Raw genomic sequence first — 57,671 nt, 5'->3', positions numbered from 1 at the left:
TTGCGGGGTGTGGTGCAGCAATTATTGATGTGTCACGAATTGCATTAGATCATAATTTAACGGGTCTTGAGTTTGCTTGTGGTATACCAGGTTCAGTTGGCGGAGCGTTATATATGAATGCTGGTGCTTACGGCGGTGAAGTATCGTTTGTATTAACAGAAGCTGTCGTAATGACAGGTGATGGAGAGCTACGTACTTTAACGAAAGATGCATTTGAATTTGGATATCGTAAGAGTGTATTTGCGAACAATCATTACATTATTCTTGAAGCGAGGTTTGAACTTGAAGAAGGTGTACGTGAAGAGATTAAGGAAAAGATGGATGATTTAACGTATAAGCGTGAATCAAAACAACCTTTAGAGTATCCTTCATGTGGCAGTGTATTTAAGCGTCCACCAAATAATTTTGCTGGTAAATTGATTCAAGAATCAGGACTGCAAGGTAAGCGAATTGGCGGAGTTGAAGTTTCTTTAAAACACGCTGGATTTATGGTGAATGTTGATAACGGAACTGCACAAGATTATATCGATTTAATTCATTTCGTACAAACAACTGTTGAAGAAAAATTCGGTGTGAAATTAGAGAGAGAAGTAAGGATTATTGGAGAAGATCTACAGTAATCTTTGAATAAAAAACGTATAAAAGTATGAATTATTTCGAAATAACATTTGGGTATTGTTGACAATTTGATTTGGATTCAATATAATGGCTAATAATTTAACAAATAAAATATACGTTGAAAGAGCCCAGTAGCAGTTTGTCACTGTTATTAAAGAGAGCTAGGGGTTGCTGGAACCTAGCACAAACAAACTTGTGAATTACACTCTGGAGTATCTTAGGTAACGCTAAGCGGACTAGCAATCGATATTATTGCTAAGAGTGGTATGAATAGCTATGCTATTTATGCAAACTGGGTGGTAACACGGTGAATAATCGTCCCTATGTCTATTGTAGACATAGGGGCTTTTTTGTTTTCAAAAAAATAAAGGGGATGACAAAAGATGAATATTATTGATGAATTAGAATGGCGCGGTGCTGTGAATCAGCAGACAGATGAAGAAGGTTTACGTAAGTTAGTAGAAGAGAAAAAGATTTCACTATACTGCGGAGTTGATCCGACTGGTGATAGTATGCATATCGGACATTTGATTCCTTTTATGATGATGAAGAGATTCCAATTAGCTGGTCATCATCCGGTTATTTTAATTGGCGGGGCAACAGGAACAATTGGTGATCCAAGTGGACGTCAATCAGAGCGTCAACTGCAAACTTTAGAAGTGGTGCAGCATAATGTAGATGCGTTAACAGCGCAAATGAAAAAGCTATTTGACTTTGGCGGGAATAGCGAAGTGAAGATGGTAAATAACTATGACTGGACACATAAAATAAACATTATCGAGTTTTTACGTGATTACGGAAAAAACTTTAGCATAAATAGCATGTTAGCGAAAGATATTGTCGCAAGTCGTTTAGATACAGGGATTTCTTTCACAGAATTCACGTACCAAATCTTGCAAGCGATGGATTTTCATCATTTATACACAAAAGAAGATGTTCAATTGCAAATTGGTGGTAGTGATCAATGGGGAAATATTACGAGTGGTTTAGATTTAATTCGTAAGTTAGAAGGTCATGAAGCGAAAGTATTCGGATTAACGATTCCATTATTATTAAAATCAGATGGTACGAAGTTTGGTAAATCAGCAGGTGGTGCTATTTGGCTTGATCCGGAAAAGACAACACCGTTTGAATTTTACCAGTTCTGGGTGAATACAGATGACCGTGATGTAATTAAATACTTGAAATACTTTACGTTCTTAACGAAAGAGCGAATTGATGAACTAGCAGCGAAGGTAGAAACAGAGCCTCATAAACGTGAAGCACAAAAAGTATTAGCGGAAGAAATGACGAAATTCGTTCATGGAGAAGAAGCATTTTTACAGGCAGTGAAAATTACAGCAGCGTTATTTAGCGGAGATATTAAGTCGTTAACAGCTGATGAAATTGAACAAGGTTTTAAAGAGATGCCGACATTCCAATCTTCAAAAGAGACGAAAAATATCGTAGAGTGGCTAGTTGATTTAGGAATTGAACCTTCTAGACGTCAAGCGCGTGAAGATATTAATAATGGGGCTATATCTATGAATGGTGAAAAAGTAACGGATGTCAGTAGGGATGTTACTGTAGAAAATTCATTTGATGGAAGATTCATCATTATTCGTAAAGGGAAGAAGAACTACAGCTTAGTGGAATTAGGAGAATAGTTCTTGTGAAAGAGCGGAAGTAGGGAAGATATCTACTTCCGCTCTTTTCATATACACAATTTCGACATAAAAAAGTCAGTATATTTTGATAATTAAAGAGGTTATATTATTCTTTTGTCGAATAAATAAGTTAGAGAAAATTACGGATAAAGTGAAACTTTAATCAGTGGGGGGTTTTGTTCATCCCCACTGATTATCAGCCCGCAAATAGCGGGATAAAAATAGCCCGAACCATGCAGGGCATGATTCGGGCTTATATTCAGATTAGTATGCTAAGCTGAATAGACCTTTAATGTGTGATAAGTAACGAACGTTACTTGCTTCTTTCATTAATGATGCTGGTAAACCTTTAAGCGGAGTATTGCTTGCTCCGATTGTAGCAACAGCATCTTTACGTCCTAGACTAGCAAGTGTTCCAGAGTTGATAGGTGCGAACTCTTCGAATGCTTTGCCTTCTAGTGCTGCGTATAAGTTGTATCCAATTAACTCACCCATTTGCCAAGCGATTTGTGCAGTTGGTGGGTATGGACGACCGTCTGGAGAGAAGACAACAGCGCTGTCTCCAGCAACGAATACGTCTTTGTGAGAAGTAGATTGTAGATGTGCATCAACAGTTGCACGACCGCGGTTTACTTCAAGACCTGATTCACCAATTAATGGGTTACCTTGTACGCCGCCTGTCCAAACGAATGTGTTAGCAACGATTTTTTGACCGTCTTTTAAGTCGATTTCATTACCAGCAACGTTTGTTACAGGAAGACCTGTTAAGAATGTAACACCGCGTGCTTCTAAGCTAGCAGTTGCACGTTCGATTAAGTGGTCTGGTAATACTGGAAGGATTTTTGGACCTGCTTCAACAAGAAGAAGTTTAACTTCTTTTGGATTTACGCCGTGGCTTTTTGCAAGTTTAGGCATAATGTCAGCAAGCTCACCAACTAGCTCAACGCCAGTTAATCCGCCACCACCGATTACGATTGTAGCATCAGCTTCGTTTTTCGTTTTAGCGTATTCACGAATACGGTCTTCAACGTGTTTGTAGATTTTGTTTGCATCAGCAGCAGATTTTAATACCATGCTGTTTTCTTCTAGTCCTGGAATACCGAAGTAAGCAGTTTTACTTCCTAAAGCAACTACAAGTGCATCGTAAGATAAAGTAGTGCCACCAGCTAGTTTGATTTCTTTGCTATCAACTGAGAATGACTCAACTGTTGCAATTTTAAGATCGATGTCTTTACCTTTGAAAAGCTTTGTAAGTGGCATTGCAATTGCTTGCTCAGCAACGTTACCAGCTGCAAGGCGGTGTAGTTCAGTGATGATTTGGTGCGTTGGGTATTGGTTAATCACTGTAACTTGTGCTTCTGATTTGCTGTAATATTTACGTACGTTTAAAGCGGCAAGAAGACCGCCATAACCAGCGCCTAAGATGACAATTTGTTTTGACATAGTATGTTATCCCCCGTCTTTACTAATTGTTGTTATAAGTTAAATTATTTATTATTACGTTCTGCACTAATTTGAAGGTATGCGTTCACAAAACGGAACATTTTTTGTGCTTGTGGGTCTTTTAATAATTTTAATAGACCGAACAGGCCGATAACTTCGTTGCTTTCATCAGCACGATCTTTCGCTTCGATAGCAGTTGCAGCCATGCTTTTCACTGTATCTTTTACAGGTTCTACAAGCTCTGTGATTGCACTAACAGTGTCGCTTTTTAATACTTCATCAGTAGCAACAGTTTGAGCGAAGTCATAAGACTTAGTTAAAATGTTAACAAGCTCAGTTAATTTTGGAAGCTGTTCTACTAGTGTTGTTAATGATTCTTGTACCTCAGGTTTTAACAACTGATCAAGTACATCAAGTTGTCCTTGGCTAGCAGAAATTTGTACAGTTTCTTGTTCTGGCTTTGTTTGAGTCATAGTTTCTGGCATCTCCAATTCTCCTTTACGATAGCAATACTCTTATTTTTGATAGATAAGATAGTAAACACTTGCGAAACTTTATACAAAGTTTCACAAAGCACAATAAAATGCCTTTAAATTTATGACAGCAAGTAAGCTGAAATCATAAATCCAAAACCATAATGTCCTACCTATTATTTATGAACTGTCCGATACATGGCTTGTCCGCATAATGGAAAGTTCCCTTATCGGAAAGTGTATATAATATATATCCTATATTATATACTATATACACGTATGTTAACATAAAAATGATTCCTAATTATTTGATATTGATTCTGTAACCTAGTACTGACAAGGCATGAAAGCGCATAAATTATTTTATCTATCTTAAAAATGTACATATATATAAAGAAAAAAAGGAGGAAATGGACAAATTTATGTTCATTTTTTCCTTTTTTTATTGTTCACCTTCTGTAATTAGCATTGATGTGTTACCGCTTTTTTCAAGGTGGCATTCGCCCCAAGTACAAAGAGAATCAAGAATGGATTCTAAAGACCAACCGTAGTCTGTAAGAGAATATTCTACTTTCGGTGGTACTTGATTGTATACCTTTCTTTGAATAACTCCGTCTTCTTCTAATTCGCGTAATTGCTGTGTTAACATCTTTTGTGTAATACCAGGCATGAGACGTTTTAATTCACTCGTTCTCTTTGTACCTTTCGTTAAGTGGCAAAGAATAACGACTTTCCATTTTCCGCCGATAACCTCTAAAGTCGCTTCAACGGGAATATTATATTTCTTCATATAAAAATCTCCTTTGATGAATGTAGATTTCAGTTCTCCAACAAAAGAATCCAAATAATTTAAATGTTACTAAAAAGTACCTATAGCACTTTAAAGTACGTACTTTTTATTATGTTGAATATGTTCCATAATAGCATACGTAAGAGGGAAATGAGTAGTACGGTACTAAAAAGTGCCTATGTTACTTTTTGGTACCTATCGTACTTTAAAGTGCGTTCTTCAAAAAAAGAGTGAAGCCATTCATAATAGCATATATCAGCAGTAACATTATTTTTGTAGAAGATAAAAAGGCCTTTTTATCACACTATTATGATTGGATTTCTCGCATTAAGGAGGAGTTCAATTGAATTCATATACAGTATCTTCTTCAGCGGTACAGACGAATCGAAGAAGTATGTTTGCTTTATTAGCGCTAGCAATTAGTGCATTTGGAATTGGTACAACCGAATTTATTAGTGTCGGTTTATTACCATCTATTTCAGAGGATTTACATGTTTCTGTTACAACAGCGGGTTTAACCGTTTCTTTATATGCATTAGGGGTAGCGTTTGGTGCCCCAGTATTAACGTCATTAACAGCTAGTATGTCGCGAAAGACATTATTAATGTGGATTATGATTATTTTCATTATTGGTAATGGAATTGCGGCAGTGGCAACAAGTTTTACTGTGTTGCTTATGGCGAGGGTTGTATCTGCGTTTGCACACGGCGTTTTTATGTCGATAGGATCCACAATTGCGGCTGCGCTTGTACCAGAGAATAAACGTGCAAGTGCAATTGCATTTATGTTTACTGGTTTAACTGTTGCGACGATTACAGGTGTACCAATTGGAACGTTTATTGGTCAACAATTTGGCTGGAGAGCATCTTTTATGGTGATTGTGGTCATTGGAATTGTTGCCTTAGTCGCAAACAGCATGTTAATTCCGTCTAACTTAAAAAAGGGTACACGAGTATCATTTCGTGATCAATTCAAACTTATCACGAACGGAAGACTCTTACTTGTTTTCGTCATTACTGCATTAGGATATGGAGGAACATTCGTAACATTTACGTATTTATCTCCGCTATTACAAGAAGTAACAGGATTTAAATCGAGTACCGTTACAATCATTTTGTTAGTGTACGGGATTGCAATTGCGATTGGGAATATGGTCGGCGGAAAATTATCGAATCATAATCCAATTCGTGCACTATTTTACATGTTCTTTATTCAAGCAATTGTATTATTCGTACTAACATTTACAGCGCCGTTTCAAGTGGCGGGGCTTATCACAATTATTTTTATGGGGCTATTCGCGTTTATGAATGTTCCAGGACTACAAGTGTATGTCGTTATATTGGCTGAGCGTTTCGTGCCGAGTGCCGTTGATATCGCATCAGCAATGAATATTGCAGCATTTAACGCAGGAATTGCTCTTGGGGCTTATTTGGGCGGTATTGTAACGAACTCGTTAGGATTAATTCATACAGCTTGGGTAGGCGGCATTATGGTAGTAGGCGCTGTTATTTTAACAGCTTGGAGTATGAACTTAGAAAAAAGAGATCAAGCAAAATAAAGGAGAGAAAAATATAATGAAAAATTTACAAAGTAAAACAACATTGCATAACGGTGTGGAAATGCCTTGGTTCGGTTTAGGTGTATTTAAAGTAGAAGATGGACCGGAACTTGTAGAGGCTGTGAAAGTAGCCATTAAAGAAGGATACCGTAGCATTGATACAGCTGCGATTTATGGAAATGAAAAAGCAGTTGGAGAAGGCATTCGCGCTGGTATAAAAGAAGCAGGAATTTCTCGAGAAGATTTATTCATTACTTCAAAAGTGTGGAACGCAGATCAAGGATATGAAACGACACTTGCTGCATACGAAGAGAGCTTAAAAAAATTAGAACTAGATTATTTAGATTTATATCTTGTCCATTGGCCTGTTGAAGGGAAATATAAAGATTCGTGGAGAGCGTTAGAAACACTTTATAAAGAAGAACGCGTGCGTGCAATTGGCGTAAGTAACTTCCAAATCCATCATCTGAAAGACGTACTGGAAGGTGCGGAAATTAAGCCGATGATTAACCAAGTAGAGTATCACCCGCGTTTGACGCAGAAAGAACTACAGGCTTTCTGTAAAGAACAAGGAATCCAAATGGAAGCATGGTCACCACTTATGCAAGGGCAATTATTAGATAATGAAACTTTACAAGAAGTTGCTGATAAGTACGGTAAAACAACAGCGCAAATCATTTTACGTTGGGATCTTCAAAATGAAGTTGTAACGATTCCGAAATCAACGAAAGAACAGCGTATTATTGCGAATGCTAATATATTCGACTTCGAATTAACAAAAGAAGATATGGAAAAGATTGATGCTTTAAATCAGAACCACCGCGTTGGTCCAGATCCTGATAACTTTGATTTCTAAACTTATAGTGGAAGAAAGAGTGCAAATAGTTTGCACTCTTTTTTATTTTACTTATGCATAAAAAACATTTCTAACTAAATAATAAACAGTAGTAAATTTGTTATTTTATAAGGGGTTGTAGACATGAATATAAAACGATCGTTCAAGATAATGGCCGCTTTTTTGAGTGTTTTATTTGTATTTGCGAACTTATTATTCCCGCTTCAAAAAGCATTCGCGGAAGTTATGGATCATACGAAGTATGAAATGGATTGGAGTTATAGTAGGTCAAAGAAGAAACCAATTCGAACAGAGCTTATTAAAACGGCAGATGGAAAAATTGCATTTTGCTTAAATGTAGATTTGAAATCTCCGAGCGGTCAAGACTTACCTGAAATGGGTAAAGTAGATATTAACGTATACCGTGTACTATTAAACGGGTATCCGCAGAAGAGTCCACAAGAATTAGGCGTTTCCGATTGGAGAGAGGCACATTACGCAACGCAGCTCGCGGTGTGGAATGCGTTAAAACAAATTGATATTAACGATTTAGATTTCCGTAATAAAAATGTAGAAAAAGTAACGAAAGATATCGTTGCGAAAACAAACGCTAGTGAAGAACTACAAGAAATTACGATGAGTGTAGTACCATCAGAAGAACAAGAGGCAGTATTAAAAAATGAGTTTTTTGAAACAGGTTTATACACAGTGCAAACAAATGCAAAAAGTGGAACGTATAAAGTGCAAGCAACAGGTGCACCAGAAGGCGCGAAGTTCGTAAATGAAAAAGGCGAGGGAAAAACAGAATTTAATGTAGGAGAAAAGTTCCGCATTTTAATTCCGAAACAAACACCATCGGGTGGATTTAGCTTTAAAGTATCAGGGAATTTAACGAAACTACAAGGAATTGCACATAAAGGAACACCGACAATTCAAAATGCAGTTGTATTATTAGAGCGTAGTGAAGAGAAAACAAGTCCAGAGTTGGCGGTAAGTTGGAAAAAAGCAAATGGTCATGATAATAAACCAAATAAACCCTATACACCAAATGAACCACATAAACCGAATCAAATTAAAAGATAGTGGAAAAAGCATTGGCGTTTGCCAGTGCTTTTTTCTTATCTGAGTAGAAGTTAAATTATATGTTAAAAATAATAAACGGGTATAGATAACATGAAAACAATATTGGGACAGTTTAAACTATATTTTAGAATAATATAAAATATGTTAAAATCCAAACGTCACGATTAATGGATTATATTCACAAAATTGTAACATTATTCTGATTGAAAATGCTATCAAACAAAATAGAAAGCGTGTAAAATTCAGTTGGAAAAACTACCTATAGATGGTCGTATATGAATAAAATGTAAGTTTCTATTGTTTTTCACATTTTTAGATGTATAGATGACAAGACTGAAGTACATCTTTTACTATTCTCTTTTTATGTAGGAAGAGAACTCATCACAAGTAGAAAGAAGTGAGGAGGATACAATACATAAAAATTTTATAATGTAGGAAATTGAATACATTGAGAGGAATGCGGTAGTAATGGATACAGGTGCGCGAGGTGTTAGTCTATTCATTAAATGGTTTTATAAAAATAATAGGATTTTCAATTAAATGAATGTATAGGGTAGTTTGTCTAAAAAAAGGAATAGGGGACACAGATTATGTCAAAGAAGAAAAAGAGTAGGGTATTAGTAGCTGGAGTTTTTTTAGCTACGTTATTAACTCCGTATGGTCTTGAAGTGCCTAAGGTATATGCAGAGATGACGATTGAAGATAAGGAGAAACAGCAAGAAGAACGAGTGTATCAATTGCTGCCAAAAGGTGATGTAGAAGAGATACGTGAGTTGCATCAGCGTCGAATGAGTTTTTCTCCCTATGAACCAACTGGTATTTATGTAAAGCCAGGTGAAGAAGTAGTTATTCAAGTAGATGGGAATCAAAAGATTAAAGCTTATATTGGCACATATTCTTATGAAAAAGAAGAACCTAAACAATTCAATTTAAATCCTGGTGAAAATAAAATTTCTTCTCCGAATGGAGGGCTATTATACTTTTATAATTATCACAACACAGGAGAAGTAATTGCTAAAGTAAAAAAAGGTGGTATACCAAATCCTTTATTTATTTTAGGTAAACATACGACAGAAGATTGGAAACGTATGTTGAAGGAATCACCGAATTCATATGCAATCGAGATGAAAGGGGAAAATAGTTTACTAACTATGCATCCTGAGACTGTGGCGGAACATTTGAAGCAAGAAGATCCAGCTGCGTTATTAAAGAAACATGATGAAATAATTAATATAGAACATAAGATATCTGGTTTATCAAAAGATGGTGTGGGTGTTGCGAATCAAGGCAAACATTCCATTCATTATGTTGAAGACTGGTATACGGACAATTATATGTATGCGACTTATTATCGAACAGCTTATAGTAAAGGGAATTTAGAGTCAGTACTAAATCTAGAAGAGTTAACTGCGGATGGATGGGGACCTTGGCATGAAGTGGGGCATCAACATCAACAGGACACTTGGTTATGGGAGGGGCTTGGAGAAGTAACTGTTAACATTTATTCTTTAGCAGTTCAAACTGCATTTGGACATAAAACAAGGTTAGAGCAAGAAAATCGTTATGAAGCCGCATTTGCTTATCTAGGTAAACCGAATGCGCAAGAGAAGATGAATGAATTCGAAAAATTAGTTATGTTTTGGCAGTTGCATTTAGCTTATGGAGACCAGTTCTATCCGAAATTACATCAAATGTATCGTGTGTTACATGATACAGAAATGCCTAAATCTGATGAAGAGAAAAAGCAGATGTTTATTTACATGACGTCAAAAGTAGCTGGGCAAAATTTAATTCCTTTCTTTGAAAAATGGGGAATAATTCCAAATGATGATACTAGAGAGAAGATTGAAAAATTAAATTTACCAAAATTAGAAAAGGAAGTTTGGTTATCTACAGATAGCAATCCAATTCGTGAAAAACAAACTGAGTTATATGAAATTCCATATGGCGAGCCAAATAATGAAAAAATACAAAATGTAGTAATTGGTACTACATATGATGAGAAAAAAGCAAAAGAACTTGTACAGAATTTAGGAGAAGGTGTAAAAACAACAGGTGTGATTATGCAAGATAAGCCTGAAGTTGGAGAAAAAACTGTAAAAGTAGAAATTATAGATGAAAAAGGGAATAAAAATTTAATTCCTGTTGTAGTAAATGTTGGTTATGGTGATAGCTTAGTATTCAAAGGGCTCAATTATAGTACTGATATTAAATCGATTGTAACACTGCAACACGATCAGAAAAAGTTTAGTGCGACAGCTGATTCTAATCAAGTGCATTATTATTTTAAAGAAGATGCGTATTTTGAATTCACATTACTAGATCCAAATGGAAATGAGAAAAAGAAAGCAACTGTAAAAGGTGTTGAAAATGCGGAAGAATTCGCAAAATCGATTAATGGGTTAGAGTTCGAGTATGGTGACGTTGTAAAAGTGTATCACGCAGAATCAGATCGCTTTAATTGGTATCAAAATAATAACTTTATCGGCCAAGGTAGGGCGAAGGTAGAGGAAGAATTATTATTTAAAGTAACAGAAAAGGGCTTTGAGAGAATGGAAGCTCAACAAGAAGTAACAGTAGTACCGCAAAAAGTAGTAATCGGAACAGATGCTGAAAGATTAGAAGCAAAAGATTTTGTTCAAGTGAAAGATGGAGAAGTAATCGGATTTGTAGAAAAACCGAATACAACAAAAATCGGTGAACAAAAAGTAAAAGTAGAAACGAAAGATCGTTTTGGAAATAAGAAAGTGACAGAAGTGCCATTGGAAGTAATGTATGGCGATAGTTTAGTCTTCCAAGGTGATGGTAATAAAACGCGTTCTGTCGTAACTGCGGATCATAATACGAAAAAGCTACAGGCAACATTTACGGATTCTAAAGTTCATTATCGTTTTGAGAATGAAAAATATATGGGAATCACGATATATGATCAAAATGGAAATGAAAAGAAAGTTATTTCGGTAGAAGGGCAAGAGACTTCTGAAAGTTTTGCAGAACAGTTGAATGGTGTAGACTTCGCATATGGTGATGTTATTAAGGTATATCATGCAGAATCAAATCGATTAAAGTGGTATCAAAAGAATGAGTTTGTAGGTAACGGTAAAGGGAACGTGGAACAAGAGTTGTACTTTAAAATAACGGAAAAAGGTTTTGAAAAACTGGAAAGCTTACAAGAAGTAACAGCAGTACCACAAAAAGTGACAATCGGAACAGAAGCTGAAAAATTAGATGCAAAAAACTTTGTTCAAGTAAAAGGTGGAGAAGTAGTTGGTTTTGTGGAAAAACCTAGTACAACAAAAATCGGTGAGCAAAAAGTAAAAGTAGAGACGAAAGATCGTTTTGGGAATAAGACAATAACAGAAGTACCGATTGAAGTGACGTATGGAGATAGCCTGGTGTATCAAGGTGTGTCCAATGTTACACGTTCTATTGTTACGTTAAATCATGACGAAAAGAAATTACATGCAACATTTACGAATGATGTGATTCATTATCGTTTTGTGAACGAACAGTATTTAGGTTTTACGATTTATGATCAAAATGGAAATGAGAAAAAGCATATATCAGCAGACGGTCAAGAAACCTCAAAGAATTTTGCAGAACAAGTAAATGGTACTCCATTTGAGTATGGGGATGTTGTAAAAGTGTATCATGCAGAACCAAGTCGTCTGAAATGGTATAAAAAGAATGAGTTAGCAGAACAAGTAGCTTCAGCAGAAGTTGTATTTAAAATCACTCAAAGTGGATTAGAACTAGTAAAGGGGACATTGTAATAAAAAATGCGCGTAGATATTGGATCTACGCGCATTTTTTTCTATTACTCAGCTTCAGAAACAACTGTGAAGCGTTCGTTTACATGTTTTGGATTTTCGATTTCATCAAGTGCTGCTACCGCAAAGTCTTCGTAACTTACGTAGCTATCACCTTTCGCATTAACAAGAAGGTTGTCTTTGCCAGCTGTATAAGAGCCAGTGCGTTTTCCTAATGCGAATAGTGCAGAAGGGCTAATGAATGTCCAAGTAATATCATTTGTTTGATTTAGGATTTCTAAGTTTTTACCTTGGTTTTGAGCTGTTGCAAGATATTCATTTGGGAAACCTGGCGTATCAAATACACGCGTTGTTTTCTTTTCGTCTACAAATAAGCTTCCAGCGCCGCCAACAACAAGTAATTTTGTATTAGGTGCACCTTTCATAGCTTCGATAAGTACGTTTCCTGCATCTACGTGAAGGTGTTCTTGTCCGGCTGGAGCGCCGAATGCATTTACAACTACATCAAATGCTTGTAGGTCATTAGATGTAAGAGCGAATACATCTTTCTCTAAAACTTTTATATTTTCTTCTGTAATTTTTGCAGCGTTTCTTACGATTGCAGTTACTTCATGTCCGCGATCTAATGCTTCTTTTAAAATACGACTTCCTGCTTTACCAGTTGCTCCGATGATTCCGATTTTCATAATAAATCCCTCCAAAGTGTTTTGTTAAAGTGTATATCTGAAATTAAATGAATTTGTTGTAATAAGGTTTGTTACAACCTGTTGTAATCATTATAGTTACAGGTTGGTATTTTTGTCAATGGGGTAGTTTGTAGATTTACTTTTTGTTTTAGTATGCACAGTTAGAGGGAGGAGAGTCATAAAGATATTGTTACTTCGTGTCTGGCTAATATTTGGAAATTGCAAATTGTCGAAAAATGTTGATTTTTAAATGTTTTTTAAATATAATTCGTTTTATGGAGAAAAGGAGGGGTTAATTGTATGAATATTTTAGAGCAATTTGTTTCATCAACGAATACAATTCTTTGGTCATATATTCTTATTGCAATGTTAATTGGTTTAGGTATTTATTTTTCTATTAAATTGAAATTCGTACAAATTACTCATTTAGGGGAAATGGTTCGATTAATGAGTGATGGATTAACTGGAAAGACACGTAAAAAGGGAAGTGTATCGTCATTCCAAGCATTTTGTATGAGTTCAGCAGCTCGTATTGGTATCGGGAACTTAGCTGGTGTAGCGCTAGCTATTTCTATGGGAGGACCTGGAGCTGTATTTTGGATGTGGGTTATTGCGATTATTGGGGCGTCTTCAAGTTTCGTAGAAAGTACGCTTGCGCAAATTTATAAAATAAAAGATGGCAGTGGCTTCCGTGGTGGTCCTGCTTATTATATGGAAAAAGGTTTAAATAAACGTTGGATGGGAATTTGGTTCTCTATCCTTATTACAATTAGTTACGGTTTAATTTTCAACTCAGTACAAGCAAATACAGTGACATTAGCATTTAAAAATGCATTTGGTATTGAGCGTTATGTTGTAGGGATTGTACTTGCGGTATTGGTTGCGGTTATTATTTTTGGTGGTGTGAAAAGTATTGCGCGTATGTCAGAAATGATTGTTCCGCCGATGGCAATTATTTATATTGCAGTAGCTATTTTCGTTGTTATTAAAAATTATTATTTAATACCGGATATGTTTACAGAAATCTTTAAAGGTGCATTCGGTTTAGATTCAGCTGTAGGTGGCGGTATTGGTGCTGCAATGAAGTTTGGTATTCAGCGCGGATTATTTGCGAATGAAGCAGGTATGGGTAGTGCGCCAAACGCGGCTGCAACAGCTGATGTAACGCATCCAGCTAAACAAGGGTTTATTCAAACAATTGGAGTATTAGTGGATACATTCTTAGTATGTACATCAACAGCGTTTATCGTACTATGTTCTGGTGCATATAAAGCAACAAATTTAGAAGGTATTGAATTAACGCAAGTCGCGCTAAGTTCACAAATCGGTTCGTGGGCAAGTAGCTTCTTAGCGATTATCATTTTCTTATTTGCTTTCAGCTCATTACTAGGAAACTATTATTATGGTGAAACGAATATTGAATTTATTAAACGAAGTAAAACTTGGTTAACGATTTATCGTATTGCGGTTGTAGGAATGGTACTATTCGGCTCTGTTGCGACGCTTCAAGTTGTATGGAATATGGCAGACTTATTTATGGGTCTAATGGTAATCACAAACTTAATTGCGATTACACTTCTTGGCCGATTTGCGTATGCTGCGTTGGCGGACTATGTGAAACAAAAGAAACAAGGAAAAGATCCGGTATTCAGTGCAGATTCTATTCCTGGTTTAACGAACACAGAGTGTTGGGATAAGCCGGCGGTAACAGATAAAGAAAAAGCAGTATAATAAAAAGGCGAGCATCGAGATGAATTCGATGCTCGCCTTTTTTGTTGTAGTAAATGATAAAAGGGGTGAGAGGTAATTATTAATATAATTTTTGTTTGTTCATTCCTCTCGTTATTTGTAGGGAACGTACTGTCTTAAAAGTATGACTGGTCGAATAGGATGAGTGATTGAGTATTGGATAAATGCACGTACTAGTTATATTTTCACGTAAAAAAACATGTATGTTAGGAATCTTTACGTATACATGTAATGAAACCTAACGTAAAGTTCTTGATTACTAAAAGTTTTTAGAATATAATTTTCTTATTGTTAGGAAGAGGGGGCAATGCAATTATGGATTTTTTAACTAATGTAATTGGGGATATAAATAATGTCCTTTGGTCATATATCATTATAGCGATGTTAATTGGATTAGGACTTTACTTTTCGTTTCGTGTGAAATTTGTCCAAATTCGTTACTTTGGAGAAATGATTCGTTTACTTGGGGATGGAGCGAGTTCAAAAACAAGAAAAGCGCAAAAAGAAAAAAGTGGTGTATCGTCATTCCAAGCATTTTGTATGAGTACAGCATCTCGTGTAGGAACTGGTAACTTAGCTGGTGTGGCAATTGCGATTTCAGCAGGAGGACCAGGAGCTGTATTTTGGATGTGGTTAATCGCGGTAATTGGAGGAGCTTCTGCATTTGTAGAGAGCACATTAGCGCAAATTTATAAAGTGAAAGATGGGAACGCATTCCGCGGTGGCCCAGCGTATTATATGGAAAAGGGTTTAAAGAAACGCTGGCTGGGGGTTGTCTTCTCTGTTCTAATAACAGTTAGTTTCGGATTAATTTTCAACGCCGTGCAGTCAAACACAGTAGCGGCGGCTTTTGATGGAGCATTTAACACAGATGGTAAGTTTGTAGGTCTGTTTATGGCTGGTTTACTTGCAATCATTATCTTCGGCGGAGTAAAACGTATTGCACGTGCGGTTGAAATGATTGTTCCAGTAATGGCAATTATATATGTAGCAGTGGCATTATTCGTTGTTGTAACAAACATTACGGCAATTCCATATGTATTTAAAGAAATTTTCTTACATGCTTTCGGAATTAAAGAAGTAGTGGGCGGGGGATTAGGAGCTGCGATTTTACTAGGGGTAAAACGTGGATTATTCTCAAATGAAGCAGGTATGGGTAGTGCGCCGAACGCAGCTGCGACTGCAAACGTAACGCACCCAGTTAAACAAGGGTTCATTCAAACTTTAGGGGTATTTACAGATACATTATTAATTTGTAGTTGTACAGCATTTATCATTTTATTATCAGATGTACCTGGAGCGGCTGATTTAAACGGAATTCAATTAACGCAACAAGCATTAAGTCAACATATCGGACCGTGGGCTTCTATATTTGTAGCAGTTGCAATCTTCTTGTTTGCATTTAGTTCATTAGTAGGTAACTACTACTATGGTGAAACAAATATTGAGTTTTTAAATGGAAGTAAAGTTTTACTAAATGTTTATCGAATCGCGGTACTTGGTATGGTTATGTTAGGTTCTGTAGCAACAATTCAAATTGTTTGGGACTTAGCAGATTTATTCATGGGTATCATGGCTATTATTAACTTAGTGGCGATTGTATTCCTTTCTAAGTATGCTTTCGCGGCATTATCAGATTACGTAAAACAAAAGAAACAAGGAAAAGATCCAGTCTTTTATGCGGAGTCTATTCCGGGTTTAAACAATACAGAGTGCTGGGATAAGCCAGCAGTAGCAGATAAAGAAAAAGCTGTATAATAAAAAGGAACGAGCATCAGAGAAATTTGATGCTCGTTTTTTTTATGGTGATAAACTAAAGGAAGAGGGAAAATACGAACATTAATGAGTGTTTTATAATAAAATGTATTTTTTTTAAGAAAAGTGCGGATGTGAGTTATAATTTGTGTTAGAATGGAAAATGGCTTTGAGACAAGAGATTTTATGGTTTTTCATATCCGATTGAAGGTTTTGGAGGAGAAATGGAAAGTTCGGATTATTCCTTGTTTCGAGTAGTCAGACGTTCAACGTTAATGAAGAGTTAAATGGAGGATTTTATTAATGAAGTTTGTTATGTTTCTTGTAGGACTACTAGTTGTATTCGTACTCGGCTTTCTTATAAGTTCTGATCGTAAGAAAATCAAGTATAAACCAATCGCAATTATGCTTGTTATTCAGCTAGCGTTAACGTATTTCTTATTAAATACGCCAATTGGTTATATTTTAGTAAAAGGAATTTCAGATGGATTTGGAGCACTTCTTGGATATGCGGAATCTGGAATCGTTTTCGTATTTGGTGGTCTTGTTAATAAAGGAGAGGTTTCATTCTTCTTAACAGCTTTATTACCAATCGTATTCTTTGCAGTGTTAATCGGAATTCTGCAACACTTTAAAATTTTACCGATATTTATTCGTGCTATTGGTACTATGCTAAGTAAAGTAAATGGTTTAGGAAAATTAGAATCATATAATGCAGTAGCGGCCGCAATTGTTGGGCAAGCAGAAGTATTTATTACAGTAAAAGATCAATTAAGTAAAATCCCAAAACATCGTTTATATACACTATGTGCATCTTCCATGTCGACAGTATCGATGTCGATCGTTGGTTCTTATATGAAAATGATTGAACCAAAATATGTAGTAACAGCACTTGTATTAAATTTATTTAGTGGTTTCATTATCATTCATATTATTAACCCGTACGATATTACAGAAGAAGAAGATACACTGAAGTTAGAAAATAAGAAAAAACAGTCATTCTTTGAAATGTTAAGCGAATATATTATGCTTGGTTTCACGATTGCGATTACAGTAGCAGCAATGTTACTTGGTTTCGTAGCATTAATTACAGCAATCAATAGCTTGTTTGATTCAGTGTTCGGTATTACATTCCAAGCTATTTTAGGATATATTTTCTCTCCATTAGCATTCGTAATGGGTATCCCGCAAGCAGAAATGGTAACAGCGGGACAAATTATGGCAACAAAATTAGTATCAAACGAGTTTGTTGCGATGCTTGATCTAGGAAAAGTAGCTGGTGATTTATCAGCTCGTACAGTTGGTATTCTTTCTGTATTCCTTGTATCATTCGCGAACTTCTCATCTATCGGAATTATTGCAGGTGCAACGAAAGGGATCGATGAAAACCAATCAAACGTTGTTTCATCATTCGGATTACGACTTGTATACGGTGCGACATTAGTAAGTCTTTTATCCGCGATTATCGTTGGTGTTATGTTATAAACAAAGATGGTCCTAGCTTATAGCTAGGGCTATTTTTTATGGTAAATTTGCATGAAAAAACCAATTAGTTAGGAATATATTAACATATAAAAATCTTTTAAAATTTATATTGCATTTCGATTAGATAACGCTTACAATTTGATTTGTAGGTGGTATCAATTTCAGACTTTCAAGTATGGTAGGAGAGAAGAAGCTACCTTTTATAAATTGCAATTTATGTAAACGCTTACTGATTTTAGAAAACAGTTGAATAATATTTAGGGGTTTTAAATTTTTTTAACATCAATGGTCAGACGTCATTCGTTATACGTTATACGACCGATAACTCGTGGGAGAAGTGGAGGATTCATATATGAAAATCGTAATGTTTCTAGTCGGTTTACTTGTAGTATTTGTACTAGGGTTCCTTATCAGTTCAGATCGTAAGAAAATTAAATATAAACCAATTGCACTTATGCTTGTCATTCAATTGGTACTTGCGTATTTCTTACTAAATACAAAGGTCGGATTTGTATTAGTAAAAGGGATTGCAGATGGATTTGGTGCTATTTTAAAATTTGCGGAAGCAGGGGTTAATTTCGTATTTGGTGGTCTAGCAAATGATGGACAAGCACCATTCTTCTTAACAGTATTATTACCAATTATTTTCTTAGCAGTATTAATCGGGATCTTACAACATATTAAAGTTTTACCGATTATCATTCGTGCAGTCGGTTTCGTATTAAGTAAAATTAACGGTTTAGGAAAACTAGAATCATATAATGCGGTAGCAGCGGCAATTGTTGGTCAAGGTGAAGTATTTATTACAGTAAAAGATCAACTAAGCAAATTACCGAAAAATCGTTTATACACACTTTGTGCATCATCAATGTCAACAGTATCAATGTCAATCGTCGGTTCTTATATGAAAATGATTGATCCGAAATATGTAGTAACAGCACTTGTACTAAACTTATTTAGTGGATTCATTATCGTTCATATCATTAATCCATATGACGTAAAAGAAGAAGACGATATTTTAGAATTACAAGAAGATAAGAAACAAACATTCTTTGAAATGTTAGGCGAATATATTATGCTTGGTTTTTCTATCGCTGTAACAGTAGCGGCGATGTTAATCGGTTTCGTAGCATTAATTACAGCAATTAACGGTGTATTCGATTCAATTTTCGGAATCACATTCCAAAGCATTTTAGGATACGTTTTCTCACCGTTAGCATTTGTAATGGGTATTCCAACATCAGAGATGCTAACAGCAGGACAAATTATGGCAACGAAATTAGTAACGAACGAATTCGTTGCAATGCTTGACCTTGGAAAAGTAGCTGGTGATTTATCAGCTCGTACAGTAGGTATTTTATCTATCTTCCTTGTATCATTTGCGAACTTCTCATCAATCGGAATTATCGCAGGTGCAACGAAGAGTATCGATGGCAAACAAGCAAACGTTGTATCTTCATTCGGATTAAAACTTGTATACGGTGCAACGTTAGTAAGTATATTATCAGCGATTATCGTTGGGGTTATGCTTTAATAAAAACAAACGAAGTCGTTTATCTCTTGCCTAGAGGGATGAACGACTTTTTTATTTTGGTATGATAAATAATATAGAGAGGGGGATTAGGGTGCAAGAACGAGATAGTTTAAGGGAGTCTGATGAGATTATAGAGAACATTGATCAATTAACTGGAGAAGATGCTAGAGTGTTTTTGAAATTTATACATGGGTATTTAAGTATAGTAGGGGTAGGAGATGGGACGTTTACTCATAGTGACTTTGTTGAAAAGGTTTCAGAGCTTTATAAGAAGGATGTGGCGAGGGTTATTCAGCTTAGAGAAGAAATAAAAAAATCACCTTAATCCATTCATTAAGGTGATTGAAATATTATTCAGCTGGAGGCGTAAATGTACGTTTTTCTAGTTCAGCATCTAGCATAAATAGTGCGTTTGAATCGCTTGTAATACGTTTTAATTTTTGGATGATGCTATCAAATGAAGCTTCTTCTTCTACTTGCTCGTCAACGAACCATTTTAAGAAGGTAATTGTTGCGTGTTCACGCTCATCCCAAGCGATATCAGATAAGTGATAAATGCGCTTCGTTACTTCACGCTCGTGCTCAAGTGCTACTTCAAAAGCATTCAATACAGACTCATATTCGTTATTAGGATGATCAAATCCAGTAATAATAGCGCGCTCGCCGCGGTCATTAATGTAGTTGTAAAGCTTCATTGCGTGGAAACGCTCTTCTTCAGCTTGTACAAGGAAAAAGTTAGCGAATCCATCATAGCTTTCCGCTGTACAGTAAGCAGCCATTGCCATATAAGCGTGGGCAGAGTAAAATTCAAAATTCATTTGTTCATTTAGTGCGTCGTGCAATTTTTTAGATAACATAAAATCCCCCTTATTATTTTGACAAGAACATTATATCACAATTGATAATCTTCTCATTTAGATGTTTCGAATCTTTTTGAAAGCTTTGTGACGTGTGTTTCCATAATGTCTTGTAAATCCAAATCATATTTTTGTGAAAGAACAATAAGATTAGAAAGTACATCACCAAGTTCTTCTTTTAGTTCTTGTTTTAGCTCTTCTTGTGTTTTCGTTTGTTCATCAGGGCGATCACGACCGATTTCAATTGCGCGAACAACGCGTGAAACTTCCCCAACTTCCTCAGTTAAGAAATTTAAGCGAATAAAGGAGTTGTACTGTGACCAGCTTCGTTTTTCGTAAAATTCCTCCACCCATCTTTGAAATGCGACGATATCCATTTCTTCCTCATCCCTTCAATATGTTGTACAATACTCATTGTATCATAACAATATATAGTTTCGGGGTGTAGGAATGAGAAAGATTTGTGTGTTTGCAGGTTCAAATTTAGGGGGAAGACCAGAATTTAAAGAGCAGGCAATAGAGTTAGGCAAAATGTTTGTTGAGAACGATTATGAGCTTGTATACGGCGGTTCATGCGTTGGATTAATGGGAGAAGTAGCAAACGAAGTTCTTCGTTTAGGTGGACGTGTAACAGGTGTTATGCCGCGCGGTCTATTTCGAGGAGAAATCGTACATACAGGATTAACAGAATTAATTGAAGTAGAAACAATGCATGAGCGCAAGGCGAAAATGGCAGAGCTTGCGGATGCTTTCATTGCATTACCAGGTGGATACGGAACGTTTGAGGAATTATTTGAAGTTGTATGTTGGTCACAAATTGGTATACATGATAAGCCAGTTGGTTTATTAAACATTAAAGACTTTTACGGACCAATTCTGCAAATGGTTGATCGCGCAGCGGAAGAAGGCTTTATGAACCCGTCGAATAAAAAGTTGATTGTTTCAGCTGAGACGGCAGCTAAATTAATTCATGAAATACAAAATTACGAGCGTCCTGTTTTGGGAACTAAGTGGAAGCAGTTATCATAGTACATTTTTATAGTAGATTTTGGAAACACATGTCTTTTTATCGCAAAAAGGCATGTGTTTTTAATTTGGTTAAATATATTGATAGTGAGATGTGAAATCGTTGGAAGAGGGGAAGTAGATGGAGGTATGTTTTACTGACTTAAAAAAGAACATCTGAATAAAAGGTGAGTAAGGAATTATTGAGTGACATAGAAATGTTCCGTTAAAGGGTCAGATTGTGGAAGATAGCGAATGTTTTTTATGAAGGTAATAGAGGTTTTTTTAATCGAAATCAGAATAAATTTTATAGATGTAATCCTTTGGGAATTTTTTAATCAGCTATGTATCATAATCTAATCATTAAAATGAAAATTGGAGGAGAAATGAGCATGGGCCGTTCTGTATTAAAAATGTATAACTACCACTTATGGGCAAATGAAGTTATTTTAAATCGCTTAAAAGAACTACCGCAAGACATTTTCCATAAGGAAGTTAAGAGTGGTTTTTCTTCGGTGGCAAAAGTAATGTCTCACATATACCTCACAGATTTAGCCTGGCTTGAGATTATTTCTGGTAAAAGCATGAGTGATGCAATGGTACACACAGACCAATTGAAAGAACAGCTGGAAACAAAAAATATTGAGGAAATGGAAACTAGTTTTTATGAATTATCTAAACGATATAAAGAACTTTTAAGTAGTCAACAAGATTATGAAAAAGTGTTTAAGGTTGATAATCCATATGCTGGGCACCTGGATACGACGGTTTCTGAAACAATACTACACGTCGTCACCCACGGAGCATATCACCGTGGGAATATAGCCACAATGTTGCGGCAAATGGGGCATACCTCTGTTATGCAAGATTTTGGACTATTTCTATATTCAAAATGAATTCTTTTTATTTACCATAGAATATGGGGTTTTATGATGTTTTTGGGGACTGCTTTTATTAATGGTTTAAGCTTAATTATGTATTATACAAAAAAGGCATTCCGTATTACTTCGGAATGCCTTTATCACTTTTATTATTTTGTTTCTTATACAGGTACCAGCCACCCCAACCGCCACCAATAGCTACAACAACGAGGAAAGCATAGTCTTTAACCTCGACACGTATATTGAAAATATTAGCTATAAGTAAGAGAATCCCAACTGTTATTAACGCAAAAAATGCTCTAATTAAGTAGTCTTTCAACTGAACCACTCCCGTCATTTAAGTAGTAAATGATGAACTTGGACAAGCTTTTTGGATCTAATTACTAAAGGGTGTTTCCTATATTTTAACATAAAAGAGATTGTAATATATTGATAAAAGTAGAAAAGGTGAGTGCTAATATTGTCGTGATTTGTTGGTAAAGCGATATTCTTTGTCGAAACGTTGATATATCGTGAGTTGCGATCGATATAATTTTATGTATTATCAAGTGCGACCAATCAATAGAAAAAAGCGACTCTGAACGAGCCGCTTCCGCTTTAAGTGGTATCCAGCTCCAGCGGCTAGAATCTCCGGTCATTTCGCTCTCTCGCTCGAAGCAAAAAGCGCTTCAAGGTCGAGAGCTCCAATGTCCTGCGATTCTGAGCGAGCCGCTTCCGCTTTAAGTGGTATCCAGCTCCAGCGGCTAGAATCTCCGGTCATTTCGCTCTCTCGCTCGAAGCAAAAAGCGCTTCAAGGTCGAGAGCTCCAATGTCCTGCGATTCTGAGCGAGCCGCTTCCGCTTTAAGTGGTATCCAGCTCCAGCGGCTAGAATCTCCGGTCATTTCGCTCTCTCGCTCGAAGCAAAAAGCGCTTCAAGGTCGAGAGCTCCAATGTCCTGCGATTCTGAACGAGCCACCTCCGCTTTAAGTGGTATCCAGCTCCAGCGGCTAGAATCTCCGGTCATTTCGCTCTCTCGCTCGAAGCAAAAAGCGCTTCAAGGTCGAGAGCTCCAATGTCCTGCGATTCTGAACGAGCCACCTCCGCTTTAAGTGGTATCCAGCTCCAGCGGCTAGAATCTCCGGTCATTTCGCTCTCTCGCTCGAAGCAAAAAGCGCTTCAAGGTCGAGAGCTCCAATGTCCTGCGATTCTGAACGAGCCACCTCCGCTTTAAGTGGTATCCAGCTCCGGTGACTAGAACAGTCGGTCATTTCGCGCCTTCCTGTGAGGCAAAAAGCGCCTCTTCGTCAGGAGCTCCAATGCCCTCCTGTTCTGAGCGAGCCACCTCCGCTTTTAAATATATTATTGATTCAAGAATGCACGTAGCATCCAAGCGTGTTTTTCTAGTTCTGTGTAGATGCCTAGCAATAGGTCAGATGTCATTTCGTCGTCAGATTCTTGAGCGATTACCATGCCTTTTTTTAGTTCAGTTAGCATCATTTCGTAGTCTTTCATGATTGCTTCGACCATCCCTTCTGCAGTTTCTCCGTAAGCTGCTTCTTGAATAGAAGATAGTTCTAAGTATTCTTTCATTGTTGCTACTGGTTTGCCGCCAATTGCTAAAATACGTTCTGCGATTTCATCGATGTGAGTAGCTGATTCTGTGTAAAGCTCTTCAAATTTTTCATGTAGTGTGAAGAATTGAGGTCCTTTTACGTACCAATGGAAGTTGTGTAGTTTTGTAAATAAAACGCTCCAGTTTGCTACTTGTTTGTTTAATGCTTCGATTACTTGTGTATTCATTATGATCAATCTCCTCTTGAGTTATTATTTTATATGAATTACTAATTTATAATTATTATAATCTAGTAATTTGTATAAATCAACCCTTTTGCTGGAATTAATTTGAACAAATTATGAACTGTTGTAAATAAAAAATCCCTATTACTATGAAGTAATAGGGATTTTTTATTATATAGCTCCAGCGGCTAGAATATTCGGTGGCTTCGCTTTTTCCTACGAGCCTCTTCCGCTTTTAGTTGTTATCCAACTTGTTTCTTCTCTTCTAAATCTTGCCCATCCCAACACTCTGTATTCTTTAAGCCAGGGATAGAACTTGCAATGAAAACAGGATCTTTTCCTTGTTTCTTTTGTTTTATATAGTCTACTAATGCCGCATAGGCGAACTTGCTAAGGAATGAGATGGCAATTAAGTTTGTAAATACCATTAGTCCCATAAAGAAATCAGCTAAACTCCAAACCGTTTGAAGGGCAGCGATAGATCCGAAGAACACCATTCCGACAACTGCAACACGATAAATCAGTAACCATGTTTTGCTTTCTTTAATGAATGCGATATTTGTTTCACCATAATAGTAGTTTCCTAGTAAAGAACTGAAAGCGAATAGGAAAATAATAATCGCTAAGAAAGTGCTTGCCCACGGTCCAATTTGTGAACTTAATGCTTGTTGTGTTAATTCAATACCTTCTAAATTAGATCCTTTGTAAAGTCCAGAACATAATACGATAAACGCTGTTGATGTACATACTAAGAATGTATCTACGAAAACACCTAATGCTTGAACAAGTCCTTGTTTTACAGGGTGAGATACATCTGATGTTGCTGCTGCATTAGGAGAGCTACCCATACCTGCTTCTGTCGCGAATAAACCGCGCTGAATTCCGAATTTGATTGCTGCTCCAATACCACCAGCGATAGCTTGGTCTAAACCAAATGCGCTGTTAAATATTTCTGTAAAAATGCTTGGTAACATAGTGAAGTTGTTAATTACGACAAAAACAGCTACGCCGATATAAATGATTGCCATTGGAGGAACAATCATTTCTGTAATACGTGAAATGCTCTTGATACCACCAAAAATAATAACTGCAACTAATAAAGCTAATAGAGCTCCTACGATCGTTCGCTCTAGTCCAAAAGCATTTTCAAATGCTATTGTTACCGTGTTTGCTTGTACAGAATTGAAAATTAATCCGTACGCAACTGTAATAAGAAGTGAAAACCAAACACCCATCCAGCGTTTGTTTAACCCTTTTTCCATGTAATACGCTGGTCCACCACGGAATCTGCTTCCATCTTTTACTTTATAAATTTGCGCGAGCGTACATTCTACGAAACTAGTAGCTGCTCCAAGGATAGCGATAAACCACATCCAAAATATTGCGCCAGGTCCACCCATTGAAATGGCTAATGCTACACCAGCTAAGTTTCCGATACCGATACGTGCCGCCGCACTTAAGCAAAATGCTTGGAATGGAGAGATGCTATCTTTCTTTTTTTCTTTTCGATTAAATCCTTTACTAATTAAACTGACCATCTCACGGAAATGAGTAATTTGGACAAATTTTAATTTGAAAGAGAAATAAAGACCGAAGCCGATTAACATTGCAATAAGAATATATGACCATAAAATATTATTCGTTACCTCAAGGAATCTGCTAAAGATATCAACCATATAATACACTTCCTTTTTTTCATAATAAGAAAATTATATGCAAAAAATATACCAGAATCAATTTTTCTAAAAAATCATGTTACTTAAACGTACTTTGTGTTATGATTATGTTACATCGTAATATTTTTAGAATTATTTACATTTTAAAAAACTAAATTTAAAGCGAAAAAGAGGGGATAATTTGAAAGAAGAATCTTTATTGAAAGTAAGTCTTAAGAGTTTGAAAATAAGAAGTAATTTATTTTTTATCATTACATCTTTAAGTATCTTTTTAGGAGCCACTTATTATTACAATAAAAGATTTCCAAGTCATAGGTATCCTGAATGGTTAGAATTTCTAAAATTGATTGGATGAACAAAAGACAGAAAAACAGAAAATTAAAATAAAGAAGTTATGGAGGAGCTAAATATGAATATTAGAGAAAGTGAACTTCCGGGTATTGGTTATAAATTTCAAATCGTTACGAAAGGTAACGAAAAGATGGTGATCGTCATTCATGATGATGGGCGTAGAGAAATGTATCATTTTGATTCAGATCATGAAGAAAGCATCTCAAGTATTTCATTACATGACTCAGAGGCGAGACAAATTGCAGCAATATTAGGTGGAATGGTATACAAACCTAGAGCATTAGAAAATGTTGAGATGGTCTTTGAAGGTTTAGCAATTGAGTGGTTTAAAGTGGAGAATGCAGCTCCGGCAATCGGAAAAACAATTGGCGACCTTGAAATAAGAAAAACATATAGCGTAACGATAATTGCAGTTATGAAAAAGAATATGAAAAAGCTATTTAATCCAGGTCCAGACACGGTGATTGAAGAAGGAGATATGCTTGTAGTTTCTGGTGAGAGAGAAGAAATTAAAAAGATTATTAATGAATTACTTTCGAATAGGGGGACTGACTAGATGGATACTTTAATTTTTGAAGTTGGTACAGCTTTAGTTTTAGTAGCAATTGCGGCGGTAATCGCTGGAAAGTTTAAATTCTCAGTAATTCCTTTTCTAATTGTTCTTGGCATGTTAGTAGGGCCGCACGCGCCGACAATAGGTGTTATCGATCTCAAATTTATTGAAAGTGCAAGTGTGATATCCTTCCTTGGAAGGATTGGTGTTCTGTTCCTTCTTTTCTATCTGGGATTAGAGTTTTCGATGAAAAAACTAATTAAATCTGGACGTTCTATCGCGATTGGCGGAACAATCTATATTTTGATTAACTTTTCACTAGGATTATTATACGGATTTATAATGGGATTCCCGTTACTCGAAATCTTAATTATTGCGGGTATTATTACGATTTCTTCTAGTGCTATCGTTGCAAAGGTATTAGTTGATTTAAGAAGAACTGGTAATAATGAAACCGAATTAATTTTAGGAATTATTATGTTTGAAGATATATTCCTTGCTGTATATTTATCAGTAGTTTCTGGCTTAGTTCTTGGGGATCACGCTTCCTTCTTAGGTGCCCTTACGTCAATTGGAATTGCTTTAGGATATATGCTTCTATTCTTTATTGTGGCTAGAAAAGCAACGCCGTTATTAAATAGATTGCTCAATATTAGTTCAGATGAAATTTTTATTATTGTAGTATTTGCTTCGTTGTTCTTTATTGCAGGTTTTTCAGAAACAATTCACGTTGCAGAAGCAATCGGGGCACTTCTTTTAGGGTTAGTTTTCTCTGAGACAGAGCATAGTGATCGAATTGAACATCTTGTTGTTCCATTTAGAGACTTCTTCGGAGCTATCTTCTTCTTCAGTTTCGGATTAAGTATCGATCCGTTTTCATTGGGCGGAGCAATATGGTTAACGTTAGGTGCTGTACTTCTGACGATAATCGGAAACTTTGTAGCAGGGATGATTGCAGGAAGACAAGCTGGATTATCTCATAAAGCATCAACAAATATTGGATTAACAATCGTTTCAAGGGGAGAATTCTCAATCATTATGGCTAATATCGGTATCGCGGGTGGGTTAATGTCGGTATTGAAACCATTCTCAGCACTATACGTGCTTATACTATCGATCTTAGGTCCACTTCTGACGAAAGAGTCAAAGAATGTATATAAATTTTTAAATAAAATCTTTAAGTGGGATACGAAGACTAGATAAATTTTGAAAAAATAAAAGTACAAGATATTTACTGCTTGTACTTTTATTTTTTGCAATGAAAACAGTAAAGAGAGGTAAATGATGTTAGGAGAGTTGATTCATTCAGTTTTAGTTTTTCTAGAAGGACTTGGTTATTGGGGAATTATGCTGGGATTAATGATAGAGGTTATCCCAAGTGAAATCGTATTATCTTATGCAGGTTATTTAGTATCAACAGGAAGCATTACATTTTGGGGGGCTGTCGCGTTCGGTACAATTGGTGGTGTAATCGCACAACTATTCATTTATTGGATCGGTCGATACGGAGGAAGACCTGTTCTTGAGCGATATGGAAAATATATTTTGATTCAGAAGAAACATATTGATTATGCTGAAGCGTGGTTTAATCGTTACGGAACTGGTGTTATTTTTACAGCGCGTTTTATTCCTGTTGTGCGTCATGCTATTTCGATACCAGCGGGTATTGCGAAAATGTCACATGCTAAGTTTATTACGCTAACTACACTAGCTGTTATTCCATGGTCAATTGTATTTGTATATTTAGGTTTTAAATTAGGAACAGAGTGGGAAAGTATTAATAAAGTAGCTGGGCCATATGTGAAATACTTTGCACTTGCTGCTATTGTTTGTGCAATTGGTTATTTTATATTAAAAAAAATGATGAAAAAAAAGTGATTACGGAAAAAGAATCTATGCTGACATAGATTCTTTTTTATCGTCATTTTTTAAAGGATGAAAGTGTATGTTTAATATTTACCATATTGTGGCATATATATAGGAAAAGGGAGTTTAGGAAGGGGATTATTGAGAAATGGAACTCCAGTTTCAAAATGTATATCAACAAGTTGAGAATTGGTATGTGTTGGATTCGGAGCTTCCTTGGGATGTCAAAAAGTTAAGAAATGATTTGTTTTCTCTTATTGAAGTAAGTGCAACGCCAGTTATTTTTTGCGATACGTGTGATGCGAATCATGTACTTTTATCATTAGGAGAAGAAGAAGAGGAGTTTTTATTCCCAGTAGGTGGTTTTTATCATAAAGAAAAACAATTAATTTTCGTTTGTATGTGGGAAGAGTATGAGCAAGTGCTCAAAACGCTATTGCATGAATTCAGGCATGCGATGCAGCATAAGGACGATGTACTATATGTTGGAAATGAACTATACGAAGAAAGATGGATCGAGAAAGATGCGAGGCATTTCGCGGAGAGGAAGCTAGATGAATATAAAAATAGAAATTTAATCTGAAGCATAGTGGAGGAAAATCACTGTGCTTTTATTTATTGCTAATTAAAAATAAGTAGTTGACCTTTAATAAGTTTAGTTCTAAACTAATAGTATCAAATGAGCGAGGTGATGGAATGAAAGCAGGGGAAAGGCTTGGAGTACTATTATGGTTTCGTTTATCACGCTTTTATAATAGAAGTATTCGTGAGACGAATCAGCATTTGAAAAAGTGGAATGTATCTGCCGCTCAGTTTGATGTATTAGTTCAAATTGGAGGAAACGATCGTTTAACGCAGCAAGAACTTGGAAATAAGTTGTTTGTTACGAAAGGAAATGTTACTCAACTTTTAAATAAGATGGAGCAACTAGATTGGATTCAGCGTGAACAAGAAGGTACTACGAAATATATTTCATTAACAGAAAAGGGAAAGGTTCTATATGAAGAAATAGTCCCGCCGCAAGAAACATTTCAAGCAGAGCAATTTGATAAGTTAAATAGAGAAGAACAAAAACAATTATTAGAATTACTGAAGAAGTTGCAGTGATAAAATTAAAAATAAATATCTCGATTTCGAGATAAAATGAGGTGAAGGATATGTTTAGAAAAGTTGATTATAAAAATATGGGAAGAGCAAATCACGGTTGGTTAAATACACATTTTCATTTTTCCTTTGCAAATTATTATAATCCAAACAACATGAATTTTGGAGCAGTACGTGTTATGAATGATGATTTAATAGCGCCACAAACTGGTTTTGATATGCATCCGCACCGTGATATGGAGATTATCTCTTACGTTATAGATGGTGAATTAACACATGAAGATAGTATGGGGAATCGCGGGACAATTGAGCGTGGGCATGTTCAATATATGAGTGCAGGTACTGGTGTATTTCACAGTGAGCATAACTTAGGAAGTGAAACATTACGTTTATTGCAAATTTGGATTTTACCAGACCGCGACGGTCATAAACCAAACTATGGTGAGTTTAAATTTGATTGGAGTAAACGTGAAAATGAGTGGTTCCATATGGTATCTCCTTCTGATGGAGATGCACCAATTCATATTCACCAAGATGCAAATTTATATTCTTTATCATTAGAAGCTGGTAAAGAAATTCATTTTCCTGTTAAAGAAGGACGTCAATTGTACCTTGTACAAATTGAAGGTAGCAGCGTTGTAAACGGTGAAGCACTTGTAATGCGTGATGCAGCGGAGGCTGTAGAAGAATATATTCGCATTCAAGCGAAAGAGAAGTCTCACTATTTAGCAATTGAAATGAAAATACAATAAAGTGAGGCTTTAATCAGTGGTGGCTTTCCAGCATATAAATAGCGGAATGAAAAGTTATAGGAAAGAGGACATCGTTTTTCGATGTCCTCTTTTTGGTGAGTTTAATTATCAGAAAAAACTTTCTCAATTTTTGAGAGCAGGTATTGGAAAGAGTATTCAGAATATTTATAAAGGTGTTAAAAACTTTTAGGGAAATGGGGAGTGTTAGATTGAAAAAGCAAGTAATTTCATCAGCATTAGCATTAACTGTTATCGCAAGTGGGTTTGGGGCATTTGGAGCAACTACGACGAAAGCAGAAGAGCAAAAAATCCAGTATCACCAAGAGTTTAAAACGCCAGCTTACATAGGTGAAGAATGGAAAGCGCCGGAAGGACTAGATAAAAAAGAGACGGTCTTTCAATATTTAGAGAGTAAAAAAGATATGTTTAAACTAGCAGGAAATATTGACAAACATTTCAATATCGTTGGTGAGGAAAAAGATGCTGAGTCTGGTACAACACATGTGAAGTTAGTTGAGAAGCATAATAACATTCCTGTGTATGGTTCAGATCAAACAGTTACGCTTGATAAAGAGAATAATGTAAAAGCATTTTTCGGACAAGTTATTCCGAATTTAGATAATAAAAATATTCCTGCATCTGCAAGTATTAGTGCGGAACAAGCAGAAACGATTGCAAAAGCTAATATTGAGAAAGAAATTGGTAAAGTAAAGAATTATGATGGTGTGAAAAAAGATTTATATGTGTATGAAAAAGATGGTCAATACTATCTTGCATATCTTGTAAAAGCGTCGGTTTCGAAACCAGCTCCAGGATATTGGCATTACTTTGTTGATGCAACAAATGGAAATGTTATTGAGAAATATAATGCTGTAGATAACATTACTGGATTTGGTTACGGAGTATTAGGTGCTAGACAATCATTTGAAATTGCTCAAGATACGAAAACAGGAGCGTTCAACTTATTTGATGGTACACGAGGACAAGGTGTCCATACATTTGATGCAGAGAATATGAACGAAGACTGGTTTAATTTATTCTCACAAATTCTTGGATATACAGGAGAAGAAATTGGAAGTAAATCTAAGTTCTTCGAAGATAAAGCGGCAGTTGATGCGCATGTGAATGCAGGAAAAGTATATGATTATTATAAAAAGACATTTAACCGTAACTCTTTCGATGATAAAGGTGCAAAACTTATTTCTGCTGTTCACGTAGGTGAATCTTGGAATAACGCAGCGTGGAACGGTGTACAAATGATGTATGGTGATGGAGATGGTAAGACATTTATTCCATTATCAGCTGGCCTAGACGTTATTGGCCACGAATTAACGCATGCTGTAACTGAACATACAGCAAACCTTGTATATAAAAATGAATCAGGAGCGTTAAATGAATCGTTATCTGATATTATGGGCGTCATGGTTGAGAAGAAGAGCTGGGATTTAGGTGCTGATATTTATACACCTGGTAAACCTGGAGATGCACTTCGTTCTCTAAAGGATCCAGCATCTATTCCAAACCCATTAAAACCAGGTGAAGGTTACCCAGATCACTATAATAAACGTTATACTGGAACAGCTGATAATGGCGGCGTTCATATTAACAGTAGTATTAATAATAAGGCGGCGTATTTAGTGTCTGAGGGCGGCACGCATTACAATGTGAAAGTAACTGGAGTGGGCCGTGAAGCGACAGAAAAAATTTACTATCGTGCTCTTACAAAATATTTAACTGCAAACTCTGATTTCAAAATGATGCGTCAAGCTGCACTTCAATCAGCAGAAGATTTATTCGGTAAAAACTCTAAAGAGGTACAAGCTGTAACGAAAGCTTATGACGCTGTAGGAGTAAAATAATAAGAGAAAAAAGACCTGACTGGATTGTCAGGTCTTTTCCTTATTTAATCACGAATACCTAGTGCGATTTTCGCCATACGCGACATACGTTCTTTCGTCCATGGCGGATTCCATACAACGTTTACTTCTATTTCATTTACTTCAGGTACGTTCGTTGATAATACTTTTTTAACGTCTGATACGATTTGGCCAGCCATTGGACAACCGATAGAAGTCATCGTCATTGTAATGACAGCATTATTATTTTCATCTGCTGTAACGTCATAAACTAATCCAAGATTGATAATATCAACACCTAATTCAGGGTCAATAACAGCTTCTAGGTTCGCATATAACTTTTCTTCAAATGCTTGTTGTGACATGTGTAGCACCCCCTAAATATTAATGATATCGGTTCTCATTATAACGGATATGCGGGATAAGTGCAGGAAATGAGCTTAAAAAAATATTTCTCCCTGAGAGAGGAATATTTTTTTGAAAAGCTATTCAGTTTTAAAATGAGATACAAGCTGATCTAATTCTTCAACTGTTTGTTTCATTTGTTTTGCAGTGAGAGTCATTTCATTCATCACGATGACTTTCTGTTCAGCAGATTGTGCCGTTGCGGCTGTTTCACTAGATACTTCATTTGAAATAGAAGCGATGTTATTAAGTGAAGCGTTCATTTCTTCAGCGCTTGCAGCCATTTCTTCAGCAGTTGCTGATATGTCTTGCATTTGAGTTGATACTTTATTTACTTGTTCAACAATTGTTGTGAAAGAAGTACCAGCCTCACGAACGACAGTAATGCCTTCAAATGCTTCAGAGCGGCCTTGAGACATCATAGAGCTAGCAGTTTCCGTATCATTTTGAATTTGATGAAGCAATTGGTTAATATCTTTTGCCGCTGTTTTTGATTGTTCCGCAAGTTTACGAACTTCATCAGCTACGACAGCAAATCCTTTTCCTTGTTCACCAGCACGAGCCGCTTCAATAGAAGCATTTAAAGCAAGTAGATTCGTTTGCTCAGCGATATTAGAAATAGATTGTACAGCCGTATCAATATATTTCGTATGGGTGATTAGACGTTCGACTACTTCTGATGTAGCATTTACAGCTTCATGTATCGTTGTCATTTGTGAAACAGATTTTTGGATAACAGTACTTCCGTCGTTAGCGTGTTCATATGTAGCTACAGCAAGTTCGGCTACAGATGAAGCAGATTCAGCGATACGCTGAACACTTATTGCCATATCATCCATCGCAGTCGAGCTTTCTTCCATACTAGAAGTTTGCGATTGAATACTTGAATTTAAGTTGGACATCGAGCTTTGAACTCTTATTGTTGCCTCGCGTGATGTATTAGTCTTTTCTAGCATATTTTCAGAAGCTGTTTGTACTTCTACAGATGTTTTTTGAACACGATTAATGATATGCTGCAAGTTTTCTAACATTTTATTAAATGATGTGGCAATAGCACCGATTTCATCATTGCTATTTACTTGTAGACGGGCTGTTAAGTCGCCTTCTTGAGAGGCTAATTCTTTTAGTTTAGTATCAATTTGTTGAATTGGTTTTACAAGCTTACCAGAGAACCACCATGCAAGAATAATTGCAGTTACAATACAAATAACAAGTGATAAGAAGACAACATATTCAATTCGTAGTGAAGATTGATCGATTTTTTCAATAGATTGTTCACGTAATTTAGCTTGTTCATTAGTGTAATTTGTGAAATCACCGATTACTTTATAAACAGTGCCATTCTCTGTAGAAGCTACTTGTAAAGCTTCTTCCCATTTTTGTTCTTTTGCAAGAGTGAATACTTTCTCTTCAATGAACTTTCTCCAAGTGGATCCTAATTCCATTGTGCTTTTCACGGACTGAGAAGTGTTAGGGTTAGAAAGAAGTTGCTCTTTTGTATCTTCAAGACGTTTACTCATCTCATTAAACTTGTCTAATTCGACTTGATCATGTTGTAGTAAATAACCTCTTAAAGCAGAAAGTTGTACTTGATAAGCGTCTCCGCGCTCTTTCAATTCTGTTGCAAGAGGAGAAATTTCTTTTTGTAATGTTTCAGCTTTATGAGACTGATCCATGGTAAAGAATAAAATAAAAGCTAAGGCGATGCCGAATAAAGCGCAAATCATTCCCATCATGAACATTAGTTTTTTTCGAATGCTAATAAAATTCATATGATAAAAATCCTCCTTGTAAAATCTTAGTATTAGAATTAATTAATTAATGTAAAAAATTGAAAGAAAGCTTTACTCCATCTGGAATAAAGCTTTCTTCTTTCCTTTAGGAATTATAGCAGACAGAATGGGAGATAGAAAGAGATATTTTAGCGTGAAAAAAGAGAGACTCTAAATCGCTCTTTCTAACAATTTAGAGTTCGTAGAAGTATAAATGAAATTTTCATTTTAACTATTTGTTTTGAAATGAGAAACGAGCACTTCAAGTTCTTGCACAATTGTTTTCATTTCTGATGATTTTTTAGCAACGACACTCATTTTGTTTACTTGGTCACCAGCTGAAATTGCTGTTTTCGATGTTTCGGCAGCAACTTCATTTGAAATAGAAGCGATATTATTTAAAGCTGCATTCATTTCTTCAGAACTTGCGGCCATTTCTTCAGCAGTTGCAGACATTTCTTGTATTTGTGTAGAGAAATTGTTAATGTGATTAACAATTTCTGAGAATGAAGATCCAGCGGTACGAATGACTGTAATTCCTTCAGAAGCTTCTGACTGACCTTGTGTCATCATGTCATTTGCTATTTTTGTGTCCGCTTGAATTTGATGAAGTAAATGGTTAATGTCATTTGCTGCTAGCTGAGATTGTTCAGCAAGTTTTCGTACTTCATCGGCAACAACAGCGAATCCTTTTCCGTGTTCACCAGCACGGGCCGCTTCAATAGAAGCATTTAAAGCGAGCAAATTCGTCTGCTCGGCAATATTAGAAATAGATTGAAGTGCAGTATCAATATGATTCGTATGTGTAATAAGTCGCTCTACCACTTGTGATGTAGCGTTAACAGCTTCGTTAATTGTATGCATTTGTGTAATAGATTTTTCAATGACTTTATTTCCATCATCTGCTTTTTCAGAAGTTGTAACAGCTAGGCTAGCGGCAGAAGAGGCAGCTTGTGCAATGCGCTGAACACTCGTTGCCATATCATCCATTGCGGTTGAACTTTCTTCAATGCTAGAAACTTGTGAACGAATATTGTGCTCAAGAGCATTCATAGTCTCTTTAGTTTTTGCGGTATTTTCCATAGAAGCAGTTGTTTCGATAAACACATTTTCAGAAGCTTCTTTTACACTTGTTGATGTTTGTTGAACTTGCTTTATTATACGCTGTAAGTTAGCAAGCATTTGATTAAAGGAATTTGCGATGTCACCAATTTCATCTTTACTCGTTACGTGTAATCTAGCGGTTAAATCGCCATCTTGAGAAGCTAATTCTTTTAACTTCGCATCAATTTGTCGAATCGGTTTAACGAGTTTACCAGAGAACCACCATGCCAATAGAATAGACGTTAATGTACATGTAATGAGTGAGAAGAAAATAATATATTGAATAAGGGATGAAGAAGACTCTACGTCAGCAATTAATACGTCCCGTTTGTCATTTTCTTCATTTGCATATTTAGTAAAACGACTTAAAAGATCATTTACATAATCTGTTTGAGCAAGAGCAATTTTGGATGCTTCATCCCATTTTCCTTCCCGTGCAAGAGGAAGGACTTCATTATCTACGACGCTGCGCCATTTTGCTCCCATTAAAATGGCCTCTTTCATTCCTTCTGGGAGTTTTTTATCACTTGTTACTTTCTCCCTAGTATCAGCTAGTTTTTTTCCTTCCCGGTTGAATTTATCCAATCCTTTTTGGTCATGTGATAGTAAATATTCTTGTAAACCAGCGACTTGCGCTTGGAACCAATCGCCACGTTCTTTTAAAATCGTTGCTCTTTTCGATACATCATTCTTTAATGTTTCGATTTCACTTGCTTGATTCATCGCGAATGAAAGAATAACAATAAGAGCAATGCTAAATAAGGAAGAAATGCTTAAGAGTGTGAACAGTAGTTTTTTTCGAATGCTAACATATTTCATTGTTACCCCTACCTTTTTCTGAAAAACTATTTATTGTAATTTATAAATATTGAGAACGAAACTAATAAAAACATAATTAAGAAGTTATTAATCTGTTCAATGAAAATTATAGCAGATAATGGAATATGGCAGATTAATGTGAGTAAATGTTCTTAAAATGTATACATTTGTATATCAAAAAATTCATAAATAAAAATCAGAAATGGTATTGTAATTTGAAATAACATCCTGTATACTTCTAATTAGTTGATAACGATTATCACTATCAATTGAACATTACTCTTCGTTATGTTGGTCATACCCCTTTTTGACGACGTAAGTCAGAGACGAATGTTGAAATATCTTGTGTCCTATTCTACAGAATTATGGTAATCTCCAACCTCAACTTATATGCGTAAGCATGCAAAAAAAGGATCCTATCCGTGAAGGGATCCTTTTTTGCATGTTGTCGCAATTAATGTGTATAGACCTGGTATACGTTCTTCAATTCCTTCGGGTGAAGTAGAAGGGAAAACCCACCTTTGATGAGACCCGTGTTCTTCAACTAGCTTTTCAATTTTAAAACGTTCTTCCGCAAGTGTTGTAACAATTTCTCCTAACGTCCAGCGGCGTATGCTTGTCTTCGGTAATGATTCTTTCTGCGATTCTGTAAGAAGAATGCTATAAGCAACATCATCTTCAATCAATTCTTCATCGAAATAATTTCCATTGGCCCGAAATGATGGATGATCTACACCTAATAATTTAGTGTAAATAGGATGATAGTCACGAAGGATAAGCATTCCATCTTGTTTAAGTAAGTTAGCAATCTTTTGAAAGAGTGGTTTTAAATCTAAAAAGTAATGAAGTACACCAAGTTCCAGCAATACGACATCAAATGATTCGGAAAGATTTACATCCAGTACATCAGAGACGATGTATTGGATAGAGACACCAGCAGCTTCGGCTAGTTCGGTTGCGTATTTTTCATTACTTGCTGAAATGTCTACAACTGTTACATCGGCTCCTAAAAGAGCAAGAGCAACTGCTTTATTTCCTTTTGATCCGAGTAAATTAATAATACGCTTTCCTTTTGGAGATTGTATGTAAGCTAAATAATGATTTACCTCGCGCACGGGATCTTCCATGAGCTTTTTCGCATAATCCTCTGGCGCCCCGTGGCGATTTGTCCAAGCTTCATAAGCAGCTGCGTTCCAGCTTTTTTCATTAATAGTACTTAGTTGTTTTTGATTCAATTTTATCACTCCTTTTGTGAACGTATAGTTATTCGGTGAATGAGTAGGATTTCCTGTTTTTTTGAATAAAAGTTTGATTTTTCTGTTGTTAAGTCGTAAAATACGTTTTATACATAAAAGCGTTGAAAAGGAAAAGTAGAATGGAACCATTCTTTCCAGAGAGCTTCGGTAGCTGAGAAGAAGCAAGAATATTCATTTGAACAATGGCCTTTGAGCTTCGTCCTGAACTTATCAAATGATAATAGTAGGCGGCGACGAGAGTTGGTACTCGTTATCAAAACCACAGTATAAGAGCATATAGCTCCGTACTTGTTAAGGTTAGTTATGCGAATGACTGACGAAATAAGGTGGTACCGCGACTGTTTATACAGCCCCGCCCTTATCTTTTTTAAGATAAGGGCGGGGCTTTTTATATTTTAAAGGAGGAATATAAGATGAATATTTTTATTGGAGGCGCTTGGCCGTATGCAAATGGTTCGTTACACCTTGGACACATTGCTAGTTTGTTACCAGGAGATATTTTAGCACGTTATTACAGGGCAAAAGGTGAGCATGTGTTGTATGTTTCAGGAAGTGATTGTAATGGAACACCGATTACAATTAGAGCAAAGCAAGACGGTGTGATGGTGAAAGAAATTGCTGATAAGTATCACGAAGAGTTTGAGCGATGTTTTCGTAGCCTTGGTTTTACTTATGATTGCTATACACGTACAGATAGCGAGCATCATCATGAAACTGTTCAAAAAGTCTTTTTGCGACTATTAGAAGAAGGTTATATTTATAAAAAAGTAGTTGAACAAGCTTATTGCGAAACGTGTACGCAATTTTTACCGGATCGATATGTAGAAGGTATTTGTCCGCATTGTCATGAAGCAGCAAGGGGCGATCAATGCGATGCTTGTTCCGCTATTTTAGATCCACTCGATTTGTTAGAAAAGAAATGTAAGTTATGTGGTAGTACGCCATCAGTACAGGAAACAGAGCATTTCTATTTTGCATTGCATAAATTTCAGCAGCAAATTAAAGAGGTCGTAGAAATTGCAAAGCAGAAAGGAACATGGCGCGACAATGCAATTCAATTAACAGAGAGATATTTAAAGGAAGGATTACAAGATAGGGCAGTGTCACGTGATTTACCAATTGGGGTACCAATTCCAGTGGCAGGATATGAAGATAAGAAAATTTACGTATGGATTGAAGCAGTGACAGGATATTATTCGGCGAGTAAACGCTGGGCTGAAGAAACAGGGAAAGATGATCAAGAGTTTTGGGATAAAGAAGCGAAAACATATTATGTACATGGTAAGGATAATATTCCGTTTCATTCAATCATTTGGCCAGCGGTATTACTTGGAATAGGAGAAGAAGCGATCCCGCGTCATATCGTTTCGAATGAGTATTTAACAGTAGAAAAAAGAAAATTATCGACAAGTAAAAACTGGGCAGTATGGGTGCCTGACATATTAGAACGCTATAATCCAGATTCTATTCGTTACTTTTTAACAGTTAACGCACCAGAAAATCGTGATACTGATTTTTCATGGCGTGAATTCATTTACAGTCATAATAGTGAATTGTTAGGTGCATACGGGAACTTTGTGAACCGGACATTAAAGTTTATTGAAAAATATTATGGTGGTACTGTACCGAAGGGAAGTATTGATGTAGAGCTGAAAGATAAAGTAGAAGGATTATATAAAAGTGTAGGAGAGGCGATTGAACAAACTAAATTTAAGGTGGCACTAGAAACAATATTTGATGCAGTACGCTTTGCAAATAAATACTTTGATGAAAAGCAGCCTTGGAAACAAAGAGAAGACGACCCAGTTTCATGTGAGGAAACAATTTATAATTGTGTTTACCTAATAGCAAACTTTGCACAACTGCTTGAACCATTTTTACCGTTTTCAAGTGAAAGAGTTAGAAATACATTATCGAGTGTTAAAGTAAATTGGGAACCTCAAAATACGTTGCCAAACCGAATTGATAATGTGCAGCCATTATTTGAGCGAATCGATGTAAAACAAATTGAACATGAGGTAGAGAAGTTATATGGAGCGGTAAAGTGAAATATAAGGAAAAGACCTTTCAAATAAATGAAAGGTCTTTTGTTATGCTGTATAACCCTCTTTCTTATCTTTCAAAAAGAAAAGCACAGCAAGGATTACGAGAATAATAGCCGCAATATCATATGTTATTTTAAAGGTAGTAATAAAGTTTAACATATCGTAACTTTATTCACATTTATATACAAGTTGATGTTGTCATGCACTATGAACACGATTATGTTTTTTTTCTTTCCTAGCAGTAAGTAGTTGTGGTGTGAAAATACCGAGTAATATAACCACAATACCAATCCACTGCATTGGCGATACAACTTCATGAACAAGTGTAATAGAAGCGATAATTGCTGTTGGTAATTCAGCTGCACCTAATATTGTACCAAGTCCAGTTCCGACTTTTGGTACCCCAATTGAAAAACAAATGACAGGTATAATAACCCCGAACAGTCCAAGGAAGAAAGCATATTTCCATAGGCCTGCTTGTAAAGCGCCGTCCGTTAAAAAGGTAGGCGGGAAAAATAAGCATACAATAAGAGTAGCACTCGTTGTCATAAGAAAGCTTTTCGTATAAGGCGGAACATCTGTAGCAACGCGCCCGCTTACAAATACATAGAATGAGAAAGAGACGGCAGCTAATAGTCCGAAAATAATACCTTTCGTAGAAAAGTTTTGTCCAAGACCTTCAAATACTCCACCAGCAAACAATGTACCAGTAAATAAAATAATAATAGATATAACTTTCTCACGGCTTGGGAATGTCCGGTTGGCAATCGCTTCGATGACTACACCAATCCAAGTGAACTGAAAGAGTAAAACGACAGCGATAGAGGCTGGCAATTCTTCTACGGAAATAGCATAGAAAATACCTGTCATACTCATTGTTGTGCCGACTGTTAGTAACGAAAAGAATTGTTTTTTTGATACTTTATGACGTGAAAAGAACAGAACGAGTAAAAGTAGTCCAATCCATCCGAAGACATATTGCCCTCCTAGTAGTTGGTGTGCGGAAAATCCGTCGATGAATCCGAGTTTAAAAATAGTTGAAAGTACGCCGTAGCTACAAGCGCCGAATAAAACTAGTAATGAATACTTAAACTTCTCCATAAAAATCCTCCTTTTAAATAATAAAAAACGCCCGCTATCCAAATAAGGATAACGGGCGAACGAAACAGAGTAAGATACTCTACAAAATTCCGCCATTCATACGAAGTATGAATTTGGGGTATGAAATTAGAGTAGGTTTTACATTGCTTTTGGGAATACAATGGAGCATTTTACACCTTGAGGTGTGTTTTGTATTCCATAAGGAAACTGATGTTTATCTAATATTTGTTTTACAATATATAACCCAAGACCACTACCTTGTACTAAGCCATGTTTGTCAGGATTTGCGCGATAGAATGGTTCAAATAAATGGGCAAGTTTATCTTCATCAATTTGAGAACCTGTATTTAATACTTCTAATGCGTAACCGTTTGGCTTTTCATAAAGTTTTATATATACATGCTGATGGTCAATTGTATAATGAATTGCATTTGAAATAATGTTAAAAATAGCAGTTTGCATAAATTTAGGATCAGCTAAAATTTGTGCATCTTGTTTAATGTTAGATTGAACATTTAATTGTTTTACAGATACAAAATAATCTACTTTCTTTATAACGTCCTCAATAATATTAGTTAATGAGATAACTTTTAAATTTGGTTTAAATTGAGGGCTTTGTATTTTGGATAATTCTGACACTTTTTCCGTTAATATGTTAATATCTTGCATCATCTCATATGAACGTTTTAAATATTTATCTCTATCTTTATAAGCGCCAATTCCGTGAATCATGCCATCGAGTTGTCCCATAACGGCTGCGATTGGTGTTTTTAATTCATGGGATATCATAGACATAAATTCTTTACGAGATTGTTCTAACTGTTGTTCCTTCTTGAGTTCATTTCTTAAATCTTGATTGCTTTCATGTAAATTTTTCACAATAGTAGGTACTTGTGAGGCAGCTACTTGCAAATTAAAATCTGTTTGATTTGTATTTTTGTTAAGGAGCTTTTTATCTGAGAAATCAAGATTCATAATATCTTTTAAAGCATCGCTCATATATCGGAAAGGTTTGGCGATTATTTTCGCGTAGATTAAAGATCCAAGCAGAGATAATGCAAGCATTGTCGCCCCAATATGTGGAGCTAACTGCTGCAACACATCTGTTAACTTTGGATTATCATGTGTATCATTTGCTTTACTTGCTGCATTTTGTGTATGTAAGGCATCATTGTTAGTAACTTGCTTTTCCGCTTCTGTAAGTGAAGACGTTGTGTTACTTTTCCCCGGAATATTTTGTGCATGTTCTTTTGCTTTTGCAGTTTGGCTAGGCTGCAAAAGATGATTGATGGCTGTAGAGAGTGTTTTCATGTCTATTTGAGAAGATTGAAAATTAGAGATGCTACTCTCTGACACAGCTTTATTTTGCTTTGTTTTACTTTGGTCGTTTTGTTTGTCTGATTCCGCTTGTTCCGCAGTTTGCGTTCCAGAAGCTTTCAAACGATCTTTATCGTAATTTGAGGCTAGAAAATAAATAATTTGATAAAGACAAAGTGATAACAGAATACAAAATAATAAGGTTTTGATGAATATATTTTTGGTGATGTTGTCTTTGCTAAGATTCGATTTTGTAGCCAATGCCTTTCACCGTTTTAATATAAGGAATTTCTAATTTTTTTCGTAAGTTTTTAATATGTGTATCTATAACCCTCACATCACCATAATGTTCATAGCCCCATACCTTATTCAACAAATCACTTCTTGATAGTACTTTTCCCCGATTTTGCAGTAAAGTATATATAATTTCAAATTCTTTTGTAGTCAATTCAATTTGATTACCATGAACATAAGCGGCATATGCTGTAGAATTTAACATCAATTCATGGAATTGTAGTATAGTTGCAGCTTCTGCTTCCTTTGTTGCTGCCCTTCTTAATACAGCTTCTACACGTTTTATAAATACGGTGTAATGGAACGGTTTTGTAATATAGTCATCAATACCTAACTCAAATCCTTTAATTTCACTTTCTTCATTATGTAAGCCTGTTAACATAATGATTGGTACATCAGATTGTCCTCGCATAATTTTACAAATACTATAGCCATCTATATCTGGTAACATTACATCGAGGAGGACAAGATCGTATGAATTTTTTTGGAAAAGAAGAATGCCTTCTGTTCCAGCGCCAACTACATCAACAGTAAAGTTTTGTGCCATTAGAAATTCACGAATAAGTTCTTGTATATCTGGGTTGTCTTCAATCACCAGTATATGCGTCATAGTAACACCTCCTAAATAACGCTTTTTACTGCAATATTCGAATTCATCATTTTTTGGATGACTCAGATTGTTTATACATATAATAAGCCCCCGCTATAAAATAGTAATGAAAGTAGCAAGGGGGATTGTTTAGTGTCACTGAATAGTTCAGAATTACAGTAGTTCTATTATAGTATGTATTGTAAAATTTATAAAATATTATAACTGTATAATTTTAATATCCATGTTTATCAATGTTACGATGATGTTGAATGCAATCTATTTTTATTATATATGTAAATACAGTTATTTTGCTACTGTAAATGAATAAATAAAATAAGCCAAGACATAAAATTCTTGGCTACACATAAATCTTGTTCTTAGGCTAATTTACAGTGACAGTAGCTTGCTGCTGAACGCGCTCAAATAACCAGTGAATATCATTGTTAAACATACGAATACAACCAAGTGTTGTTGCTTTCCCGATTGCTTGATTATTGTTAGTTCCATGAATCGCATACGTTGTTCCGTAAGTTCCTGCCATATTTAATCCGAGCCAGCGGTCCCCAAGTGGATTACGTGGATCGCCGCCTTTAATTTTTCCTGTATAGTAAGGACGGTTTTTAATTTTATTTACGATTTGAAAAGTACCCTTAGGTGTTGGTGTTGCTGCTTTTCCAGTAGCGACAGTGAAACTTTTTATGAATTTTCCATCTTGATAATAATCCATTTTATTTATTTTTGTGTTTACGATAAGCTGATCCTTCGTCGTAGCTGCTTCTGCAGTAGTGAATGGAAGAGTTAAAAATCCTAATGATAATAGCGCACTTAATAATAGTTTTTTCATTATATTCTCCTTTTACTTATTGTAGTAGTCTTACATACAATGAATTTGTAATCCTCGTAATGCTTGATTGACATTTTCATCTAATGTTTCAAAGAAGGTAGTAATCTTTGTATTACATTTGTTGTTTTTATCGATAAGTAATCTTTCATTTAATAAAAGCTCACCATGTAGTCCAAAACTTTGAACTCGAATATTTAGTTCATCTTCAGTTTCAGAAATAATCGGTAAGAAATAGTGAAAAGCTTTTGTTGGAATGATGTAGCTTTTGCCAATCATGCTTTCTTGATTTGAATTAACCCATTTTCTCGTGACGATCTTAATGTTCTTTTTTGAAACGATAAAAGACAGCATTGTAGATTTTGTTAAACTTACGTCAAATTCATTTGTTTCACATATTTGTAAATTAAAAACGGTTTCATTTTGATGAGATTCAACATTCGTATTAATAAAATCGTGCATTTTATAAGCTTCCATTTCTTATTCACCCTTTTTTCAATTTCGAAAAGCGATTTATATTTATTCAGTTTAATGTTTAGTCATATATTAGCTAAATTTTTCAACAAATTCCGATATAATCTTACAATACGTATATGAAGCTAATATGAAGTTCATATGAGTTTGTGGTGGTTTTTTATAGAGAACAAAATAAAGTGGTTTTCGAGAGTTAAAAACTGGATGGAAAATGTATATTAATGGATTTCCTTCGCGTGATATATAGTTGTTAGCTTGTTTTTTAATGCTAATAGATATAAGTAAATAGAGAACAAAAAACTTTAGAATGAGCCTTACAAAAATGTAATAAAAATGTAAGCTATTGTGATAGTTATTTCGACAATTTTTTTATACAATAATAGTAACAAGTTGTACGTGAATGAAAGGGGAGATGACATGGAATGGGTTCATGAATTATTTCAGCAATATGGGTATTATGTAGTACTTGTAGGCCTGCTGTTAGAATATATTGCACTTCCGTTTCCGGGAGAGCCAACATTAGCATATGCGGGGTTTTTAGCACAGAAGGGTGATCTAAGTTTACCTATTTTAATTATCCTATCCTTTATTGGGACAAGTGTAGGAATGACGATTCAATACTTTTTAGGGAATAAGCTTGGTATGCCTTTTGTTCAAAAATACGGGAAGTACGTATTTTTAACACAAAGAAAAATTGATTTAACGAGAATGTGGTTCGATAAATACGGATATTTCCTTATCTTTATTGGCTTCTTCATTCCTGGTGTACGTCATTTTACAGGATACTTTGCAGGTATCATTAACTTACCGTTTCGCCGCTTTGCAATTACAATTTATTCAGGTGCTTTATTCTGGGTATCGTTCTTCTTAATTGGCGGCTACTGGTTAGGTGGTAACTTACATGATATTTTCGGATTACTAGGAGATCATATCGGCAAAATCATTTTCGGAGCGATTGTCATTGTAGCAATTACGTTAAGCATTCGTTTCCGCAAGCAACTAAAACGAGTATTTTTACAAAACGCAAGTTAATATGGAATCCATTCTATGTCAGATTTTAGGGAGGCAGTGCAAAAGCACTGCCTTTTTTATCGTATTTTCCAGTTTGCTTTTATTTTTCCATCGATACCGTAACCGGTGGCTGGTATATAATACGTTCCCGTTCTATTAGGTGAAAGTTCATACGTATCGTCGCTTAGTTCGGAAAGGGGTTCATATTTATTAAATTCACTAGAAAAGCCAGTGCTATAACCTTGGTAGGTGCTATTTTCAGTAATAAGGAAATTTATGTTGACCTCAATTATGTAGTTCTTGAAGACTATTATATACGTTATGTTTAGTATAATATATATTCGTTTTTGACATGTATCTACGTCAAAGTGACAATTATAATTGACAAAGATAAGTATATTATTTACAATTTTAATTAAATAAATGAAAAAGAGGGAAGACATGAAGCTTCAAAATCGAGTGAGGGAATTTCGAGCAAAGCACCGTTTATCACAAGGGGATTTAGGGAAAGCGATTGGCTCATCACGGCAAACCATTAGTTTAATTGAGCGCGGAGATTATGCACCATCTATTGTGTTATCGCTAAAAATCGCACAAATTTTTGGAGCGCCAGTGGAGGAGATATTTATGTTGGTGGAGGGGGAAGAGGACGATGAAGATGAAGAGTAAACGAAAAAAACAATTTGATTTTGTGGGGAAAATAGCATTAAGTATGATGGGTGGCTTTTTAACATCTTATATAGCTTTAAATTTACTCTCGAATGAACCGAGAGAATTATCATCTAATACATTTATAGGTGTATGTACTATTTTTGGAATCTTAATGATGTACTACACTTGGAAGAATACACGTATGTTAGCGGAGGCACGCGATGAAGAAGAGAGCGTACAAGGCAGAAAATTAGGCATTATAAGTATATATTTACGTGTAGGTGATATAGTTACGCAGGCATGGTTTGTATATGCAGTTATTACATGTAGACGTGCACTGTTACAGGATACAAATGTGTCATTTGCAGTGTGGAATTTAGTAGCTTCTATTGTCTGTTTAACTATTGTAGTGGTTATCGGGCTCATAACAAAAAATCGTTATAATAAGCTATATCCTGAACAAGGTGTAACATATATGGAATCTATGAAAATGTGGACGAAAAACGCAGATGAAGGATTAAAGCACATTGTGCATGAGGCTGGATATAAAGCATATGAATTTACGAATACAATATTGGCATATGTATGGTGGGCTGCCGTTATATATACAGCGGCTAGTGATATCGATTTTGTATTAATTGGCTTAATCTCATTTATTTGGATATTGCATCTCGGAAAATTTATGTACGAAATGCAGAGAAAAATGATTTATTAAGGGGAGAAAAAGGTGGATATTTTAAGAAGGCCAGCTGGTTCCATGACGGCGGCGCTAGTTCTGTCCATTTTATACGGAGTAATTCGAACTGGGAAATTAGAAGTAATGTTGAATATATCGGCAGTATTTGGAATTGTATTATTAGTGTTAGCCATTCATGAGCTAGGGCACGTAGTATTTGGTTTGATAGGTGGTTTGAATTTTAAATTTATGACAGTAGGACCTATCACTGTTCAAAAAGAAAAGGGGAAATTACGCATTCGAGAAAATAAATTATGGGCGTACTTTGGTGGTGTGGTGATGTTAGCACCGTCTTCTATAGAGACACCGAACCTTTCAAAGAAATGGGCGTGGATGACTTTAGGCGGACCAATTATGAGTTTATTATTCGGTATTACTTCAGGTTACATATACATGGTGAGCTATTATCAATATCTTTTATATTTTTCCGTTTTCCACTTTGTGATTTTTGCAGTTACAATCGTGCCGATAAAAGGAACGCTTCTGAGTGATGGCATGCAATTTCTCATTTTAATTAAAGATGATGAAAAAGCTAAGCAACATTTATATACGATTCAAATATCGAGTGAGTTATTTAGTTATAAAAGACCGAAAGATTGGGATGAGAGATTAGTAGAACTTAGTGAGGAAAAATTAAAAGAGGATAAAAGTATAAGAGAGATAATGAGCGGACTTATGCTCGTCTTTTATGCCCGAGCTGATCAAAAGGGAATAGAAAGAGCGATACCGTATATAGAACAAATTGTTCAGCTATCTGTAACGAAGGAAAATAGATTTTTCGTTGGTAGTTTTCATAGTTGGTATCTTTTATATAAAGCTCTTTATCAGATGGATAGCCTTTCTCTGCAAGAAGCAAAGGAACATGCAAAGGCCATTACCAAAATGGATTTAAACGGATATTACCGTACACAAGGAATTATTAAATATTTAGAGGACGATATGGAAGCTTCCCGCATTTATATGAAGAAAGCTGATAAAGAATTGGAGAGTGCTGAGAAGAGTGGAATGGGATATTTACAAGTAGAGAGAGGATGGTTTGAGCAGCTACAGGCGAGGGTATCTTACGATGGGTGAGGTATCCTCTTTTTTATATGTCATCTTATTCGATTTCATAAAAAACGAAGTACAGGTAGAATAAAAGAGATAGGAGGAGATACATATGGAAATTTTATCGATTATTTTGATAGTCTTGCTCATTTATGCTGTTTTTAAAGTGGCGTATGTAGCATTAAAGATACTCGCGATCCTATTAATTATCTTTTTAATCGTTGAGTTCGGCAGTAAGTTACTTGGGGGATAGGCATGTTGTGCGTTTTGAGTGTCGAACCGTCGATATAATGAAAAAATCGCTGATATAAGTGGAGAAACGATCGATATATTTTAAAAATCGTTGATATATTTAATTGAATACTAAGTGGGGTATATGGGAAAGAAGTTGCCGTGGAGGTAACTTCTTTTTATTTTGGTGATGGGGTATGAACAGGAAAGAACAGTAAACAAAAAAGCTGGAAGAATTTCTTCCAGCTTACGAGTTACTTTCAATTTGACGACCATTTTCTTCTTCAGTGTCCTGTAATAGATTGAATACGTCTGCTAGGCAGAATGCGATAAACCAAGTCCATAGACCGTGGAAGAAAGCTGAGCTTAATTGAAGTGGTAATGTATAGTTTGTCATTGAGTAGGAAATACATCCACCAACGATTCCGATCATTGTTAATAACATTGTTTTTTGAGCATTTTCTTCTGGATTGAAGAGGAAGAAAATGTATCCGCCTAAAATTGAAGCGCTTACAAGGGTTTCGATTCCATTAAAAATGATATTCTCTCCAAGCTCTGTGTTTGTCCAGAAACAGATCACGCCGCCGCCGATCGCAAATAGGACAGCTAGTGTGTATCGTATATATTGATTCATATGTTCATCTCCTTATGTAATAAGATGATTTGGAAGTCAAAAAGGTAGGTATAGTATATTGAAGTGAATTTTAGTTGTACGTATCTTTTATAAAAAGATCAGTGAAGAATAACTAAGATGATCGGTTTTTTTTTAACCGTTACGTGTATGGTGTCTGAAATATACCCGACTGCTCGTTTCTTTTTGCTTATAAAAATAAGAGAAACTTCCAAGTCTATATACTCTTTTTTGTAAGTCTAGTTTTATTATAACATATTTAGTGATACAATAATAGAATTATCTGATTTTGTAATAAGTGTAAAAAATAAAAAACGCAAGGAATTGTAGTTCCTTGCGCTTTTTTATATACGTTTGAAACGGCCGACAATTTCAACTGTTTCAGTAATGTTCATAAATGCTTTATTATCCACTTGGCGGATAATACGTTTCATTTCGCCCAACTCGTAGCGAGTTACGACAGTGTAAATCATTTTTTTCTTATGGTTTGTATAGCCGCCGACAGCATCTACCATTGTTACGCCACGTATGCCGTGATGTAATAGTGAGCTTTTTATTTCCTCACCTTTTTCTGTAATTGTCATTATCGTTAATTTAATATGTTTTGTATGCACGGCATCAATTACTTTGCTGACTACAAACCGACTAATTAACGTATAAAGCGTAATATCCCATCCGAAAATAAATCCTGCTGCAACAAGTAAGATTAAGTTGAATCCAAAGATGATTGCTCCAATTGAAACATCGCGATGTTTCGCTACAATCAATCCAACAACATCAAAACCACCTGTTGAAGAAGCAAATCGGAATATGATTCCTGAGGCAGCACCGCAGATGACACCACCGAATACAGAAGACAGCAAAATATCATCTGAAACTTGGTGTACTGGGATAATGTTCATCGCTAAAGATGATACAGCCACAAAGTATGCCGTTAAAAAGGTTGTCTTCTTTCCTAAGTAAAAGTGACTTAAAATAAGAAGCGGAATGTTTAGTAAAAAGATAAGTGCTCCGATATTGTAGTGCATTAAATAACCGATAATCATCCCTACACCAGCGAACCCACCGCTAATCATATTATGCGGGATAAAAAACATATTCATAGAAATTGCATACAAAATAGAAGCTATAAAAATAACAACTAACTGTATGATGAATTCTAAATGAAATGTTTTAGCTGCTGGGAAGGATAAAAAGGCGGTGTCGGGAACGTAATCGGCGTCTCCTAGTTGACCCATAGTATGTTTCATCTCCATATTCATTTTTGATTACAAGAAGAGAATAAAGCTTTTTTCAAAAACTGGCAATAGTTTTATTATAATGCAAAAATTTTATAAATTTCTAACAAATTAAACCTATTCAAAGATACGTGTGAATATACTAAAGAAAGCGAATACATTGGTTTTCTAGCATAATTTTTTGAGAAAATATGCAAAAAAACTTTTGAGAACAAAAGGAAATAGAGAATGTTTGCTGAATATGCTAAAATGACTTTATTAAGGATGTGAAGCGATGGAATTTTTATTGCAGGATGCAATTCTATATATATCGTTTGTAACGACAGCGCTTTGTGTATTAGAAGTCTTTTTTCTTGCTAACGTTTCTCGCTTTGTGCGTCAGCAAGCATCGAGCGGTAGACAGAGAGCTTTTAAACTAGTAGATACGTGTGAAGAGGGTACAAGAAATGTACCGCTATTTTCTATTTTTTATAAATATGGAATGATTCGTTCTGTCCGCAGACAAGAATCGAGTGGAGAGAGTGACGAGGTAGGTCCGTATACACCAATGTTTCGCTAATTAATTACGAAACATTGGAGGAATGAACATGTTAAAATCATACCGAGCTAGGCTCATTAGTTTATCATTATTACTTGTTTTTGTTTTATCTGGCTGCAGCAATGCAGGTACAATTGATTCACATAGTACGGGAATTTGGAACCATTATTTCGTATATCCAATCTCATTTATGATTCAATTTGTTGCTCATCATATACCTGGAGCTAGCTTCGGGATTGCCATTATTATCATGACGCTCGTTATTCGTTCAGCAATGATTCCATTAGCTGTTTCGCAATATCGTAGCCAAGCGAAAATGAAAAAAATGCAACCTGAATTACAGAAGCTGAAACAGAAATACGGTGATGTGGGTAAAGATCTTGAAAAACAAAAGCAGTATCAAAAAGAAATGTCAGAACTAATGAAATCAGGCGGTTGGAATCCGTTAGCTGGGTGCTGGCCAATCTTTATACAAATGCCGATTTTCTCTGCTTTGTATTATGCGATTAGCCGAACTGAAGAGATTCGTACATCTTCATTTTTATGGGTGAACCTAGGACATGCAGATCCATATCATATATTACCGATTATCGCAGCGTTAACAACATTTATTCAAATGAAGGTGTTCCAATCAAATGTAACGCCTGGAGAACAAGTTCAAATGCTGAAAATACAGCAAATTATGATGCCTGCAATGATTCTATTTATGGGATTTGCGGCGCCATCAGGACTGGTGCTGTATTGGATTACAGGTAACTTATTTACAATGACCCAAACAATTGTATTAAGAAAAATAATGGAACGTGAAGAATTACAATTACAAAAAGCTTAGAAAAACGCCGCTCGTGATGAGCGGTGTTTTTTTATTTAAATCGTTAAGGAAATTTTAAGAAACCAACATTACTATTGGCATTGTATACGAAAGTGTACATGCTTTAGAAATATGAAGGAGGAAATTTCCTATGAAGAAGAAAACAGTTGGGTATGTAGCAATTGCAGGTGCTTTATCATTTGGAATTATAGGAGGAGCTTGCATACCAGCGTTTGCGGCAACGAATACTCCAGCGGCCGAGCAAGTTACAAAAGGAACTGCGAAGAAGAATTTAGATGAAGCGACAAAACAAAAAGTAAAAACAATTATGGACGATACAAAGAAACAATTAGAGGAACTAGGTGTGAAACTTCCAGAGAAGGAGAAACGCAAAGACATGCTTGCGGACTTAGATGAGGCGACAAAAGAAAAAGCGAAGTCGATTCTAGAGCAAGAAAAATCCGGGAAATTAACTCGCGAACAAGCAAATGAGGAATTAACAAAGCTAGGCGTGAAATTCCTAGATAAAGGTAAGCGCAAAGATATATTCGCGAATTTAGATGAGGCGACAAAAGAAAAAGCGAAGTCCATTTTTGAGCAAGAAAAGTCCGGAGCATTAACGCATGAGCAAGTGAAAGAGAAATTAAAAGAATTAGGCGTAACGCTTCCAGAGAAAGGGAAGCACGGTGACATGTTCGCGGATTTAGATGAGGCGACAAAAGAAAAAGCGGAAGCAATTTTGAAGCAAGAAAAGTCTGGAACACTAACTCGTGAGCAAGCGAAAGCGAAGTTGAAAGAACTAGGTGTGAAATTCCCAGAGAAAGGGAAGCACGGTGATATGTTCGCGAATCTAGATGAGGCGACAAAAGAAAAAGCGAAGTCTATTTTTGAGCAAGAAAAGTCCGGGAAATTAACTCGCGAGCAAGCGAAAGAAGAATTGACAAAACTAGGTGTGAATCTTCCAGAGAAAGGGAAGCATGAAGACATCTTTGCAAACTTAGATGAGGTGACAAAAGAAAAAGCGAAAGCGATTCTAGAAAAGGAAAAGAAACAATTAGCAGATTTAAATGTGGATCTTCCAAATCATAAATTTTTTATGAAAAAAGATGATAAATAATTGAACTATGTAGTATCTTTCGTGTGGGCAACCGAAAGGTACATACGACAAATGCGAGGACCGATTTCTGTAAGCAGAAATCGGTCCCTTTTAATGATTCATCCCGCATTAACGGGCAGTAAGACACCCACCTCAAAATTGGATTAGAGCAAAGAAGTTAGGTGGGAGATCAACTGCCCGTAAACGCCCGATTGGTGAAGGCTAATAATCAGTGGGAGATGGATAAAACCCCCATTGATTAAAGTTTCACTTTATCGAAATTCTTTTCATTGTTAGTATGTATCCAAAGATGCAGTAGAAGATTGCAAAACCGATAAACACTTTAGTATATTGGTATTTACCTAATACGTAGAAGGAAGAATCTGGTATAATAGCTACCGCTAAAATGCTATAACCAGGATACTTGTGCCTGTACATGATAGCGAATAGAACAGAAAGAAACGTAGCGATAATACAAAAAACAGCAATCATTATTGGTGCACCTCCTATATAGATTGTACCATTTTTAGGGAATTAGAGAAGTGTCGTAACTTCTGTTATAATATAAGAAGAGAAACATTTCTTATGTTATATAAAAAAATATATTGATTTTTTCTAACAATTCAATATAATGAACAATAACTAAAAAATTCGACATCAAGAAGTGATGATGAGGATATGATCAGTTTTTTACGATTATCAGAGAGGGAGGCCTTTGGCTGTGAGCTTCCTAATACGGGAAAATCGATTACCACCTCTGAACTGCAGCAGTGAACGGATATCTAGTAATTGCATGCCGGCAAAAACCGTTATTTAGACTTGAGAAATTGGTGAAGTGTGTCACTTTACTAATTGAAACAAGGGTGGAACCACGAATACAACACTCGTCCCTTTTTTAGGGAGGAGTGTTTTTTTATTTCATTTTTGCATCACACTAGAATTGGAAGGAGGATACGCAGCATGCATCATGATGAGAAAAACAAAATTGGTTTAACAGTAGCACTTTCTATCGTAGTAGGAACTATTATTGGGTCTGGTGTGTTTATGAAACCAGGGAGCGTATTAGATTACTCAGGGAGTTCTAATATGGCTATTCTTGCTTGGGTAATTGGTGGTCTGTTGACGTTAGCAAGTGGTTTAACAGTAGCCGAAATTGGAGCGCAAATTCCGAAAAATGGTGGGTTGTATACGTATTTAGAGGAGATTTACGGAAGTTTTTGGGGGTATTTATCTGGCTGGATGCAAACAATTGTTTATGGACCAGCTATTATTGGAACGTTAGGTTTGTATTTTAGTTCTTTAATGATCAATTTTTTCTATTTAGATAAAGTCTGGAATTTACCAATCGCAATTGGAACAGTTGTGTTCCTAGGCGTTATAAATAGTTTGGGGACAAAATATGGGGGCATCGTCCAAACGGTTACGACAGTTGGGAAGATGATTCCAATTATATTAATTGTTGTGCTAGGGTTTTGGAAAGGGAATAGTGATATCTTCAACGTAGTTGTACCGATATCAGAAAATCAAAGTATCGGGATGGCAATTTTAGCAACTTTATTTGCCTATGATGGCTGGATTTTACTCGCTTCTATTGGCGGAGAAATGAAGAACCCAACAAAGTTATTACCGAAGGCAATGACAGTTGGGATTTTAATTGTAACAGCTGCTTACGTGTTAATTAACTTAGCGTTATTAAATGTATTACCAGCAGCGAAAATTGTAGATCTTGGAGAAAATGCAACAGCGACAGCTGCGGGTATGTTACTTGGAGAATATGGCGGGAAAATTATTAGTATCGGTATTATCATTTCTATTTTCGGTTGTTTAAATGGAAAGATTTTAACGTTCCCACGTATTCCGATGTCGATGGCAGAGCGTGGACACCTTCCGTTTTCTAAGTTTATTGCAAAAGAAAATTCGAGATTTAAAACACCAGCAAATGCGATTACTGTTGAAATCATTTTAGGAATTATTTTAATGCTTATTAGTGATCCGAATAAGCTATCTGAGATTTCCGTATTCATTATTTATATTTTCTACGTAATGACGTTTATTGGTGTCTTCATTTTACGAAGACGTAACAAGGATAAAGAGCGTGCATATAGTGTACCGTTATTCCCGATTGTACCAATCGTTGCGATTTTAGGGTCATTGTTTGTACTTGGAAGTGCGATTATTAACGATCCGGTAAGTTGTTTCTTATCAATTGGAATGGTATTTACTGGACTTCCGGTGTATTGGTACTTAAATAAGAAGAAAGAAACTGGAGTTTAATGATTGAAGGGCAGGCATATAATATGCCTGCTTTTTTCGCTGTAAAAAAATTTGTACTTGCGTCCACTTTCTCTTTTGGTTACTATAATAGTAGTAACCAAAAGAGAAAGTGTGGGGAAAGGTTTGAATTTTCGTGTATATATTTTAGCTATTGCGGCTTTCGTAGTCGGAACGGTTGAGCTAATTATAGGAGGAACGCTTGATTTAGTTGCTAATGATTTAGGTGTGTCGATTAGTGCAGCTGGTCAGCTTATTACAATATTTTCAGTAGTATTTGCTCTATCGGGGCCAGTTTTATTAGCATTAACAGGCAAGTTTGAAAGAAAGAAATTGTATGTTGTGGCATTATCAATTTTCTTAATTGGAAATATCATTTCGGCATTTAGTGTGAATTACGAGATGCTAATGTTCTCGAGAGTAATTTGTGCAGCGAGTGGATCGCTTATTATTGCACTATCGGTAACACTTGCTTCTAGTGTAGTAGAGCCGCATTTCCGTGCGCGTGCAATTGGAATCATTTTCATGGGTATTAGTGGATCACTCGTACTTGGAGTACCGCTCGGTCTTGTGCTCGGAAATGCATATGGATGGCGTGCACCATTTGTATTAATTTCAATATTAACGGTTATGGCGATTGCTTGTATTTCATTGTTCTTAACGAAAGTACCAGCGACATCGGTATTATCAATAAGAGAACAAATTGCTACGTTAAAGGATAAAAAAATTGTAAGCGCACAGTTAACATCATTTTTATTTTTAACAGGTCATTTAACGCTATACGCATATTTAACACCGTTTTTAAAAGATGTGATGCATGTTGAAGCAAATTGGATTAGTGTGTTTTACTTCATTTTCGGAATTGCAGCGGTACTTGGAGGTGGCCTTGGCGGCTGGCTTGCTGATAAATGGGGATCGAAGAAAAGTATTATTTCCATCATTATCGTATTTGCATGTGCAATCTTTATGTTGCCGATGATGACATTCTCATTCCCGCTTTTCATTATTATGATGGGGCTTTGGAGTATGCTGAGCTGGGCAATTTCGCCAGCACAGCAAAACTATTTAATTGAAATTGCGCCAGAATCAGCTGGTATTCAGCAAGGTTTAAATAACTCTGCACTTCATTTAGGAATTGCACTTGGCTCAACAGTGGGCGGAGTTGTTATTGAGAAATCATCTGTTATATATAACGCTTGGGTAGGCGGCGTTTTCATTATATTGGCACTGCTTTGTGCGATTTTCTCTATTACGAGAGGACGCTCGAATCAGCTTACGAAAGAAGAATCTATCATTTGATAGGTTCTTTTTTGTGTAAAAAACTGCAGGGGTTAGTAGAGAAATGGAGAAGGGAGTATATAGCGAGGTGATAGTATATGGAGTCTAATTTTTCAATTATTGGTTTTCTAATTTCTTTAGTCCCATTATTTCTTATTATTTTTGTATTTAGATGGATTCGTTTCATCTATCAAAACTCTGAGAAACAAGTAGAGCAAAATGAGAAGATTATTGAGCTTTTGATGGAGATAAAGGAGCAAAAGAAGTCGTGAAATGAACGTTCTGTATTTACAAATCAAAACCATCCGAAAAACCAACTACATAAAATTAAATTAGCGAAAGCGTAAAAAAGAGCTGTACCAAATGAGTATGTAAAACTCCGTTTGATACAGCTTTTTTTGTATGAAAAATTATATTATCTATTCAAATGGTAGAATCGATTTTGGGATTTGTTAATATCTCAACTTCATCAACAATTCCTTAATTTCCTCATCCTGCATAAAGAGATCATGGTGCTTCTCTGTAATTTTCGCAAGTGCAACGTCATGATAGAAGAACTCCGTAAAGAACTTCACGAAAGGTTGTGACATTGTTTTCATCGCTTGCCATGATTCTTGCTCTACACCAGCAAATAAAATTTCACTATCGTCAACGATGAGTAGTAAATAACGCTCTAATGCGTTAGGTTCTTGAGCTGGGATTAAAAAATGCATGTTTTCTAAGTCAGTTTCCACTTTTCCAACTATGAGGGACTCGACTTGGACGCCTTGTTTTTCTTTTTGTTCTAGTAAAGGAAGATATTCTAAAAGGGTATCGTTCCATGCGGAGATGCGTATGGATTCTTTCGCATCTTCTATAAGTTGCCTACTTTGTACTTTAATAGAAGACTGCATTTTTAAACTCCAAACGCGGTCATCTGTAAATGATTTTTTAGAAATATTATTTTCAAGTTCTTTAATATTAGATTGGAATTCTGTCGTTAACTTTTCAATTGCTAGCTTGAGTGGTAATGCTGTATACAATTTTTTCTTTTCAGAAACAGAATCCATTACCATCCCTTTATCAATGAGTCGTGCTAACACTTCGTATATTTTTGCTTTTGGAACACCTGAATGTTTAACGATAGTTGTTGCATCTAATGGGTCATTGCTTGATACGACAACTTCATAAGCTTGGCTTTCATATTGTGAGAAACCGAATTTTTGTAGCATAGTTCCCTCCGAACGAATGAGATTATATGTTAAGGATAATGAACTATTTGTTTTTACACAAGTGTTGAGATAACAAGTAAGTTGATTGAAATGAGAATAAATTTCAATTTTTTAAACTATATGGATTGAGCTTTCTAATTTATCTATTATACTTAATATAGTGATTAATACGATTGAATTTTACCGAGAAGGGGATGCTTGAGGGAATATGTTGAGAAGTTTACGTTTAAAAATTGCAGTAGTATTTTCGGTACTTATTTCTATGATGTTCGTAATATTAGGTACAGCTATGTATCAATTACAGAAAGAAAAGGAAGTGCGTTCCTTAGACCAGTATTCTCAAAATACGATGGACCTTGTGACAGAGCAACTTACGACATTTGTTCAAAGAACTGATGAAGATATGGGGTATTACGCGAACAGTGAGATGATTCGTAATATGATTCAAGATGGGGTTACTCCAGAAGAGGAAGCGTTTTTAACGAAAGAGTTTGCAGAGTATAAAAAGAATCATCCCGGTATTTTAGATTTATATATTGGTACGAAAGATAAAAAAACATTAAGTGCCAATCTTGCTGAAGGTGGGCAAGTGCCAGAAGGATATGATCCAACGACAAGAACGTGGTATAAAGATTCAGAGGCTGATGTGAAAAGGGTTCATTGGGGACAACCTTCTTATGAAATTGCGACAGGAAAGTTAAGTGTAGGGGTTTCTAAAGCAATTACAGCTCAAGATGGATCTGTATTAGGCGTTGTTGCGATGGATGTATCGCTCGGAACAATTCAGAAATTGCTTCA

At 35.7% G+C, this 57,671-nt stretch carries 54 protein-coding genes, 1 pseudogene and 3 other annotated features (2 of these 58 cut by a window edge); of the genes and pseudogenes, 33 read left to right on the top strand and 22 right to left on the bottom strand.

The genetic code is table 11. The features are described from left to right. Together murB and tyrS are read left to right on the top strand one after the other, a co-directional pair. A protein-coding gene (murB, locus tag MKY90_RS25920) for a UDP-N-acetylmuramate dehydrogenase (RefSeq protein ID WP_098167515.1) crosses the window boundary here: on the top strand, positions 1–620 show its 3' portion. 298 nt of this gene lie to the left of the window's left edge; the window shows 620 of its 918 coding nt (coding positions 299–918); its start codon lies beyond the left edge, outside the window; its stop codon occupies positions 618–620. Positions 621–727: 107 nt separating this feature from the next. Continuing rightward, positions 728–944: a binding site (T-box leader), on the top strand. 57 nt (positions 945–1,001) lie between these two features. Next, on the top strand, positions 1,002–2,264 hold the full coding sequence (tyrS, locus tag MKY90_RS25915; RefSeq protein ID WP_012261963.1) for a tyrosine--tRNA ligase: 1,263 nt from the start codon (positions 1,002–1,004) through the stop codon (positions 2,262–2,264). 264 nt (positions 2,265–2,528) lie between these two features. Here the strand turns inward: tyrS and MKY90_RS25910 are convergent, their stop codons facing one another. The 3 genes from MKY90_RS25910 to MKY90_RS25900 form a co-directional block, all read right to left on the bottom strand. Then, entirely contained in the window at positions 2,529–3,707 is a 1,179-nt protein-coding gene (locus MKY90_RS25910) for an NAD(P)/FAD-dependent oxidoreductase (protein ID WP_002016002.1), read from the bottom strand. Positions 3,708–3,751: 44 nt separating this feature from the next. Continuing rightward, positions 3,752–4,192: a DUF1641 domain-containing protein gene (locus tag MKY90_RS25905; protein WP_002016003.1), complete on the bottom strand. Its 441-nt coding sequence runs from the start codon at positions 4,190–4,192 to the stop codon at positions 3,752–3,754. A gap of 430 nt (positions 4,193–4,622) precedes the next feature. Further along, a complete protein-coding gene (locus MKY90_RS25900) occupies positions 4,623–4,970 on the bottom strand; it encodes a winged helix-turn-helix transcriptional regulator (RefSeq protein ID WP_000760478.1) in 348 nt (115 codons plus the stop codon). A 394-nt stretch (positions 4,971–5,364) separates the two neighbouring features. Here MKY90_RS25900 and MKY90_RS25895 point away from each other — a divergent pair, with 394 nt between their 5' ends. The 4 genes from MKY90_RS25895 (at position 5,365) to MKY90_RS25880 (ending at position 12,219) form a co-directional block, all read left to right on the top strand. Further along, on the top strand, positions 5,365–6,528 hold the full coding sequence (locus tag MKY90_RS25895) for an MFS transporter (RefSeq protein WP_161939635.1): 1,164 nt from the start codon (positions 5,365–5,367) through the stop codon (positions 6,526–6,528). A gap of 16 nt (positions 6,529–6,544) precedes the next feature. After that, positions 6,545–7,384 (top strand): aldo/keto reductase, encoded by an 840-nt coding sequence (locus MKY90_RS25890; RefSeq protein ID WP_002068247.1) that lies wholly within the window; start codon positions 6,545–6,547, stop codon positions 7,382–7,384. 123 nt (positions 7,385–7,507) lie between these two features. After that, positions 7,508–8,446, top strand: coding sequence for a thioester domain-containing protein (locus MKY90_RS25885; RefSeq protein ID WP_341092906.1), 939 nt, complete (start codon positions 7,508–7,510; stop codon positions 8,444–8,446). Positions 8,447–9,036: 590 nt separating this feature from the next. Further along, positions 9,037–12,219 carry a putative mucin/carbohydrate-binding domain-containing protein gene (locus tag MKY90_RS25880; protein WP_341092904.1) on the top strand — a complete coding sequence of 1,061 codons (3,183 nt, stop codon included), beginning with the start codon at positions 9,037–9,039 and terminating at the stop codon, positions 12,217–12,219. Positions 12,220–12,263: 44 nt separating this feature from the next. On the opposite strand, the gene MKY90_RS25875 is transcribed toward MKY90_RS25880, so the two are convergent. After that, positions 12,264–12,902 (bottom strand): NAD(P)-dependent oxidoreductase, encoded by a 639-nt coding sequence (locus tag MKY90_RS25875; protein ID WP_341092902.1) that lies wholly within the window; start codon positions 12,900–12,902, stop codon positions 12,264–12,266. Between the two features lie 300 nt (positions 12,903–13,202). On the opposite strand from MKY90_RS25875, the gene MKY90_RS25870 reads away from it, so the two are divergent. The 5 genes from MKY90_RS25870 (at position 13,203) to MKY90_RS25850 (ending at position 19,750) form a co-directional block, all read left to right on the top strand. Continuing rightward, positions 13,203–14,633, top strand: coding sequence for an alanine/glycine:cation symporter family protein (locus tag MKY90_RS25870; RefSeq protein ID WP_098167512.1), 1,431 nt, complete (start codon positions 13,203–13,205; stop codon positions 14,631–14,633). A 333-nt stretch (positions 14,634–14,966) separates the two neighbouring features. Further along, a complete protein-coding gene (locus tag MKY90_RS25865) occupies positions 14,967–16,409 on the top strand; it encodes an alanine/glycine:cation symporter family protein (protein ID WP_016093527.1) in 1,443 nt (480 codons plus the stop codon). A gap of 300 nt (positions 16,410–16,709) precedes the next feature. Next, positions 16,710–17,891 carry a NupC/NupG family nucleoside CNT transporter gene (locus MKY90_RS25860; RefSeq protein ID WP_002089478.1) on the top strand — a complete coding sequence of 394 codons (1,182 nt, stop codon included), beginning with the start codon at positions 16,710–16,712 and terminating at the stop codon, positions 17,889–17,891. A gap of 352 nt (positions 17,892–18,243) precedes the next feature. Beyond that, entirely contained in the window at positions 18,244–19,425 is a 1,182-nt protein-coding gene (locus MKY90_RS25855) for a NupC/NupG family nucleoside CNT transporter (RefSeq protein WP_000706851.1), read from the top strand. A 91-nt stretch (positions 19,426–19,516) separates the two neighbouring features. Beyond that, positions 19,517–19,750, top strand: a complete 234-nt coding sequence (locus MKY90_RS25850; RefSeq protein WP_063218071.1) for a hypothetical protein — start codon at positions 19,517–19,519, stop codon at positions 19,748–19,750. A gap of 25 nt (positions 19,751–19,775) precedes the next feature. On the opposite strand, the gene MKY90_RS25845 is transcribed toward MKY90_RS25850, so the two are convergent. Both MKY90_RS25845 and MKY90_RS25840 read right to left on the bottom strand, forming a co-directional pair. Continuing rightward, positions 19,776–20,282 (bottom strand): ferritin, encoded by a 507-nt coding sequence (locus MKY90_RS25845; RefSeq protein WP_002015996.1) that lies wholly within the window; start codon positions 20,280–20,282, stop codon positions 19,776–19,778. 53 nt (positions 20,283–20,335) lie between these two features. Continuing rightward, entirely contained in the window at positions 20,336–20,659 is a 324-nt protein-coding gene (locus MKY90_RS25840) for a MazG nucleotide pyrophosphohydrolase domain-containing protein (protein WP_002089472.1), read from the bottom strand. Between the two features lie 73 nt (positions 20,660–20,732). Between MKY90_RS25840 and MKY90_RS25835 the strand changes: the two genes are divergently transcribed. Both MKY90_RS25835 and MKY90_RS25830 read left to right on the top strand, forming a co-directional pair. Then, complete coding sequence (locus MKY90_RS25835; protein ID WP_445661554.1) at positions 20,733–21,311, top strand: LOG family protein; 579 nt, start codon at positions 20,733–20,735, stop codon at positions 21,309–21,311. 368 nt (positions 21,312–21,679) lie between these two features. Then, the gene (locus MKY90_RS25830; RefSeq protein ID WP_098167510.1) at positions 21,680–22,183 is read left to right on the top strand and encodes a DinB family protein; all 504 of its coding nucleotides are present in this window, start codon (positions 21,680–21,682) and stop codon (positions 22,181–22,183) included. A 106-nt stretch (positions 22,184–22,289) separates the two neighbouring features. Here MKY90_RS25830 and MKY90_RS25825 read toward each other — a convergent pair whose 3' ends face one another. The 3 genes from MKY90_RS25825 to MKY90_RS25815 form a co-directional block, all read right to left on the bottom strand. After that, entirely contained in the window at positions 22,290–22,487 is a 198-nt protein-coding gene (locus MKY90_RS25825) for a hypothetical protein (protein WP_098167509.1), read from the bottom strand. A gap of 1,020 nt (positions 22,488–23,507) precedes the next feature. After that, positions 23,508–23,948 (bottom strand): Dps family protein, encoded by a 441-nt coding sequence (locus tag MKY90_RS25820; RefSeq protein WP_002034654.1) that lies wholly within the window; start codon positions 23,946–23,948, stop codon positions 23,508–23,510. A gap of 239 nt (positions 23,949–24,187) precedes the next feature. Further along, positions 24,188–25,621, bottom strand: coding sequence for an alanine/glycine:cation symporter family protein (locus MKY90_RS25815; protein WP_002129834.1), 1,434 nt, complete (start codon positions 25,619–25,621; stop codon positions 24,188–24,190). Positions 25,622–26,030: 409 nt separating this feature from the next. Between MKY90_RS25815 and MKY90_RS25810 the strand changes: the two genes are divergently transcribed. The 7 genes from MKY90_RS25810 to MKY90_RS25780 all read left to right on the top strand — a co-directional run bounded on the left by MKY90_RS25810 (position 26,031) and on the right by MKY90_RS25780 (position 32,106). Then, on the top strand, positions 26,031–26,528 hold the full coding sequence (locus tag MKY90_RS25810; RefSeq protein ID WP_341092897.1) for a cation:proton antiporter regulatory subunit: 498 nt from the start codon (positions 26,031–26,033) through the stop codon (positions 26,526–26,528). After that, a complete protein-coding gene (locus tag MKY90_RS25805) occupies positions 26,529–27,728 on the top strand; it encodes a cation:proton antiporter (RefSeq protein ID WP_002129832.1) in 1,200 nt (399 codons plus the stop codon). An 81-nt stretch (positions 27,729–27,809) separates the two neighbouring features. Continuing rightward, positions 27,810–28,403 carry a DedA family protein gene (locus MKY90_RS25800; protein WP_000900199.1) on the top strand — a complete coding sequence of 198 codons (594 nt, stop codon included), beginning with the start codon at positions 27,810–27,812 and terminating at the stop codon, positions 28,401–28,403. Positions 28,404–28,539: 136 nt separating this feature from the next. Continuing rightward, positions 28,540–28,974: a DUF3920 family protein gene (locus MKY90_RS25795; RefSeq protein ID WP_002015986.1), complete on the top strand. Its 435-nt coding sequence runs from the start codon at positions 28,540–28,542 to the stop codon at positions 28,972–28,974. Positions 28,975–29,087: 113 nt separating this feature from the next. Beyond that, on the top strand, positions 29,088–29,498 hold the full coding sequence (locus tag MKY90_RS25790) for a MarR family winged helix-turn-helix transcriptional regulator (RefSeq protein WP_002129828.1): 411 nt from the start codon (positions 29,088–29,090) through the stop codon (positions 29,496–29,498). A 50-nt stretch (positions 29,499–29,548) separates the two neighbouring features. Further along, the gene (locus tag MKY90_RS25785) at positions 29,549–30,247 is read left to right on the top strand and encodes a pirin family protein (protein ID WP_341092895.1); all 699 of its coding nucleotides are present in this window, start codon (positions 29,549–29,551) and stop codon (positions 30,245–30,247) included. Positions 30,248–30,456: 209 nt separating this feature from the next. Then, positions 30,457–32,106 carry a M4 family metallopeptidase gene (locus tag MKY90_RS25780; protein ID WP_158664745.1) on the top strand — a complete coding sequence of 550 codons (1,650 nt, stop codon included), beginning with the start codon at positions 30,457–30,459 and terminating at the stop codon, positions 32,104–32,106. Positions 32,107–32,150: 44 nt separating this feature from the next. On the opposite strand, the gene MKY90_RS25775 is transcribed toward MKY90_RS25780, so the two are convergent. From MKY90_RS25775 to MKY90_RS25760, 4 genes are all read right to left on the bottom strand, one after another. Then, a complete protein-coding gene (locus MKY90_RS25775; RefSeq protein ID WP_000082522.1) occupies positions 32,151–32,468 on the bottom strand; it encodes a metal-sulfur cluster assembly factor in 318 nt (105 codons plus the stop codon). A 120-nt stretch (positions 32,469–32,588) separates the two neighbouring features. Continuing rightward, positions 32,589–34,280, bottom strand: coding sequence for a methyl-accepting chemotaxis protein (locus MKY90_RS25770; RefSeq protein ID WP_341092893.1), 1,692 nt, complete (start codon positions 34,278–34,280; stop codon positions 32,589–32,591). Positions 34,281–34,508: 228 nt separating this feature from the next. After that, positions 34,509–36,203: a methyl-accepting chemotaxis protein gene (locus tag MKY90_RS25765; protein WP_341092891.1), complete on the bottom strand. Its 1,695-nt coding sequence runs from the start codon at positions 36,201–36,203 to the stop codon at positions 34,509–34,511. A gap of 416 nt (positions 36,204–36,619) precedes the next feature. After that, positions 36,620–37,588 carry a class I SAM-dependent methyltransferase gene (locus tag MKY90_RS25760; protein ID WP_078177974.1) on the bottom strand — a complete coding sequence of 323 codons (969 nt, stop codon included), beginning with the start codon at positions 37,586–37,588 and terminating at the stop codon, positions 36,620–36,622. Then, positions 37,552–37,822, top strand: a binding site (T-box leader). It overlaps the preceding gene by 37 nt. A gap of 50 nt (positions 37,823–37,872) precedes the next feature. On the opposite strand from MKY90_RS25760, the gene metG reads away from it, so the two are divergent. Next, entirely contained in the window at positions 37,873–39,507 is a 1,635-nt protein-coding gene (gene metG / locus MKY90_RS25755) for a methionine--tRNA ligase (protein WP_341092887.1), read from the top strand. A 195-nt stretch (positions 39,508–39,702) separates the two neighbouring features. On the opposite strand, the gene MKY90_RS25750 is transcribed toward metG, so the two are convergent. From MKY90_RS25750 to MKY90_RS25730, 5 genes are all read right to left on the bottom strand, one after another. Next, positions 39,703–40,605, bottom strand: coding sequence for an EamA family transporter (locus MKY90_RS25750; protein WP_002015976.1), 903 nt, complete (start codon positions 40,603–40,605; stop codon positions 39,703–39,705). Between the two features lie 138 nt (positions 40,606–40,743). Beyond that, a complete protein-coding gene (locus tag MKY90_RS25745; protein ID WP_341092885.1) occupies positions 40,744–42,183 on the bottom strand; it encodes a sensor histidine kinase in 1,440 nt (479 codons plus the stop codon). Continuing rightward, complete coding sequence (locus tag MKY90_RS25740) at positions 42,161–42,826, bottom strand: response regulator transcription factor (protein ID WP_000148832.1); 666 nt, start codon at positions 42,824–42,826, stop codon at positions 42,161–42,163. The genes MKY90_RS25745 and MKY90_RS25740 overlap by 23 nt, the downstream gene beginning before the upstream one ends. Positions 42,827–43,190: 364 nt before the next feature. Continuing rightward, a complete protein-coding gene (locus tag MKY90_RS25735; protein WP_002015973.1) occupies positions 43,191–43,652 on the bottom strand; it encodes a L,D-transpeptidase in 462 nt (153 codons plus the stop codon). A 30-nt stretch (positions 43,653–43,682) separates the two neighbouring features. Next, positions 43,683–44,126 carry a DUF3978 family protein gene (locus tag MKY90_RS25730; protein ID WP_131246983.1) on the bottom strand — a complete coding sequence of 148 codons (444 nt, stop codon included), beginning with the start codon at positions 44,124–44,126 and terminating at the stop codon, positions 43,683–43,685. 414 nt (positions 44,127–44,540) lie between these two features. Between MKY90_RS25730 and MKY90_RS25725 the strand changes: the two genes are divergently transcribed. The 5 genes from MKY90_RS25725 (at position 44,541) to MKY90_RS25705 (ending at position 47,821) form a co-directional block, all read left to right on the top strand. Beyond that, positions 44,541–45,155 (top strand): DedA family protein, encoded by a 615-nt coding sequence (locus MKY90_RS25725; RefSeq protein WP_002143668.1) that lies wholly within the window; start codon positions 44,541–44,543, stop codon positions 45,153–45,155. 402 nt (positions 45,156–45,557) lie between these two features. After that, entirely contained in the window at positions 45,558–45,803 is a 246-nt protein-coding gene (locus MKY90_RS25720; RefSeq protein WP_002067963.1) for a helix-turn-helix transcriptional regulator, read from the top strand. Next, positions 45,793–46,500 (top strand): DUF3169 family protein, encoded by a 708-nt coding sequence (locus tag MKY90_RS25715; RefSeq protein WP_033728257.1) that lies wholly within the window; start codon positions 45,793–45,795, stop codon positions 46,498–46,500. Before MKY90_RS25720 ends, MKY90_RS25715 begins: the two co-directional genes overlap by 11 nt. 42 nt (positions 46,501–46,542) lie before the next feature. Then, positions 46,543–47,595 carry a site-2 protease family protein gene (locus MKY90_RS25710; protein ID WP_341093300.1) on the top strand — a complete coding sequence of 351 codons (1,053 nt, stop codon included), beginning with the start codon at positions 46,543–46,545 and terminating at the stop codon, positions 47,593–47,595. A gap of 85 nt (positions 47,596–47,680) precedes the next feature. After that, positions 47,681–47,821 carry a DUF3985 family protein gene (locus MKY90_RS25705; protein WP_000404757.1) on the top strand — a complete coding sequence of 47 codons (141 nt, stop codon included), beginning with the start codon at positions 47,681–47,683 and terminating at the stop codon, positions 47,819–47,821. 225 nt (positions 47,822–48,046) lie between these two features. Here the strand turns inward: MKY90_RS25705 and MKY90_RS25700 are convergent, their stop codons facing one another. Together MKY90_RS25700 and MKY90_RS25695 are read right to left on the bottom strand one after the other, a co-directional pair. After that, positions 48,047–48,433, bottom strand: a complete 387-nt coding sequence (locus MKY90_RS25700) for a DUF3938 domain-containing protein (RefSeq protein ID WP_002143660.1) — start codon at positions 48,431–48,433, stop codon at positions 48,047–48,049. A gap of 341 nt (positions 48,434–48,774) precedes the next feature. Then, a complete protein-coding gene (locus MKY90_RS25695) occupies positions 48,775–49,668 on the bottom strand; it encodes a YitT family protein (RefSeq protein ID WP_000530031.1) in 894 nt (297 codons plus the stop codon). 274 nt (positions 49,669–49,942) lie between these two features. On the opposite strand from MKY90_RS25695, the gene MKY90_RS25690 reads away from it, so the two are divergent. The 3 genes from MKY90_RS25690 to MKY90_RS25680 all read left to right on the top strand — a co-directional run bounded on the left by MKY90_RS25690 (position 49,943) and on the right by MKY90_RS25680 (position 52,134). Continuing rightward, positions 49,943–50,227, top strand: a complete 285-nt coding sequence (locus tag MKY90_RS25690) for a hypothetical protein (protein ID WP_002015967.1) — start codon at positions 49,943–49,945, stop codon at positions 50,225–50,227. Between the two features lie 28 nt (positions 50,228–50,255). Beyond that, positions 50,256–51,038 (top strand): membrane protein insertase YidC, encoded by a 783-nt coding sequence (gene yidC, locus MKY90_RS25685; RefSeq protein ID WP_002191109.1) that lies wholly within the window; start codon positions 50,256–50,258, stop codon positions 51,036–51,038. A 130-nt stretch (positions 51,039–51,168) separates the two neighbouring features. Continuing rightward, positions 51,169–52,134, top strand: coding sequence for a hypothetical protein (locus MKY90_RS25680; RefSeq protein ID WP_063218087.1), 966 nt, complete (start codon positions 51,169–51,171; stop codon positions 52,132–52,134). Positions 52,135–52,380: 246 nt separating this feature from the next. Here the strand turns inward: MKY90_RS25680 and MKY90_RS25675 are convergent, their stop codons facing one another. Continuing rightward, positions 52,381–52,605 (bottom strand): hypothetical protein, encoded by a 225-nt coding sequence (locus tag MKY90_RS25675; protein WP_341092882.1) that lies wholly within the window; start codon positions 52,603–52,605, stop codon positions 52,381–52,383. Positions 52,606–52,771: 166 nt separating this feature from the next. Then, positions 52,772–53,008 (top strand) — a binding site (T-box leader). 65 nt (positions 53,009–53,073) lie between these two features. Between MKY90_RS25675 and MKY90_RS25670 the strand changes: the two genes are divergently transcribed. The 3 genes from MKY90_RS25670 to MKY90_RS25660 all read left to right on the top strand — a co-directional run bounded on the left by MKY90_RS25670 (position 53,074) and on the right by MKY90_RS25660 (position 55,934). Next, positions 53,074–54,387 carry an APC family permease gene (locus MKY90_RS25670; RefSeq protein ID WP_002143658.1) on the top strand — a complete coding sequence of 438 codons (1,314 nt, stop codon included), beginning with the start codon at positions 53,074–53,076 and terminating at the stop codon, positions 54,385–54,387. A gap of 111 nt (positions 54,388–54,498) precedes the next feature. After that, entirely contained in the window at positions 54,499–55,683 is a 1,185-nt protein-coding gene (locus tag MKY90_RS25665) for an MFS transporter (RefSeq protein ID WP_002129783.1), read from the top strand. Positions 55,684–55,760: 77 nt separating this feature from the next. Further along, entirely contained in the window at positions 55,761–55,934 is a 174-nt protein-coding gene (locus MKY90_RS25660; RefSeq protein ID WP_002034605.1) for a hypothetical protein, read from the top strand. 180 nt (positions 55,935–56,114) lie between these two features. Here the strand turns inward: MKY90_RS25660 and MKY90_RS25655 are convergent, their stop codons facing one another. Continuing rightward, positions 56,115–56,873, bottom strand: a complete 759-nt coding sequence (locus MKY90_RS25655; protein ID WP_002034606.1) for a TrmB family transcriptional regulator — start codon at positions 56,871–56,873, stop codon at positions 56,115–56,117. Between the two features lie 208 nt (positions 56,874–57,081). Here MKY90_RS25655 and MKY90_RS30485 point away from each other — a divergent pair. Continuing rightward, positions 57,082–57,671, top strand: a pseudogene (locus tag MKY90_RS30485) (cache domain-containing protein) (its annotated part continues 463 nt past the right edge of the window); the annotation flags it as partial.

It is taken from the genome of Bacillus sp. FSL P2-0099 (assembly GCF_038007445.1).
GTDB classification, from domain to species: domain Bacteria; phylum Bacillota; class Bacilli; order Bacillales; family Bacillaceae_G; genus Bacillus_A; species Bacillus_A mycoides.
Note: the sequence above shows the minus strand (reverse complement) of the source record. Positions and strands in the feature narration are given on the sequence as shown.

Excerpts from the sequence above, each read along its gene's own strand:
- MKY90_RS25865 (WP_016093527.1), top strand. The coding sequence starts at position 14,967 with ATGGATTTTTTAACTAATGTAATTGGGGATATAAATAATGTCCTTTGG.
- MKY90_RS25885 (WP_341092906.1), top strand. The coding sequence starts at position 7,508 with ATGAATATAAAACGATCGTTCAAGATAATGGCCGCTTTTTTGAGTGTT.
- MKY90_RS25875 (WP_341092902.1), bottom strand. The coding sequence starts at position 12,902 with ATGAAAATCGGAATCATCGGAGCAACTGGTAAAGCAGGAAGTCGTATT.
- MKY90_RS25700 (WP_002143660.1), bottom strand. The coding sequence starts at position 48,433 with ATGAATCAATATATACGATACACACTAGCTGTCCTATTTGCGATCGGC.
- MKY90_RS25835 (WP_445661554.1), top strand. The coding sequence starts at position 20,733 with ATGAGAAAGATTTGTGTGTTTGCAGGTTCAAATTTAGGGGGAAGACCA.
- MKY90_RS25810 (WP_341092897.1), top strand. The coding sequence starts at position 26,031 with ATGAATATTAGAGAAAGTGAACTTCCGGGTATTGGTTATAAATTTCAA.
- MKY90_RS25765 (WP_341092891.1), bottom strand. The coding sequence starts at position 36,203 with ATGAAATATGTTAGCATTCGAAAAAAACTACTGTTCACACTCTTAAGC.
- MKY90_RS25910 (WP_002016002.1), bottom strand. The coding sequence starts at position 3,707 with ATGTCAAAACAAATTGTCATCTTAGGCGCTGGTTATGGCGGTCTTCTT.
- MKY90_RS25695 (WP_000530031.1), bottom strand. The coding sequence starts at position 49,668 with ATGGGTCAACTAGGAGACGCCGATTACGTTCCCGACACCGCCTTTTTA.
- MKY90_RS25730 (WP_131246983.1), bottom strand. The coding sequence starts at position 44,126 with ATGGAAGCTTATAAAATGCACGATTTTATTAATACGAATGTTGAATCT.
- MKY90_RS25740 (WP_000148832.1), bottom strand. The coding sequence starts at position 42,826 with ATGACGCATATACTGGTGATTGAAGACAACCCAGATATACAAGAACTT.
- yidC (WP_002191109.1), top strand. The coding sequence starts at position 50,256 with ATGTTAAAATCATACCGAGCTAGGCTCATTAGTTTATCATTATTACTT.
- MKY90_RS25820 (WP_002034654.1), bottom strand. The coding sequence starts at position 23,948 with ATGAATACACAAGTAATCGAAGCATTAAACAAACAAGTAGCAAACTGG.
- MKY90_RS25785 (WP_341092895.1), top strand. The coding sequence starts at position 29,549 with ATGTTTAGAAAAGTTGATTATAAAAATATGGGAAGAGCAAATCACGGT.
- MKY90_RS25675 (WP_341092882.1), bottom strand. The coding sequence starts at position 52,605 with ATGATTGCTGTTTTTTGTATTATCGCTACGTTTCTTTCTGTTCTATTC.
- MKY90_RS25660 (WP_002034605.1), top strand. The coding sequence starts at position 55,761 with ATGGAGTCTAATTTTTCAATTATTGGTTTTCTAATTTCTTTAGTCCCA.
- MKY90_RS25840 (WP_002089472.1), bottom strand. The coding sequence starts at position 20,659 with ATGGATATCGTCGCATTTCAAAGATGGGTGGAGGAATTTTACGAAAAA.
- MKY90_RS25830 (WP_098167510.1), top strand. The coding sequence starts at position 21,680 with ATGGGCCGTTCTGTATTAAAAATGTATAACTACCACTTATGGGCAAAT.
- MKY90_RS25790 (WP_002129828.1), top strand. The coding sequence starts at position 29,088 with ATGAAAGCAGGGGAAAGGCTTGGAGTACTATTATGGTTTCGTTTATCA.
- MKY90_RS25705 (WP_000404757.1), top strand. The coding sequence starts at position 47,681 with ATGGAAATTTTATCGATTATTTTGATAGTCTTGCTCATTTATGCTGTT.
- MKY90_RS25735 (WP_002015973.1), bottom strand. The coding sequence starts at position 43,652 with ATGAAAAAACTATTATTAAGTGCGCTATTATCATTAGGATTTTTAACT.
- MKY90_RS25880 (WP_341092904.1), top strand. The coding sequence starts at position 9,037 with ATGTCAAAGAAGAAAAAGAGTAGGGTATTAGTAGCTGGAGTTTTTTTA.
- MKY90_RS25680 (WP_063218087.1), top strand. The coding sequence starts at position 51,169 with ATGAAGAAGAAAACAGTTGGGTATGTAGCAATTGCAGGTGCTTTATCA.
- MKY90_RS25860 (WP_002089478.1), top strand. The coding sequence starts at position 16,710 with ATGAAGTTTGTTATGTTTCTTGTAGGACTACTAGTTGTATTCGTACTC.
- MKY90_RS25795 (WP_002015986.1), top strand. The coding sequence starts at position 28,540 with ATGGAACTCCAGTTTCAAAATGTATATCAACAAGTTGAGAATTGGTAT.
- MKY90_RS25895 (WP_161939635.1), top strand. The coding sequence starts at position 5,365 with ATGTTTGCTTTATTAGCGCTAGCAATTAGTGCATTTGGAATTGGTACA.
- MKY90_RS25805 (WP_002129832.1), top strand. The coding sequence starts at position 26,529 with ATGGATACTTTAATTTTTGAAGTTGGTACAGCTTTAGTTTTAGTAGCA.
- MKY90_RS25905 (WP_002016003.1), bottom strand. The coding sequence starts at position 4,192 with ATGCCAGAAACTATGACTCAAACAAAGCCAGAACAAGAAACTGTACAA.
- MKY90_RS25900 (WP_000760478.1), bottom strand. The coding sequence starts at position 4,970 with ATGAAGAAATATAATATTCCCGTTGAAGCGACTTTAGAGGTTATCGGC.
- metG (WP_341092887.1), top strand. The coding sequence starts at position 37,873 with ATGAATATTTTTATTGGAGGCGCTTGGCCGTATGCAAATGGTTCGTTA.
- MKY90_RS25890 (WP_002068247.1), top strand. The coding sequence starts at position 6,545 with ATGAAAAATTTACAAAGTAAAACAACATTGCATAACGGTGTGGAAATG.
- MKY90_RS25655 (WP_002034606.1), bottom strand. The coding sequence starts at position 56,873 with ATGCTACAAAAATTCGGTTTCTCACAATATGAAAGCCAAGCTTATGAA.
- tyrS (WP_012261963.1), top strand. The coding sequence starts at position 1,002 with ATGAATATTATTGATGAATTAGAATGGCGCGGTGCTGTGAATCAGCAG.
- MKY90_RS25815 (WP_002129834.1), bottom strand. The coding sequence starts at position 25,621 with ATGGTTGATATCTTTAGCAGATTCCTTGAGGTAACGAATAATATTTTA.
- MKY90_RS25690 (WP_002015967.1), top strand. The coding sequence starts at position 49,943 with ATGGAATTTTTATTGCAGGATGCAATTCTATATATATCGTTTGTAACG.
- MKY90_RS25845 (WP_002015996.1), bottom strand. The coding sequence starts at position 20,282 with ATGTTATCTAAAAAATTGCACGACGCACTAAATGAACAAATGAATTTT.
- MKY90_RS25760 (WP_078177974.1), bottom strand. The coding sequence starts at position 37,588 with ATGGTTCCATTCTACTTTTCCTTTTCAACGCTTTTATGTATAAAACGT.
- MKY90_RS25750 (WP_002015976.1), bottom strand. The coding sequence starts at position 40,605 with ATGGAGAAGTTTAAGTATTCATTACTAGTTTTATTCGGCGCTTGTAGC.
- MKY90_RS25710 (WP_341093300.1), top strand. The coding sequence starts at position 46,543 with ATGACGGCGGCGCTAGTTCTGTCCATTTTATACGGAGTAATTCGAACT.
- MKY90_RS25855 (WP_000706851.1), top strand. The coding sequence starts at position 18,244 with ATGAAAATCGTAATGTTTCTAGTCGGTTTACTTGTAGTATTTGTACTA.
- MKY90_RS25725 (WP_002143668.1), top strand. The coding sequence starts at position 44,541 with ATGGAATGGGTTCATGAATTATTTCAGCAATATGGGTATTATGTAGTA.
- MKY90_RS25715 (WP_033728257.1), top strand. The coding sequence starts at position 45,793 with ATGAAGAGTAAACGAAAAAAACAATTTGATTTTGTGGGGAAAATAGCA.
- MKY90_RS25720 (WP_002067963.1), top strand. The coding sequence starts at position 45,558 with ATGAAAAAGAGGGAAGACATGAAGCTTCAAAATCGAGTGAGGGAATTT.
- MKY90_RS25775 (WP_000082522.1), bottom strand. The coding sequence starts at position 32,468 with ATGTCACAACAAGCATTTGAAGAAAAGTTATATGCGAACCTAGAAGCT.
- MKY90_RS25870 (WP_098167512.1), top strand. The coding sequence starts at position 13,203 with ATGAATATTTTAGAGCAATTTGTTTCATCAACGAATACAATTCTTTGG.
- MKY90_RS25670 (WP_002143658.1), top strand. The coding sequence starts at position 53,074 with ATGCATCATGATGAGAAAAACAAAATTGGTTTAACAGTAGCACTTTCT.
- MKY90_RS25800 (WP_000900199.1), top strand. The coding sequence starts at position 27,810 with ATGTTAGGAGAGTTGATTCATTCAGTTTTAGTTTTTCTAGAAGGACTT.
- MKY90_RS25770 (WP_341092893.1), bottom strand. The coding sequence starts at position 34,280 with ATGAATTTTATTAGCATTCGAAAAAAACTAATGTTCATGATGGGAATG.